The organism is Clostridium sp. SGI.024 (genome assembly GCF_050315195.1).
Taxonomy (GTDB): Bacteria; Bacillota; Clostridia; order Clostridiales; family Clostridiaceae; genus Clostridium.
In genome coordinates this window covers 1-45,021 of record NZ_JBNPON010000023.1, presented here as the reverse complement: position 1 = coordinate 45,021, position 45,021 = coordinate 1, and the positions used below count along the sequence as shown (strand labels likewise).

At 27.1% G+C, this 45,021-nt stretch carries 45 protein-coding genes; 39 read left to right on the top strand and 6 right to left on the bottom strand.

The window, feature by feature from the left end:
* From ACQRD5_RS08530 to ACQRD5_RS08395, 28 genes are all read left to right on the top strand, one after another.
* The coding region (locus tag ACQRD5_RS08530) for an ECF-type sigma factor (RefSeq protein ID WP_427746725.1) at positions 1 to 612 on the top strand (612 nt) is incomplete at its 5' end.
* 12 nt (positions 613 to 624) lie between these two features.
* Entirely contained in the window at positions 625 to 1,545 is a 921-nt protein-coding gene (locus ACQRD5_RS08525) for a hypothetical protein (protein WP_427746724.1), read from the top strand.
* 94 nt (positions 1,546 to 1,639) lie between these two features.
* A complete protein-coding gene (locus ACQRD5_RS08520) occupies positions 1,640 to 4,750 on the top strand; it encodes a SpaA isopeptide-forming pilin-related protein (protein ID WP_427746722.1) in 3,111 nt (1,036 codons plus the stop codon).
* Positions 4,751 to 4,756: 6 nt separating this feature from the next.
* A complete protein-coding gene (locus ACQRD5_RS08515) occupies positions 4,757 to 6,628 on the top strand; it encodes an isopeptide-forming domain-containing fimbrial protein (RefSeq protein WP_427746721.1) in 1,872 nt (623 codons plus the stop codon).
* Between the two features lie 15 nt (positions 6,629 to 6,643).
* Positions 6,644 to 7,468, top strand: coding sequence for a class C sortase (locus ACQRD5_RS08510; RefSeq protein WP_427746720.1), 825 nt, complete (start codon positions 6,644 to 6,646; stop codon positions 7,466 to 7,468).
* Complete coding sequence (locus ACQRD5_RS08505) at positions 7,465 to 8,208, top strand: hypothetical protein (RefSeq protein WP_427746719.1); 744 nt, start codon at positions 7,465 to 7,467, stop codon at positions 8,206 to 8,208. The genes ACQRD5_RS08510 and ACQRD5_RS08505 overlap by 4 nt, the downstream gene beginning before the upstream one ends.
* Before the next feature lie 8 nt (positions 8,209 to 8,216).
* A complete protein-coding gene (locus tag ACQRD5_RS08500) occupies positions 8,217 to 8,942 on the top strand; it encodes a class B sortase (RefSeq protein WP_427746718.1) in 726 nt (241 codons plus the stop codon).
* 171 nt (positions 8,943 to 9,113) lie between these two features.
* Complete coding sequence (locus ACQRD5_RS08495; protein WP_294355831.1) at positions 9,114 to 9,263, top strand: DUF6906 family protein; 150 nt, start codon at positions 9,114 to 9,116, stop codon at positions 9,261 to 9,263.
* A gap of 12 nt (positions 9,264 to 9,275) precedes the next feature.
* Positions 9,276 to 9,614 carry a hypothetical protein gene (locus ACQRD5_RS08490; RefSeq protein ID WP_427746717.1) on the top strand — a complete coding sequence of 113 codons (339 nt, stop codon included), beginning with the start codon at positions 9,276 to 9,278 and terminating at the stop codon, positions 9,612 to 9,614.
* 20 nt (positions 9,615 to 9,634) lie between these two features.
* Positions 9,635 to 10,258 carry a hypothetical protein gene (locus ACQRD5_RS08485; RefSeq protein ID WP_427746716.1) on the top strand — a complete coding sequence of 208 codons (624 nt, stop codon included), beginning with the start codon at positions 9,635 to 9,637 and terminating at the stop codon, positions 10,256 to 10,258.
* Between the two features lie 152 nt (positions 10,259 to 10,410).
* The gene (locus ACQRD5_RS08480) at positions 10,411 to 10,596 is read left to right on the top strand and encodes a hypothetical protein (protein WP_427746715.1); all 186 of its coding nucleotides are present in this window, start codon (positions 10,411 to 10,413) and stop codon (positions 10,594 to 10,596) included.
* 82 nt (positions 10,597 to 10,678) lie between these two features.
* The gene (locus tag ACQRD5_RS08475; RefSeq protein ID WP_294355821.1) at positions 10,679 to 11,020 is read left to right on the top strand and encodes a hypothetical protein; all 342 of its coding nucleotides are present in this window, start codon (positions 10,679 to 10,681) and stop codon (positions 11,018 to 11,020) included.
* A gap of 450 nt (positions 11,021 to 11,470) precedes the next feature.
* Positions 11,471 to 12,271 (top strand): site-specific integrase, encoded by an 801-nt coding sequence (locus tag ACQRD5_RS08470; RefSeq protein ID WP_427746714.1) that lies wholly within the window; start codon positions 11,471 to 11,473, stop codon positions 12,269 to 12,271.
* 160 nt (positions 12,272 to 12,431) lie between these two features.
* On the top strand, positions 12,432 to 12,608 hold the full coding sequence (locus ACQRD5_RS08465) for a hypothetical protein (protein ID WP_427746713.1): 177 nt from the start codon (positions 12,432 to 12,434) through the stop codon (positions 12,606 to 12,608).
* On the top strand, positions 12,609 to 14,312 hold the full coding sequence (locus tag ACQRD5_RS08460; protein ID WP_427746712.1) for a helicase HerA-like domain-containing protein: 1,704 nt from the start codon (positions 12,609 to 12,611) through the stop codon (positions 14,310 to 14,312).
* Between the two features lie 24 nt (positions 14,313 to 14,336).
* Complete coding sequence (locus ACQRD5_RS08455; RefSeq protein ID WP_427746711.1) at positions 14,337 to 15,353, top strand: conjugal transfer protein; 1,017 nt, start codon at positions 14,337 to 14,339, stop codon at positions 15,351 to 15,353.
* 22 nt (positions 15,354 to 15,375) lie between these two features.
* On the top strand, positions 15,376 to 15,714 hold the full coding sequence (locus tag ACQRD5_RS08450) for a TcpD family membrane protein (RefSeq protein WP_427746710.1): 339 nt from the start codon (positions 15,376 to 15,378) through the stop codon (positions 15,712 to 15,714).
* A complete protein-coding gene (locus tag ACQRD5_RS08445; RefSeq protein WP_427746709.1) occupies positions 15,715 to 16,071 on the top strand; it encodes a TcpE family conjugal transfer membrane protein in 357 nt (118 codons plus the stop codon). It abuts the gene before it with no gap.
* A 130-nt stretch (positions 16,072 to 16,201) separates the two neighbouring features.
* Positions 16,202 to 18,748, top strand: coding sequence for an ATP-binding protein (locus ACQRD5_RS08440; protein ID WP_427746708.1), 2,547 nt, complete (start codon positions 16,202 to 16,204; stop codon positions 18,746 to 18,748).
* The gene (locus ACQRD5_RS08435; protein ID WP_427746707.1) at positions 18,735 to 19,346 is read left to right on the top strand and encodes a glycoside hydrolase family 73 protein; all 612 of its coding nucleotides are present in this window, start codon (positions 18,735 to 18,737) and stop codon (positions 19,344 to 19,346) included. The genes ACQRD5_RS08440 and ACQRD5_RS08435 overlap by 14 nt, the downstream gene beginning before the upstream one ends.
* Positions 19,347 to 19,357: 11 nt before the next feature.
* The gene (locus tag ACQRD5_RS08430) at positions 19,358 to 21,658 is read left to right on the top strand and encodes a CD3337/EF1877 family mobilome membrane protein (protein ID WP_427746706.1); all 2,301 of its coding nucleotides are present in this window, start codon (positions 19,358 to 19,360) and stop codon (positions 21,656 to 21,658) included.
* A gap of 444 nt (positions 21,659 to 22,102) precedes the next feature.
* The gene (locus tag ACQRD5_RS08425) at positions 22,103 to 22,963 is read left to right on the top strand and encodes a ComEC/Rec2 family competence protein (protein WP_427746705.1); all 861 of its coding nucleotides are present in this window, start codon (positions 22,103 to 22,105) and stop codon (positions 22,961 to 22,963) included.
* Positions 22,964 to 23,667: 704 nt separating this feature from the next.
* Positions 23,668 to 25,500: a hypothetical protein gene (locus tag ACQRD5_RS08420; protein ID WP_427746704.1), complete on the top strand. Its 1,833-nt coding sequence runs from the start codon at positions 23,668 to 23,670 to the stop codon at positions 25,498 to 25,500.
* A gap of 644 nt (positions 25,501 to 26,144) precedes the next feature.
* Entirely contained in the window at positions 26,145 to 26,306 is a 162-nt protein-coding gene (locus tag ACQRD5_RS08415) for a hypothetical protein (protein WP_427746703.1), read from the top strand.
* A gap of 50 nt (positions 26,307 to 26,356) precedes the next feature.
* Positions 26,357 to 27,391 (top strand): recombinase RecA, encoded by a 1,035-nt coding sequence (gene recA / locus ACQRD5_RS08410; protein WP_427746726.1) that lies wholly within the window; start codon positions 26,357 to 26,359, stop codon positions 27,389 to 27,391.
* 18 nt (positions 27,392 to 27,409) lie between these two features.
* Positions 27,410 to 28,099 carry a hypothetical protein gene (locus ACQRD5_RS08405; protein WP_427746702.1) on the top strand — a complete coding sequence of 230 codons (690 nt, stop codon included), beginning with the start codon at positions 27,410 to 27,412 and terminating at the stop codon, positions 28,097 to 28,099.
* A 110-nt stretch (positions 28,100 to 28,209) separates the two neighbouring features.
* Positions 28,210 to 28,440, top strand: a complete 231-nt coding sequence (locus tag ACQRD5_RS08400; protein WP_427746701.1) for a hypothetical protein — start codon at positions 28,210 to 28,212, stop codon at positions 28,438 to 28,440.
* A complete protein-coding gene (locus ACQRD5_RS08395) occupies positions 28,412 to 29,476 on the top strand; it encodes a DUF4417 domain-containing protein (RefSeq protein WP_427746699.1) in 1,065 nt (354 codons plus the stop codon). The genes ACQRD5_RS08400 and ACQRD5_RS08395 overlap by 29 nt, the downstream gene beginning before the upstream one ends.
* A gap of 244 nt (positions 29,477 to 29,720) precedes the next feature.
* Here ACQRD5_RS08395 and ACQRD5_RS08390 read toward each other — a convergent pair whose 3' ends face one another.
* Positions 29,721 to 29,873 carry a hypothetical protein gene (locus ACQRD5_RS08390; RefSeq protein WP_427746698.1) on the bottom strand — a complete coding sequence of 51 codons (153 nt, stop codon included), beginning with the start codon at positions 29,871 to 29,873 and terminating at the stop codon, positions 29,721 to 29,723.
* 205 nt (positions 29,874 to 30,078) lie between these two features.
* Here ACQRD5_RS08390 and ACQRD5_RS08385 point away from each other — a divergent pair, with 205 nt between their 5' ends.
* The 8 genes from ACQRD5_RS08385 to ACQRD5_RS08350 all read left to right on the top strand — a co-directional run bounded on the left by ACQRD5_RS08385 (position 30,079) and on the right by ACQRD5_RS08350 (position 37,301).
* Positions 30,079 to 31,509, top strand: coding sequence for an amidoligase family protein (locus tag ACQRD5_RS08385; RefSeq protein ID WP_427746697.1), 1,431 nt, complete (start codon positions 30,079 to 30,081; stop codon positions 31,507 to 31,509).
* A gap of 168 nt (positions 31,510 to 31,677) precedes the next feature.
* Positions 31,678 to 32,127, top strand: a complete 450-nt coding sequence (locus ACQRD5_RS08380; RefSeq protein WP_427746696.1) for a hypothetical protein — start codon at positions 31,678 to 31,680, stop codon at positions 32,125 to 32,127.
* Positions 32,128 to 32,204: 77 nt separating this feature from the next.
* The gene (locus tag ACQRD5_RS08375; protein WP_427746695.1) at positions 32,205 to 32,414 is read left to right on the top strand and encodes a hypothetical protein; all 210 of its coding nucleotides are present in this window, start codon (positions 32,205 to 32,207) and stop codon (positions 32,412 to 32,414) included.
* 705 nt (positions 32,415 to 33,119) lie between these two features.
* The gene (ltrA, locus tag ACQRD5_RS08370; protein ID WP_427746694.1) at positions 33,120 to 34,928 is read left to right on the top strand and encodes a group II intron reverse transcriptase/maturase; all 1,809 of its coding nucleotides are present in this window, start codon (positions 33,120 to 33,122) and stop codon (positions 34,926 to 34,928) included.
* Between the two features lie 114 nt (positions 34,929 to 35,042).
* Positions 35,043 to 35,306: a hypothetical protein gene (locus ACQRD5_RS08365; protein WP_427746693.1), complete on the top strand. Its 264-nt coding sequence runs from the start codon at positions 35,043 to 35,045 to the stop codon at positions 35,304 to 35,306.
* 30 nt (positions 35,307 to 35,336) lie between these two features.
* Positions 35,337 to 35,732 (top strand): RrF2 family transcriptional regulator, encoded by a 396-nt coding sequence (locus ACQRD5_RS08360; RefSeq protein ID WP_427746692.1) that lies wholly within the window; start codon positions 35,337 to 35,339, stop codon positions 35,730 to 35,732.
* Positions 35,733 to 35,752: 20 nt separating this feature from the next.
* Entirely contained in the window at positions 35,753 to 36,346 is a 594-nt protein-coding gene (locus ACQRD5_RS08355; RefSeq protein WP_427746691.1) for a DUF6037 family protein, read from the top strand.
* Positions 36,347 to 36,902: 556 nt separating this feature from the next.
* Entirely contained in the window at positions 36,903 to 37,301 is a 399-nt protein-coding gene (locus ACQRD5_RS08350; RefSeq protein ID WP_427746690.1) for a hypothetical protein, read from the top strand.
* A gap of 307 nt (positions 37,302 to 37,608) precedes the next feature.
* Here ACQRD5_RS08350 and ACQRD5_RS08345 read toward each other — a convergent pair whose 3' ends face one another.
* The 4 genes from ACQRD5_RS08345 to ACQRD5_RS08330 all read right to left on the bottom strand — a co-directional run bounded on the left by ACQRD5_RS08345 (position 37,609) and on the right by ACQRD5_RS08330 (position 40,668).
* Positions 37,609 to 37,734: a hypothetical protein gene (locus tag ACQRD5_RS08345; protein WP_427746689.1), complete on the bottom strand. Its 126-nt coding sequence runs from the start codon at positions 37,732 to 37,734 to the stop codon at positions 37,609 to 37,611.
* A gap of 75 nt (positions 37,735 to 37,809) precedes the next feature.
* On the bottom strand, positions 37,810 to 39,384 hold the full coding sequence (locus ACQRD5_RS08340) for an ATP-binding cassette domain-containing protein (RefSeq protein ID WP_427746688.1): 1,575 nt from the start codon (positions 39,382 to 39,384) through the stop codon (positions 37,810 to 37,812).
* Positions 39,381 to 39,650, bottom strand: coding sequence for a hypothetical protein (locus tag ACQRD5_RS08335; RefSeq protein WP_427746687.1), 270 nt, complete (start codon positions 39,648 to 39,650; stop codon positions 39,381 to 39,383). Before ACQRD5_RS08335 ends, ACQRD5_RS08340 begins: the two co-directional genes overlap by 4 nt.
* Positions 39,637 to 40,668 carry a radical SAM/SPASM domain-containing protein gene (locus ACQRD5_RS08330; RefSeq protein ID WP_427746686.1) on the bottom strand — a complete coding sequence of 344 codons (1,032 nt, stop codon included), beginning with the start codon at positions 40,666 to 40,668 and terminating at the stop codon, positions 39,637 to 39,639. Before ACQRD5_RS08330 ends, ACQRD5_RS08335 begins: the two co-directional genes overlap by 14 nt.
* A 611-nt stretch (positions 40,669 to 41,279) precedes the next feature.
* Between ACQRD5_RS08330 and ACQRD5_RS08325 the strand changes: the two genes are divergently transcribed.
* The 3 genes from ACQRD5_RS08325 to ACQRD5_RS08315 are packed head-to-tail and all read left to right on the top strand — an operon-like array spanning position 41,280 to position 43,778.
* Complete coding sequence (locus tag ACQRD5_RS08325; protein WP_427746685.1) at positions 41,280 to 41,819, top strand: class I SAM-dependent methyltransferase; 540 nt, start codon at positions 41,280 to 41,282, stop codon at positions 41,817 to 41,819.
* On the top strand, positions 41,812 to 42,372 hold the full coding sequence (locus ACQRD5_RS08320) for a hypothetical protein (RefSeq protein WP_427746684.1): 561 nt from the start codon (positions 41,812 to 41,814) through the stop codon (positions 42,370 to 42,372). The genes ACQRD5_RS08325 and ACQRD5_RS08320 overlap by 8 nt, the downstream gene beginning before the upstream one ends.
* Entirely contained in the window at positions 42,372 to 43,778 is a 1,407-nt protein-coding gene (locus ACQRD5_RS08315; RefSeq protein ID WP_427746683.1) for a hypothetical protein, read from the top strand. The genes ACQRD5_RS08320 and ACQRD5_RS08315 overlap by 1 nt, the downstream gene beginning before the upstream one ends.
* Before the next feature lie 158 nt (positions 43,779 to 43,936).
* Here the strand turns inward: ACQRD5_RS08315 and ACQRD5_RS08310 are convergent, their stop codons facing one another.
* Positions 43,937 to 44,998, bottom strand: coding sequence for a replication initiation protein (locus ACQRD5_RS08310; RefSeq protein WP_427746682.1), 1,062 nt, complete (start codon positions 44,996 to 44,998; stop codon positions 43,937 to 43,939).
* Between the last annotated feature and the right edge of the window lie 23 nt (positions 44,999 to 45,021).

Genomic DNA, 45,021 nt, shown 5'->3' with positions numbered 1-45,021 from the left:
TTTAGGAGGTTTTCAGTTATGGTGCGAAAAGAACAAGTCTATGATCTGTATATAGCAGGATATGAGATTACGGAAATTTCTCATATTTGCAATTGTAGCGAAAGAACTATAAGAAGAAAACTTAAAGAAATAAGAGATGAAAAACAGGAAGAAGAATTAAATAGATTTAAGTTATTAGGAGTTAGTATAGAAGTTCTAAACGATAATAAAAAGAAAGTTAGATATAAAAGAGTTTATAATAAAAACGAAATAATAAAGTCTTATTTAGATGGATATACAGCAAGAGAAATTGAAGATAAGTATGGATACTTTAGAGATGAAGTTTATAACATAATAAGAAACCTAAAGAGAAAAATTGGATTTAGTAAATTTAAAGAAATTTATGAGAAAATACATAAAAAGAATAGAGAAAAATTATTGTTAGAGAGAGAAAAAGAAAAGTATAATAGAGACATATTAAAATTAACAAGATTAGAAGTTAATGGCTACATAGGTGATGAAGCTCTTTTTTCTTCAGTAAAAAGTGCATATAGAATAAGGGGAAAAGACTTAGTCTTGACAAATGATTGTAAAGAAATTGCAACTTGGGATCTACCAAGAATATATAAATAAGGGGTGTTTCTTATGAATTTTGATAAAATTAAAGAGTTGTTAAAAAGTAGAAAGGTACAAGCTATATCAGCTCTGGCCATATGTGGAATAGTAGTAGTTGGATCTACTATTTTCATGATAAATAATAAGAATACAAAAGAAAGCACTAAGGTAGATAAAATTGTAAAAGTAGAAAATAATAAAAGCAAAGAAGAAGCTAAAAAAGAAATAGAAGATTTAAAAAAAGTAGACTTGTCCAAACTATCGGAAGAAGAAAAGAAAGCTATAGAAGAAAATATAAAGAATATAGAAAATATGATAGAAAATGATAAATATTCAGAAGCTGAGAAAGAAGTAGCAAATATTAAGAAAGAAGTAGCTAGTAAGTTAAACTCTGAAAAAAATGAAGAAGTTAAAAAAGAAGAAACAACAACTTCTACTGATGATAAGAAAGAAGAAGCTTCAACAAATTCAAGTTCTTCATCTAAGACTACTTCTTCAGGAGGATCAAGTAGCTCTAGCAGTTCTTCATCAGGAAGTTCAGAAGCAAGTAAACCTTCTGAAAAACCATCTGAGACAGTTAAGAAGCATACTCATACTTGGGTAGATGTAACTGAGGAGATTGTACATGCTGAAGAAGGTCACTGGCAAGAAGTAGTTATTACCCCTGAACAAGTTAAGGAAGTGCCAGTATATGAAAGAAAAGCACGTGAAATTTGCAATGGTTGTGGGGAAGATATAACAGGAAATATTGATAATCATTTTAAATCTCAAATGTTAGCAGGTAATATGAAATGTAGTGGGTTTACAACAAAGTATATTGAAGTTCAAACAGGTACAAAAAAAGAAGTTATACCAGCCGTAATTGAGAAAAGATGGATAGTTGATAAACCAGCTTGGACTGAAACTAAAGTGGTAGGTAGAAAGTGTAAAGAATGTGGAGCTAATGAATAATTAAATAGTAAAGTAAAAGAGATATCTATTATAAGATGTCTCTTTTATTTTGCTATTTTTAGCAAGATATAATAATTAAAAAGGAGGTATTCTTATGAAAAAAGCTAGAACGTTCTTAGGACTATTTCTAGCAATTATTTTATCATTATCAATTTTTCCAGGTGATTTAGCTAGAGCAGATACTGTTACAAATGATAAAGTAGATAGAATTGTTAATGAATATCTTAATGGTATTTATGATTCTGAAGAAGCTTTAAACTTTAGAAAGGAGCTTACCGATAAGTACAATCTTAAAGATAAGGTAGATGAAGACTATTTTTACTTAGATAATGAACTAGATAGCCTTATAGATGATGCAAGTATTGGAGATAAAATAGCTTTAGTTAAAATTTCTAAAAAAGACTCTGCACTAGAAGGTACTGAGAATTCTGCAAATATATTTATAGCAGATAAAATTAAAGAATCTATAGGTGAAAATACTAATTCATCTAATAATGAAGCACATGTTAGAAGAGCTAGAAGTTTAAATTATTTCTCTGCTAACTCTGTTTCGGCGGGTATGACTGTTACAAATGAACAGGATAATATAGTGTACTACGAAAATGGAGTATTTATGGGGAGAACAGAAAAGTTTAATATTAATGGGAAAATGGCTTTCTGTATGGACCATTCAAAAACTCCACCAGGATCAGGGGTAGTGATAACTGGAGTTAGAGAGGAAACAGATTCTATTATAAGAAAAATACTATACTACGGTTTTCAAGGGCCAGGACAAGTATCAGGTTGGGATGCTAATGGTTTAAGGGCAGCTACATCTATGGCAATGTCTGAATATAGACATGGAGATGGTTATAATCTAGGAAAAAGGTTATTAAATCAGGTTAGAAATTTAGCTGAACCTCCAGCTGAGTTTAAAGCTTATGTAGCAACTCTAAATGGATCTTGGTATCAAGATTTAGCTTTTTCTGAGATACATCAGATTCCTAAGAAGGGTAAATTAAAAATCTTCAAAGGAACAGCTAACTTAGATGTATCTAAAAATAACAATTACTATGAAACAAGAAACGCAGAATATGGGGTATATTCTGATGCAGGGTGTACTAGTTTAGTAGCAACTTTAGTAACTGGAGATGATGGAAATTCTCAAGAAGTTGAATTAGATGCTAGAAGATACTATATCAAAGAAATAAAAGCCCCTAAAGGGTTTCATATAAATACTCAAGTTTACGAGGTTGATGTAGAAGTAAATAAGACAAAGAATGTAGATGTTTATGATAACCCTATAGATGACCCAGTTGCTTTACTTATTCAGAAAGTAGATTCTAGAACTGGTCAGGCGAATCCTAATTTAGCAGGTGCTGAGTTTACTTTTAAGTTTTATGCAGGGCAATATGCAGATGGGATTGATCCAGCTAGTCAGGGTGTTCAAGCGACTAGAACTTGGGTTTTAAGTACAGATACTGATGGTTATCTTAGGTTAGCTGATAACTATAAGGTATCAGGGGATGAGTTTTATAAAAATGTCAATGGGACACCAACATTACCTATGGGTACTCTAACAATGCTAGAAACTAAAGCACCAGATGGGTATAAAATAAATCCAGAAGTTATAGTTAGAAATATTAAACCAGGAACAGGTGCTACAGGAACAACGGTTTACCAAGTACCAACAATTCAAGAAGATAGCCTAGATTTTCAAATAAAGAAAGTACAGAAATACTCAGATATTCCTTTACCAGGAACTAAATTTAGGCATACAAAACCAGATGGTAGTACAGAAGAGTTGGTAACAGGTGCTGATGGCTATATAAATATTTATGGAGTAACTAGAGGACTTCATAAGGTTGAAGAGATAGAAGCACCACAAGGTTATATATTAAATTCTAATGAGTTTATCTTTGAAGTTACTCAAGATAATAGGATAGAAGTTAAGACTGATATCAATGGTAAAGATATGGTTTATTCTGAGAATAATGGTAATGGTCATTTAACAGTATCTAACATGGTTAGGGACTATAAATTCAAGGTAATAAAAGTTGACAATGAAACTAGAGCTAATTTACCAGGAGCTGAGTTTACTTTATATTACGATAGAGCTTTACAAAACCCAGTAGCAACTAAAGTTACTAATGAGCAAGGTGAAGCAATATTTGAAAACTTAGTTCCAGGTACTAGATATTATTTAAAGGAAACTAAAACTCCAGATGGATATAGAGAAATATTATCAGAGCCTAGAGAAATCTATATAGATTCTACTCCAATTCAAGACTTCTTTGAATACTCTGTTGATGGTGGTAAACATACTACTTCCAATGGAAATGTTTTAGTAGAAGGAGATAAACATGATAGGGTAGTAGGTTTAGTAATTGAAAATGATGATGTTGAACTTCGTTTAAAGAAAGATCAGTTAAATACAGGTATTCCTTTACCAGGAGTAAAGTTTAAGCATACAAATCCAGATGGTACAGAAAATGAATTAGTTACTGATGCTAACTGTGAAATAGTCTTAAAGGCATTGAAGAGAGGTATTCATAAATTAGTTGAAATTGATACTATTTCAGGCTATATCCTTAATGATAGTGAATTTGTATTCGAGGTTACCAACGACAATGTTGTTGTATCTAGAACAAATTCTGCAGTAAATATGTACTATGAAGATAGAAATCGTGATGGATATTTAGCAGTAGGAAATTTACCTAAGAATTATAGTTTTAAGATAACTAAGGTAAATAATCATGGTGCTTTATTAGAAGGGGCTGAGTTTACTTTATATTCTGATGCAGGGGCAACTAATGCAATACAAACAGTTACAACAGATGCTCAAGGTAGTGCAACATTTACAGATTTAGTTCCAGGTACTAAATATTATTACAAAGAAACTAAGGCTCCAGAAGGATATCCAACACCTTTAAATCAAGATGGAAGCGAAATAATAACTGAAATATATGCAACATCTACTCCAATACAAGATAAATTTAGTTTATTTATAAATGGTGTAGAGCATACTGCTACTTCTCAAGATGGTAGCGTTATTATCGACGGAGATAAAGACAATAGAGTAGCTGGTATGACAGTAGTAAATGAAGTAGGAATAAAACTACCTGAAACTGGCTCAGGTGCAATGATCCCATTATTATTAATAGGATCTTTTTTAATGCTTTCTTATGTGTATTTAGATAGAAAATTAATTAAAAAAGGAGATTAAATATAGATGAAAAGAAAAATAGTTAAAGTACTTTGTGCTTATGCTTTAGCAGTTGGAGTTATTTCTTCTCAAGTAGCTCCATATATAGTTCATGCAGATACGAATCCAGGAGCAACAATAAGAGCAATTACAGCTAGTATAACTCAAGGTGGTGTTGTTAATTTTGGTGCTGGAACAGCATCCATTACAATCAACGGAAATCAGGGACAGACTCTAGCTGGCAAAAGGTTTAATGTATACAAGCTCTTTGCTGCAGAGAATTCAAAGAATAATGAATCTATAAATTATACAATGAATCCTGAATATGCAGATGCTTTAAAAGCTGTAGTTGGACCTAAAATAGGTAAAGCAGCAGATCAAGTAAAAGAGTATGAAATAATTGATTATATTCAAACTTTAAATAATAACAAAGTTGAAGGAGCTCAAGCAACTCAGAAACTAGAAGGATCATATAGTGATTATAGATATTTTATTGAAGAGTTAAGAAACAAGATAGAAGAATTAAATATAAATCCTGATATTGTTGAAGTAGTTGATACAAAGGCAGACAATAGTATTTCTCTAGAAGGATTAGAATGGGGCTATTACATTATTGACGAAGCTACTGATGTTACTGGAAGTCATTCAGCAGCATCTCTTTGCATTGTAAATACAGCTAACCCTACAGCAGAAGCTAATATAAAATCAGATTATCCTTCAATAATCAAGAAGATTTTAGAAGACGATAATAAAGACCAAATAGGGAATGAAGGCTGGAATGACATAGGAGATTATGAAATCGGACAGACAATACCATATAAGTTTGAATCTAACATTAGTAATATGAATGGTTATGATACTTATTACTATGCTTGGAGAGATGTAATGAATGAAGCTCTAACTTTCAAGAAGGATACTGTAAATATAGATATCATTGGTGAAATTAATGGACAAGAAAAAACATATACACTTCAACCTAATGAATTTGTAACTACTGAAAATCCAGGTAATGGAGATACTTTCAATGTGGAAATACAAGATATTAAAGCAATAGTAGACAGGGAGTTTAATAACAAAAATGCTTTAAATGAAAATGTATATGGACAAAAAGTAGTTTTAAGATATGATGCAACTTTAAATGATAAGGCAGCTTTAAAAACTGGTAGACCAGGTTTTGAAAATCAAGTAAAGCTTGTTTTCTCAAACGATGCTGATGGAAATGGTGCAGGTAAGAAAGGTGAGACTCCTTGGGATACTGTTGTATGTTTTACTTATAAAATAAATGGGTTAAAAATTAATAATTATGATGCTAAATTAGAAGGAGCTAAATTCAGACTTTATTCAGATGCTGATTGCACTAATGAAGTATATGTAAAACAAGGCCCAAATGGATATATTGTAATTAATAGAGATTTAATAGGTGGTACTGATCATACAGGTGGAACAGCTCCTCAAGATGCAGTAGAAATGGTGTCTGATGCTAATGGTATATTCAATATAATTGGTTTAGATGGTGGTACTTATTATTTAAGTGAAACTGATGCCCCTCCAGGATATAGAAGATTATTAGATCCAATAGAAATTACTGTAGTTCCTACTTTTACAGAGGCTAGAAATGACTATATTAAAGGTGATGGAGCCACAGATAAAACTTTAAAAACTTTAGAATCTACAGCAGTAGTTAAAGAGTTTTGGGCAGGCGTACTTGGAACTCAAAATTTAGACTTAGATACAGATATTGAAGAAGGATCTATTAATTTAACTGTTGTAAATAAAGTTGGAAGTAAGCTTCCTGTAACAGGATCTGTAGCTACAATAGCTTTAGTAGCAGTAGGAAGTGGTTTAATGATATTTGCAATATGCCATAGTAGAAAAAAATCTAAAGAATCTAAGGCCTAATATTTAGGTATTTATATGAAGGATAGAAAAGTATTAAAAAAGGTATATGTTATAAATCTGTTATTTATAATAGGATTTTTAATATGCTTATATCCTATAGTAAGCAGTTTTATAGGTGGCTATTATCAAAGAAGTGCAATAGCCACCTATAAAGATTCTATTAATAAAATAGAGTATTCAGCTTTAACGGAAGATCTAGTTAAAGCTGAAGAATATAACAATACCTTATATAATTATAACAATATTTTAGGTAATAAAACAAATTTATCTATATTACAAGAATATAAAAATATTCTTAATATAGGTGATGGAATAATGGGTAGCATAGAAATACCTAAAATAAGCGTTAATTTGCCTATTTATCATGGAACTAGTGAAGAAGTATTAACTCAAGGAGCAGGCCACGTAGAAGGAAGTAGCCTTCCTATAGGAGGTGCTAATACAAGAAGTCTGTTAAGTGCTCACACAGGGCTACCAACATCTAAGCTCTTCACTAGCCTAGATGAATTAGTAGTAGGTGATTTATTCTTTATTAGAATACAAAATGAAACCTTAGCTTATAAAGTAAGAGATATTAAAATTATAGATCCTGAAGATATAGAATCATTAAAAATTGAGGAGGGAAAAGATTTAGTTTCATTAATAACTTGTACCCCTTATGGACTTAATACACATAGGCTAATAGTTACTGGAGAAAGGGTAGCTTATGAGGTAGAAGAATATTCAAATATAGAAAAGAAAGCTATGTCTACAAGAGAAATGACCTTTACTATATTACCTTTTGTATTTTTAGGGATAGTGATTATTTTAAAGATAAAAGAAAGGAGAAAATATAAATGAAGTTAGGACTTAAATGTTTAATTGCAACTGTTTTAATAACATCATCTTTATCAATAGCAGCAAATGCTGAAGTTAATAACAAAAGTAATTTAAAAAACAATTCTATTATAATAGAAAAAGAAACAGAAGATAAAGATACTTTAGTTCCAATTAAAGAAATACTTAAGGATGTAGATAAAGAATATAAGGGAAGTATTTCAATAGAACTTGAAGATGCAGAAAAAGCAAAAGATAAAAGCAATGTGAAGCTCTCTGTAAATAAAGTAGCAGATGTAATAGATGGAGAGTATAAATTAACGGGAGATTACAGCTCATCAGATTTAGATTTAAATGTAATAACAAAGGCTAATGATCTAGAATCAGCTGCAAATAAACTAGCTAAATTATCAAAAGTTAATGAAAATATTTTAACTACAGATGAAAGTGGTAAAGGGAAAATAGAAAATTTAGAAGTTGGTGTATATTTAGTAAATGCTGTAGATATAGCAAATTACGAGAATATAACACCTTTTTTAATTTCAATTCCAACTTGGAGTGAGGTAGATAACAATATGATCTATGATGTTAATGCAATACCAAAACATTCACCAATTCCTGAAGTAAAAATTCCAGGAGTTCCTGATACAAGCTATAATAATAAAACAAATATTTATTTAGGTTTAGCTGCAGGATGTGCTTTACTTGCATCAGTATCATTTCTTATTAAAAATAAGACTAAGAAAAAAATAGAAGAAAAATAGGATGGCTTATGAGAAAGGGAATTAGTGTTATAGTGGGGATAATCTTTTTACTAGCTACTATAGTATTTCTTTATTTAGCCTTTAATGAAGCTAAATATTCCATAGATACTAAAGAGAAGAATAAAGCCATTAGAGAAGTAGTAGTAACTGAAGATGAAAATAATCCATTAAATAGAAAAATAGATTTTCATAAGTTAAAAAATGAAAATAAAGATATAGTGGCGTGGATCTATATTCCAGGGACAACTGTAGATTATCCAATACTTATAGGAGATACAAATGAAGAATATTTATATAAGGATTTAGAAGGAAATTATAATCCTTTAGGATCTTTATTTAGTGATGCAAAGAAAGACTTATCAGAAGATCATATAAAGATTTATGGACATAATATGAGAGAGTTTCAGATGTTTGGAGAACTTAGGAAATTTTTAAACAAAGAATATATGGAGCAGCACGAAAAGTTCTATATATACACAGAAAATAAGACTATGGAATGTGATATATTTTCTATTTTTATTTGTGATATATATGATAGTTTTTTTAGTAATAATCCAGGAAGTGATCTTGTAGAAGTTTTAGAAAATAAAAATGTAAATAGTAATTACTATACTAAAAATAAAGATTTATCTAGTGGAAAAGTATTTAGCTTAGTTACTTGTAATGGAGTTGAAGGGACTATTGAAAGATTAGTTGTTAATGGTATAGTTACAAAACAAAAAATAATGTTTTAGATATATTTTAAGTTATAAAAAGGTGTTCAAAAAGAACACCTTTTTATAATAAATTAATTAGATTTTATAAGGATTTAAAATTAAATAAATCTTATTAAATAGTATTAATAAAGTAAGTATTAGTATTTATTTTATTAATGTTATTTTAAGTTTAAAAGGAGGAGTTAAGGTATGAAAGGGAAAAATCCAACAAGAAAACAGAAAGAGATTATTAGAAAAAATAGACTAAATCCAAACAATTGGTTAATAGTAAAAGTTTTATCAAAAGAAATTCATATGAAGCATAAGATAAGTAATAAGCTAAAGAAAATTAAGCTTTAGGAGAGAGAAAAGATGCATAAGGAAGCAGTAAGAATAAATGAAGATATGAGAATCAAGTTAGAAAGATATATAGTTAGAGAAGGGCTTCATAAATATAGTGTAAAGTTTGCTAAAATAGCAAGTTTTATTATCAAAGATTGGATTGATAATCCAGTTTTAGATAAAAGTAAGATTATTTATGGGACTGCTAATGAACCAAGAACAAGACGAGTTACTATATATTTAACAGATGAGGAATATATAAAGTTTTATGAAATATTTGTCTCTGATTATGTAAGAGATTGTAGGACACCAAGTATATTAATATATAACATTATTAAGCAATTTATAGAAGAAAAAGAATTAGATTAAAGATAAGGATGGGATGTAAAATGAAAAAAGAATTAATAGTTTTAGGAAAGTTCAATGATAAAGAAATAGTGGTTGATTTGAATGAAGTATCACATATTTCTTTATCAGCAGTGTATGGTCATGGAAAAACTAATTTAATGGAAAATTTAGTGGAGCAAATTCTTAAAAATGATGAAAAAGCAGAAGTATATGTATTAAGTAGATGTGAGACCAGCTTTATATATAAAGATATAGAAATTAAAAGAAGAGCATTAAATAAAAATCAATATATTAATATTTTAAGTGAAATTAATGAGAGAATTGAGGAAAGAAGATATAAAGAAGATCTATCGAGAATAGTTATAGTAATAGATGATGGTTGTTTAGAAAATACAATGATAAGAAGCAATGACATTATGGAAATGTTATATAACATTTTAGAATTTGGAAGAGTTACTAAAGTAAATGTATTATCTGTTTTATATCCAGAGTCTTTTTTAGAAAGAGATTTTCAATATAGCATATATAAATATAAAGAGATGTTTGGGGTTAGATTAGAAGGAAAATTAGAACGTTCAAATAAGGAATTGAATCCTGGAGAGTTTTATTTAGATGATACTAAAAAGATAAAAATACAAACTGAAAAATCAAAGTGTAGGTGTTAAATTACTTGTAAATAAAGGAGTAAACAAAAGTGGATGCAATAGTTTCAAAAGATATGCAGTATATGATACAGAAATTAAAGATTATGAATTGTTAGTAGCAATTAATAATTAAATTATAAGTATAAAAATATTTTAAGAAAGGAGCTATTATAATGGCTGGTAAAAAAGAAAATAATAAAGGGATTTCAAAGAAAATTATTGAAATTATTTTAAAGGAAAAAGGAATAGAATATAAGGATTGGTTGGCAGAAAAACATCTTGAAGTATTTAATGAAAACCAAGAAATTTTAGAAGAAAAATTTAAAAAAGCAGATGAATATGATAAGCTACAAAATTAAAATTATAAACATTTTTTAGCTTATTTTTTTATTCAAAAATGCTTTATAATTTATATAAACATAATAGAAAGAAGGCTGAAAAATGGATTTTGAATTATTAAATAATTTAACTAAAGATTATGTATTAATAGTTGAAGTTTTAATGGTAAAACTAAAAGAAAAAATAATAAATCATAATGATAAAATTTATGTAGATAGAGAAATTTTTTTTGAGTTATTATCAAAAAAAGATTTTATGTTACCACAAGAAAAAATGAAAATTTGGCGTAGTTTAGGTTGGATCTCTTGTGATAATGACCGTAGCAGATTTACTAAAAAGATTAGAATTGGTGATAAAACATTTAGAAAGATTGTTATTGAAAAAGAGCCATATAAAACTATAAAAAACATAATAATGAATGTGGGAACACGTGTGGGAACATAGGTGGGAACTTTGAATTTTAATAATTTTTATTGTTCCCACAATATAGATGCTATAAATAATAGCTTTAAATGTATTTAGTACCCATACGTATAATGTGGTATATATGTATATATACATATATACCATATGAGGAAGTAATATGTAATGAATGAATAGGATACTTTAGTAGACTATGAATGAATGGAATATTACAACGAATATGGGATGTATGGATATGTACATATATGCCATCATATGAATTTCTTACGGAGTAAGTTATTCATATGAAATGATAGCAATAGTGAAACTATTGTTATCATTTTTTACTAAGGAAAATAGTAGAGTAGAACAATTTTATTTTTCAGAAGAATAGTGAAGAAAATAATAAATTGATTGAATTAAAGGAGTAGAAAATTTTTTTATTATGAAATATCATTAGTTGTATAAATATATTAAAGGATTTTTGGTGATATGGATAAAGAATATATTAATATTTTAGAAAATGAATTAAATAAAAAGAAACTTAGAGATAATACAAAAAGATGTTACTTAAGTTCTTTTAAAAGATTTTTTTATAACAATAGAGATAGTAAAAATAATGATATTTTAAATAATTTAAAATCTATAAAAAATAAAACTGAATTAAGCCAGGTAATAAACTCTATAAGATTAATTCAAGATAATAATAAAAATATAAATATTGTTCCTGAAGATGATTTAAAATCAATTATAAAAAATAAAAGTGAAAATAGACATAAAAGTTATGAGCCTTATGAGTTAAAAGATAGATTAAGAAGAATAAATAGAATTAGAGATGAAAAGCTTAGATTGGCTTATAGATTAATGATTGTTTCGGGATTAAGAGTTTTTGAAGTAGAAGCCCTTATAAAAGAAGATATAGAAATAAAAGATAATGATATATTTGTAACTGTTAGAGATGGAAAAGGTGGTAAGTATGGAGAAGTTAAATGTTTAGAAGATAAATATTTATCTAATAAATTAAAAAGTTTTTTACAAGATAAAGATAATGATGAAAGACTATTCTATGCTACAAGAACGATGCAATCTAAAGCTCAAGAATTAGGATTCAAATGTCATGATCTTAGAAGAGCTTATGCAAAGCTAGTTAAAAAAGAACTAATGAAAGAATTAGTTGAAGTTAATGAAGATGAAAAAGAAAAAATTATTGAAGAAGAAGTCAAGGATGCATTAAGACATTCAAAGTTTGAAACTTCTAAAAAATATTTATATAGCAAAAGAATTAAAGTTTAAATTTATATTTTAAACTTTAGTTCTTTTTTATTTATTTAATGGGAAAGGATGATAAATGCTTATGAGAGGAAGAATATTTTTAATTGGATATTGAGAAATTATAGAATTTAAGTTTTATTAGATTTTATTTTTTTATAAATTTTTAGAAAGGAGAAATTAAATGACAGATCAAATAGTTGTTATTGTTGTAACTGTAATAGGTTTAAGTATAGCCTATTCAATAATATCAAGGGTATTTTTCAAAGGAAAAAAACTTATTAGAAAGTTAAAAAGATTTATTAGACAATTAAAAAAACTTGCAATTTGGATATTTAGAATTTGGAGTGGGGGGATGTAGATGGATGGATTAGATAAAGACATAGAAGAGTTAATTAAAAGTTTATTTATTATTATTAAAGACTTTATAGTTGGTATTGCTAAAGGAATTTTTTATGGTACTAAAAAGCTTAGAAATAGAAAACTTCTATTAGGATCTTTAATTAATTTTCTGATCCCATTAATTCCTTTGTTTAAGAATTTCAGCATTATAAGTAACTTAAAAATAAATAACACAACCAATATTAATAATGCTGTTTTAGATTATTTAATCTTTTTTGTTATTTCATTTATTTTATATTTAAACATTATTTCAGGAAGTGGTGGCAATAAGAAGCTGTCAGCTTCATTAGAAACAGCAGGAATTGTAGGTCAAGATGGAAGACCACCTATGCTTTTATATAAATATAAAGATAATGTAGGTTATGAAATATATAAATTTAGAGGATTAGTTAAATTTTCTGAGTGGAAAAAGAAAAAAGAAGATATTGAAACAAATTTAAATATATCAATTAAAGAGATAAAGCAAGGTAAGAGAAAGGATGAAGTTATTTTAAAAACTGTTCCAGGAGTTTTAGTTATGCCTGGAGGAACTGGAGAAGAAAAAACTGAAGAAGAAAGAAAAAAAGTAACTTTATATTGGAATGACAATGTTATAAAAGAAAAGGATAACTTAGTTTCCATAGGGAGAAATGAAGTAGAAGAAATAGTAGTTGACTTTGATGTGGATCCTCACTTTTTAGTAGCAGGGGCAACAGGCTCAGGTAAATCTGTAACTATAAGATCTATTGTTTGGCAGTTTTTAGCACGTGGACATAAATGTTTTTTTGTAGATTTCAAAGGGGGGCTGGAATATTCTGATGGATACAAAAGATATGGAGAAACCATTATTGATAGGCCGAAGCTTTTAGAAGTTTTAAAAACTTTAGTTAAAGAAAATGAATTGAGACAAAAGGCTTTATTAGAAGTAGGAGCTAAAAATATAAATCAATATAACCAAAAAAGCTCTAAGAAGATGTATAGAGTACTTTTAGTTATTGATGAACTTGCAGAAGTAATAGATCCTAATTCTGTACCTAAGGAAGAAAAAGAAATAGCAGATGAAATTACTGGTATATTATCATCCTTTGGTAGAGTTGCAAGAGCAACAGGAATACACATGATATTTGGAATACAACGTCCTGATGCTAATGTTGTTAATGGTCAAATTAGAAGTAATGTTACTGGAAGAATTTGTGGAAGAGTTCCTTCAGGAAAAGCTTCAGAGATTGTTTTAGATGATCCTTCAGCAGCTTCATTACCTAAGGTAAAGGGAAGGATGATATATCAAAATGCAGGAGAAATGATAGAGTTTCAAGGATATTTCTTTGATGATGATAAAGATTTAAGAAAAGTGAAAGTACCAAGTGATAGATTACTTGTTGGAGGTGATGTTGGATGCGATGATGGAGAAGAGCTTTATCCTAGAAAAGTTAATAAAAAACAAAAGAATTTTAATTTAAATACTTTGATAGAAAAATTAAAAGATAAAATAAAGATATTTAAATTTAAAAGAAATACAAAAGAGAATGAAATTATTGAAGATGATATTTTAGCCGAAGATAATCTGGATGAATTTGAAAGTGGAATTATTAACTGGACATCTGAAAAAAGAGACATGGAAAATAAAGCAGAAGTTAAGAAATCAACTATTTCAAATGAAATGGATGATTATTATATAGATTAATATTAAGAAAAGGAGTGTGATGAAATGTTTTTTAAGAAAAAAGGCACTAATGAAAAAATTGATAAAGAAACAAAAGAAAAAAATAAGGATAAAAGTAAGAAGAAATTCTTAGATAAGCCTGTTAAACTTAAAAGTGCTACAGGAATTAGGGTCGCAAGATTTACATTATGGGCATTAATAGTATTTCTAATAATTAGAGGTGCTATAAGTGTTTTAAGGCCTGATCCAATTAATTCTATCTTAGATAGTCAAAAGAATTTTGAAGCCAAGCTCTCAAAGGAAAATTTATTAGAGAGTAGGGCTTTTTCTTTTGCAGAAAATTTTACAGAAGAATACTTTAATTTATTTTTTGGAGATTCTGAAGACTACACTAATAGATTAAGCAAATATATGGATAAAGAAATAATTAACTCTTTAGATAGAAGTGGTTATATGACAACAGATTATGTTAAGGCCTACTCAGTTGAAAGATATTCAGAAACTCAAGTAGATGTATTTGTTTATGCGAAAGTTCAGTTTAGAACTGAAAAACCAGAACAAGATAAAATCCAGGATGTAACCAAAAGACAATATGATATTAATCAGAGAGATGTATATGTAAAAGTGCCAATTTACTTTGATGAAAATGGGAATATGATTGTTGAAGATGCACCTTTACTAGTAGCAGCTCCTGAAAAAGTAAATTACAAACTTAAAGATAGTTATTTAGGAAAAGAAGTAGCTAATAATGATACAACTAATGCAATAAAAGATAGTTTAAATCAATTTTTAAAATCTTATTATCAAGAAGATCAAACACAAGTAGATTATTTCTTGAAAACACCAGGAAGCATAAAAGCTGTTAGATCTGATAATAGCTTCAACGGAATAGAATCAATAAAGGTTATTGTCTTAGGCTCAAATAAGTATAAAGCCATTGTTGAAAATAAAATAACTTCTTCAGGAAAAAATTTAAAGCAAAAAGTTAATTTAGATTTAGTTTTTGAAGGTGATAAATATTTAATTGAAAGTATGGACACTAGAACTTTAAACATAAAGTAAAAGATTTGGAGGGATTAATACAATGAGAAATTTATTAAACAATATTAAAAACAAGGTTACAAATAGAAAGCAGCAAATAAAAGCAGCACTTATAACACTTTATTTATCTATTGGAATTGCAACGCCAGTATTTGCAGCACCTAATGTTGCTGAAAATGCTTCAAGGTGGTTTCTAGATCAGATATTTTGGGTTGTAATTGGAGTTGCACTTATAGCTGCAGCTAGAGCATATAACAAAAATAACACAGTTAAAATGATTGCTTCAATTGTAATAGGTGGAGTATTATTAGTTTTTGTAAAAAATCCAACTATGCTAGAAAACTTCGGTAACTGGGTTATTGAAATATTTGGGGTGAGGTAATTGGAAGAGATAATTTTAAGAAGCTATAATAAAGTTCACACTGTAGAGCAAAATTGGTACAGCATAGGAAGTATAAAGCTTCCTGCCCCTATTAATCCATCAGTAGCAATATGTTTTTTTTCTTTATCAGTAAGTATTTTATTAATAGATCAATTTGCCAAAATACCAATACCAGGAATGATTAAGTTTGGAATTATTCCATACCTAATAACAAGAAGAATTAAAGAAAATAAAAAGGATGGCAAGAGTTTAATAAAATATTATAAATCTTATATTCCTTTCAGATTTACAGAAAAAATTCAATATGAAAGGTTTAAACCAATTGAAAAGATAGGTAAAATTAAGTTTTTCCATTAAAAAGGGGAATAGATGTGCTTAAATCAAAGCACATCTCCTTTTCATTTTAAGTGGTAATATGAAAAGTTTTTCCTATTAAATTTTAAAAAAATTTTGAAAATTAGTCAAATTTATTAAAAGGAGTGATGAGATGTTTAAATTTCCAATTAAATATTATGATGATAATATAATATTTACCGAAGATGGTTGCTATGGAGCTTTTGAAATTAAAGGGGTAGATTATGAAAATAAAAGTAGAGACAGTAAAATAAGAGTATTAGATAATTTAACTAACTTTTTAGTAGATATAACTACTGAAGCTAAAATACTTATAATACCCACAAAGCAAGAAGTAGATAAGATTATAAGAAAAAATTATAAGGTTATGAATAAAGAAGATCCCTTAGCTGAACTAGCAGAAGTCTATAGTGAAGGCGTAATCGATTATTTAAAGGAAAAAGAAATTACCAAAAAAGCAAAAGATGAAAATGGAAATGAAATTGAATATAGTGAAAAATCTATAGACTATAGAACTATAATTTTAGTTAAATTTGAAGATTTAGCTGAGAATGATATGTTAAAGAAATTAAGACAATGTTTTGAATACCTATTAGATAGCCCTAAAAAGGCTCTAGATTATTTTTTAGGGGTTAGGGATAACAATATACTGCAAAGTAAAATAGAGGCTTTTAAAAAACGTTCTGGGGCTTTTATAAGGCAAAATGAATTAAGAGTTAATTTAAAGGCTCTAAAAAATAAAGATTTGGAATGGCTTTATAGAAGAATTAATAAGAGAGGCCTTGAAAAAGAAGCTGTTAAAACAGGCTTTATTCCTTTGGCAAATTATAATTTAAGAGAAGAAACAAATGATATTGAAATAGATCCATTAACTTTAGATATTAAGTGTTTATTTGAAGGTAAAATATCAAATATTGATAGAGCTTTAAAAATATCAACGGAGGATGGAGATAGTTATCAGTCATTTTTAACACTAACAGAGATGCCTGATTTAAGATTTCCAGGAAGTGAGTATATATTTACTACTCAAGAGTTTAATTTTCCCATTGAAACTTGTATAACTATAAAAAGCTTAAGTAATTTGGAAAGTAAACACTTTGTTAATAGATCTAAAAAGAAGGTTGAATCGGAAATTAATAATGCAAATGAAGTTAATTTAAATGCCAGCGATGATACCTATATAGCCTTAGATGAAGTTAGAGATATGGAAATAGAAGTTAATTCAAGAAAAAAATTAGCAAAGACAACCATATCTTTTTGTATTTCTGCAGATAACAAAGATACTCTTGAGAATAATGTAAGTGATGTTATGACCTTTTATAAAGATTCAAACTTTGGCATTCAAAGATCTGTTGCAGATCAATTAAAGTTATATATGGAATTTATACCAGGAGCAAGTAGATATACTGAAGATTTCGTTAGAATAATGTCTTATAAAACTATAGCAGGAACTGGAATAGGGGTTAGAAGGGAACTAGGAGATGAAGAAGGCTTTTATTTGGGTGAAACTGCTATAGTATCAAGAAAAGTATTTTTAAATATGGCTAGAGCTTGCTTAGAAAATAAAAGTGCATCAGCTACTCTTTATGGGAATCTGGGAACAGGAAAAAGTTTTGCTGCTAATCTTATAGTTCTTCTTCATGTTATATTTGGTGGATATGCACTGATTTTTGATCCCAAAAGCGAAAGAAACAATTGGATTAGGCATTTGCCTTGGTTAGACGGCCTTATAAGCATAGTCAGATTAACAGCAGAAGAAAAGTATATTGGAATGTTAGATCCCTTTAATATCTATAGAGATAGTATTGAGGAAGCTATAGAATTAGCTGTAAACATAGTAATAGAGCTTAATAAATTAGTTCCTAAAGATGATGAATATATAGTTTTAAAAGAAGCTTCAGTTAAAATTAAAGAATCTGAACTTAAATCTATGACAAGACTTATAGAAATACTAGAAGAATACAAAGAAGAAGATGAACTATCTCCTGCAGCAAGAAGATTAGCAAGAAAATTAAGAGCTAATAAGGAAGTTGGTATGTCAAAATTAATATTTGGTACAGGAAAAGAAGAAACTATTAAATTTGATAATAGAATAAATATACTTCAAATTGATAATTTAAAAATACCAGGATTAAATACTAAGAAAGAAGATTATACTGATGAAGAAAATTTATCAAATGTACTACTTATGATTATGGCTCAGTTTGGTAAGAAATTTGCATTAACACCAAGAAATAATTTTAAAATAGTTTTATTTGATGAATCCTGGGTATTAAAAAATTCAGTTGAAGGAATTAAGCTTTATGACTTTTTAACAAGAATGGGAAGATCACTTTTTACAGGTTGTATATTCAACGGGCATTCAGTATTAGATATTCCATCAGAGCAAATAAAAAACACAATATCCTATAAGTTTTGTTTTAGAACAGATGAAATAGAAGAAGCTAAAAGAATGTGTGAGTATCTAAAGATAGATGTTTCAGAAGAAAATATAAACATGATATTAAAATTAGATAACGGAGAGTGTTTATTTAAAGATTTAGATGGAAGAGTTGGTAAATTCAAGTTTGATCCAGTTTTCGGAGATATAACAGAAGCATTTAATACAACTCCAAAAGAAGATAAAAAAGATGAGAATGAGGAAATAGAAAATAAAGATGAAGTTTATGAAGAAAGTTAGTATAGCAATGTTCATAGCTTCTTTTTTTATACCAATAATTATTGTGTTATCAGCAATACTTATTATTGGAACTAATGTAACATCTAATAAAAAGGCAGGTCCAGTAGTACCTTCTGAAAGTGAAAAAGCCTTTATAGAAGCTATGGCTCCAGTAGCACAAGAAAGCTATAAAGAGCATGGAGTACTTCCTTCTATAACTTTAGCACAAGGAATAATAGAGTCGGCCTGGGGAAAATCAGGACTAACAGTACAAGGAAACAACTTATTTGGAATAAAGGCAGATATAAGCTGGACAGGGCCTGTTATAGAAATGAATACTCAAGAATTTGTAAATGGTCAGTATATAACTGTAGTTGCAAGATGGAGAGTGTACGATAGATGGGAAGATTCTATATTAGATCATGGAAAATTTTTAAAAGAAAATATTAGATATGAACAAGCAGGAGTATTTAATGCTAAAAATTATAAAGAACAAGCAGAAGCTTTATTAAGAGCAGGATATGCAACAGATCCTAATTATTCTAATAAGCTCTGTTCTATGATAGAAAGTTATAGCTTAGATCAATATGATAATGTGCAGAATAATACGCAAACGTAAGGGGTGATAGTTTGATTGATTTTTTATATAAAAAGTATACAAACCTAAATAAGAAAAAAGTATTTAAGTTAGTAGCAATATGTGTATTTGTTTATGTTGTATTTAGGGTTTTTGAAAGGGAAGTAAGTGCAGATATCTTTGAAGCTATAGGGGAGCCAAATAACTTTACAGATTTAGTAGGAAATGGAAAATTCTTAGAAAGTCCCTTTAGATCTAATTATTATTTAGATATTAAAAGTGTAAGCTCAGGATTAAAAGGAACTTTTAATGAGTATGGCAATTGGCTTGCTAATATGCTATGGTATGGATTAACTATAATAACATATATGCTTATTATGCTTTTTAATTTAGCCTTTTCAATGGATATATCAGATATGTTTAAAGAAGTGCTAAATACAATAATGACATCATTAAAAAACTCAGTTTTTGATGAGTATTTTATTTTAATAGTTTCTATAGCATTAATTTATATTGCTATATCTTTTTTTAGAAATAACATTGGACAATTATTTAGTAGATTAGGATATATAATACTAACTATTGCAATAATGGGAATGGCAACTAAGTATTCAGCAGATATAGTTTCAGGAATGACTACCTTATCAAAGAGTATAGGAGCAAATTCTATAGTTGCAATAAGTGATAGAGAAACAACGGAAAATAATATAGGCCAAATATCAGGAGAGTTATGGGCCAGTTTAGTTCATACACCCTGGTTAGAGCTTGAGTTTGATGGAAAATATAATTCACTTGAAAACAAAGATGATATAGTGAATAAAATTTTTAGTTTAAAAAAAGAATCTAATGAAAGACAAGAATATATAGATAAGTTAAACGAAGGAAATCCAGAACTATTTAAAGAAAATGCAGGATCAGGGAGAATACTTCCAGCACTTCTTATATCAATAGTAAATATATTCAAAATGTTTGTTATGATAGTTATTGCTCTTGTTCAAATTGTCTTTCAAATTTTAACTATATTATTTGTAATAGCCTTTCCATTTTTACTTTTATTATCAATGTCACCTAGCTTTGGAGGAGTAAACTTAATATCTAATTGGTGGAATCAAATATTAGGCTCTCAATTAGGAATAGTATTAACTTCCTTCCTTTTAGGATTACTTATAAAGATAGATGGGCTTATAGCAACATATTTAGGGAACTTAGGCACTTATGGTTGGTTTGGTATAACTTTAGTTCAAACAGCAATATATATTGGCATTATACTTCAAAGAAAGCAAATATTTAGAGTATTAATGTCCTTGCAAAGTAAAGTTAGTAGATCAGGTGCAGGAGTATGGCGTAATACTATGAGAACAACGGAAAAAGGTATTGATGGATTAAAAAATGCTGGTGGAGCTGCAGCTGATAAAGTTAAAGGAAAAGCTGAAGATTTAAAAGATGCAGTAAGGAAAAAAGCCACTACTTTTGGAGATAAAGTTAGAGCTTTTAACGATGAACACTTTGATAGAGAAACTGTAGGAGATAGGATTAGAAATTATAATAAAGCTAAAGCGGAAGAACAAAGAAAATCTAGAGAATCAGCAGCAAAACAAAAAGCTACAAGAGATAATACAAGCAAAACACAATCAAGGCAAACCCAAGATATAAATAGACAAGAAGGAAAGTCTTATACTACAGATCAAAAAACAAGGCCAAATATAAGACAAAATAAAGAAGAACATATGGATCAAAATATAAATCAAGCTCCTGCAGAACATAATGAAAAAAGAAAGACTGAAGAGAAAGTAGAAAATATTAAAAGACCAAGTATAAATGATTTAGCTAAAAATATAAAAAATAATAATTCAAATAAAAATAATATTGAAGAAATAAGAAAAAATAACCTTAGAAAAACTGATAAAAAAGAAATTCCAATAAATAAAGATATATCATTAAATAGAAAAATAGAAACTGTAGAGCCTAAAGAAATCAATAGTGATAGCATAAATAGAGGAAAAAACAATATTATTGAGACATCAGTAAAAGATAACTCTAGAAATAATGATGTAGAAATAATAAAAGATGTACCTATAAGAAAAAATAATGAGGAAGTGATAATAGAAAGTAGAAATGAAGATGTAGAAGCTGATGAAAGTAACACTATTATCTTAAATAAAAGCACAAATAGAAATGAGAAAATATCTAAGGATATAAATATAAAGAAGGAAAGAAAATCAACTGAAGAAAAGATAAGAAAAGTAGAAAACAATGAAAGAAAAATTATTAAAAATCAGGAAAAAGTAAAAATTAATATAAGTAATATTGATAGAGCAAAGATGTTCAGAAAAAATATTAATAATAAAAAATAAGCTTAATAAAAAGAAAATTAGTTAGATTGCCCCCACAAAAATCAAACTACTTTTCTCAGGTAAAGTATATATACATAAAAGAAAATAAATAAATAAAAAAGGTACTTACCAAACTAATCTACTTCTAGAATAATCAAGCTATTTGTTTGGTACAACAGGAGAATTTAAATGTTCATTTTAATTGTACTATAATTCAAATTAAAAATCAATATTATTGAAAAAATTGAATAAAATGGATAGGAGAAACTATGGTAAATCCTATCCATTTAAATGGAAAGGTAAAAATACTTTATAATTATAGCCTAAAAATAACATTCTAATTCATTATGTAATAAAAATGGATAGGAAAGGTATAGTAAAACCTATCCATTTTTATTACAAAGAAAAGCCCATATATAAATATATATTATTAAAAAAGTAAATATGAAAATTATAGGAGGAATTATGAGAAAAGGGTTAATTTTGAAAGTATTAATGAGTCTATTTATAGTATCGTTAATAGGGTGTACAGATGGCAAAGAGAATAATAATGTAGTATCAACAGAAATAAATGGAGTAATAGAGATTGATTATTTTGATGTGGGACAAGGTGATTCAGCATTGATTCAAGTCAACGGGAAAAATATGTTAATAGATGCTGGAACTAATGATACTGAAGATACATTAGTTCAAATGATAAAAGATGAAGGAATAAAAAAGCTTGATTATGTTATTGGAACTCACCCTCACGAAGATCATATTGGAGGACTTGATAAAGTAATTGATAATTTTGAAGTTGGAGAAATCATAATGCCAGAAGTTAAAAACACAACAAAAACCTTTGAGTCAGTATTAAAATCTGCAGCTAAAAAAGAAAAGAAAATTAAAAAAGCAAAATCAGGAATGGAAATAGACTTAGGTGAAGGAACAAATGTAGAAGTTTTTTCACCAGGAAAAGATAAGTATAAAGAGTTAAATAATTACTCTCCAATTATGAAAATAACATATGGAGAAAACTCATTTTTATTTACAGGTGATGCAGAAAAGGAAGTAGAAAAAGAAGTGATAAATAATGGGTATAACTTAAAATCAGATGTGATAAAAGTTGGGCATCATGGATCTACAACATCAACAACGGAAGAATTTTTAGAGCTAGTGAATCCTGAAATAGCTGTAATATCAGTTGGAAAAGAAAATACTTATGGACATCCTGAAAAGAAGATATTAGATAGGTTAAAAAATAAGAATATAAAAATATTGAGAACTGATGAAATAGGATCAATAGAAGTAATAAGTGATGGAAAAAGTATAAGTATAAATAAATAATTAATTATAGAAAGAAAGTAGGCAGCAACCAGAAAACTAACTACTTTCATATGAGAAATATATATAGAAATATGGTAATATATATATATATATATTATAATTTTTTTATAAAAAAATGATTATCATATAAAAAATACATATAAAATATATTTTTATTATTGCACAAAAGAAGGAAATATTGTAAAATAAAATCGAACATAAGTTCAGATTAGTTTCAAAAGAGTTTTTGTTTAATATAAAATATAAATAAATATTGTATAGTTAATAAAAATAATGTAAAATAAATACAAGAAAATTAAATAATATATTTTTGTTAGAAAACAAAAGTAGCAACGTTTAAAACGCTGCTACTGGCAATCAAATTATTATAAAATATATAATTTGATTAAAATATAAAGTTTTCTAATAAAAAAAAGTTCAAACGATAAAATTAAATGTCTGGAAAACATTTAATTTTATATACTGAAACTGTGGTAGAGACATTACCAAGAACAGCTGTTAGAACTTGTTTTTTTGCAATTAATCATTGTTAATATCATAATAGCATAAGATTAATTGTAAAGCAATATATAAAATTTGGTGATTTCATTATTTTATATATTACTAAGAAAAATAAAGTTTTGATATATGTACTCTTAGGTATTTTGTACCTAGGAGTTTTTTTATTGAAATTTTTTATTAGATTAAAAGGAGGTGTAATGGCCATGAAGATTACAGGGAATTTTATTAAGCAAATGTTTATATACGAGTATACCAATAAAAATGGAGTGTTTAAAAGCGTTTTTGGAATACATGAAGTAGTTCAAGGACCCTTTGCACAAAAAAGAGCAGAAAAGAAACATGAAACACATATAGAAAAATTATTAGCTTATCCTATTAAAAATAGATGGAATAAAGAGTTAAGCCATTTTAGTCTTCAAGGCCATTGTACTTATTTAAGCAAGGAAAAAAGAAATATAAGATCTGAAGAATTAGATGATAGATATTATCCCTTTACTTTAGAATTTGAATCTAGAAAGAAAAAAGAACAATATGAAGTTGCTTTAGAAGCAGCTCAATATATTCAATATTTAATTTATGAACTAGATGTGAATGAAGAAGATATAGTTATTATTATAAATAATTCAAAATCCATTTATGTAATGGTTAATCCTAAGACTTTCAATTTAAAATCTGGAAAGCATATACATAGAATTTATACAGATATGTATAGGACCATAAAAGAAAATGTAAGTTTAAAATATGTGGATGAAAGTGTAGTTAATTCTAGCTATAGATTAATAAAAACACCAGGAAGTTATTACAATGGTGGATATGTAAATTATATTACAGTAAATGAGCTTATGGAGCTAATGACAGGACAGAAAACTAGAGCTCAACTAACTAGAAAGCAAAGAGACATAAGGAAATTAGTGTTACCTAGTATTACTTCCTTTAAGATGACTAAATTATATGAAAATTCTAAAAGGAAAATTGAAAAAGCATTAAAAAATAATAAGAAAGTATTATCTTTACCTGGAGCTTCAGTATACAATAAAGAATGTGTTAAGGCTTTAATAGACATGCCTTTAATGGAAAAGGGTAATAGAAATAATTTCTTAGTTACTATAGCTTTAGGCTTAAAAGAAGCAAATTATAGTAAAAAGGAAATATTAGAAATATTAGAAAGAAAGGCTATAGAGTGGAGACATGATGAAAGCTTAAGAGCAGTTTGTAGCAAATATAAATCAATATTGAATAACAATACTAACTTTTCTTGTGACAAGGTAAAAATGTTATTTGAAGAAGAAGGTTTAAAGCTTAATTGTAAGTCTTGTGGAAAGGCAATAAATAGCATATATATATCAAGAAAGATTATAGAATCTATTTATAACAATAAGGGAGCAATGCGTCATTTTAGACTATATTTAGAATTAGAAAAAGGTAATCTTTTAGACAAGTATTTCAGCTTAGAAGAAGCTAAAATAAATGAAAGAGCATTAAAAGAATTAGTTAAAAAGACTGGTGGAAGATTAGAAAAGAAAGATGGATTACATAGAGTAATTATAAAGAGAGAAAATGCTATTTATAGATTACCAATAGATTATATAGATAAAGCCTTTGATATTTTAAAACAAAAAATAGGAAAGGTATTAATGTTAATAGTAAAATCCTATTCAGGAAACGAGTATGGAGCTTTCATTAGCTTAGATACAGTTAAAATCGCAGAATATCTAGCTTTTAAAAGTGAGAGAAGTGCTTATAATTTCTTAAATAATTTAGAGAAGTTAGGCTTTTTAACAAAAAATAAAAATGGATTTACAGTATATTATAAATCAAGAAAAGTAATAAACTTAGAAGAAGTAAAAGAAACAAAAAGAGTTACAAAAGAAGAGTTAGAAAAGCTTATAGAAGAAAAGAAGGTAGCAAACGGAACACAATTAAAATTCAATTTTGAAAAATTAGAAGCTAGTACAAATATTAAAGAAGAAAAAGGTGAAATTTATATTTTAAGTAAAACTCAAGATATAAAACATAGGCGAGGATCACCACCTTAAAACAAATAATGTTCGTATTTTAATGAAATATTCCAGGTGAAATTCAATAAAAATACGAATAAAGGTAGAAGGTATTAAAGCAATGTAAAAGCTATCTAATAAGCTTTATAAAGGGATTAAAAGCATTATAAAGACGACAAAAGACTCCAGAAATAACGAGAGAATAAACTGAAAGAAAGATAATAAAAAATGACAAAATAAATTACCAATATAAGTAAAATTTACACTGATTGGTGAAAAAATCAAGTTTTAAAACAGCTATAAAGTTAGTAAAAGCAAGGCTTAAGCCTATATATTTTTTCTGAGCATCTAAATATAATATTTATAGGGATTCCCGAAGGGAATTCCTCAGAGATTTATTTATAAATTAAGGGATATATTAACAATATTTAAAAAGCTAAGGATATTTTTTATTAATAAACGAGTATCATATACGAGGATATTGTATAAAGAGTAATAAACAGAACAGAGATATTCCTTCATCAGTAGACCAACTGGAGTCGATTGGGTTCCTATCGATGGAAGGCGGTAGCCACTGGGGCGGCGCGAAAAATTTTTAATAAAGTCGTAAGGTTATTGATTTAGCCAATTGGATTAATAATAAAAAAGGGTTTAAGTAATATTTTTAGGGAGGTTGAGGATTTATGAATAAAAAGTTTAAAGAAATATTAGAAAGGGAAGAAAAAAAGAAACGTAAACCAATAGATAAAACCTTTTATTATTCTGGGGAAAAACTAAAGAAAAAAATTAATGAAGAAGAGCAAATAAGCATGATATTAAATTCAAAAATAAGGGGGAAAAATTAATGGCTAAAAAAGAAGATGTAGTAAAGAATAATGGGTTATCTGAGGTAAATATTCCATACCTTAGTAGCGAAAAAAACACAGCAATATCAAAAGCTATGGCTGATATAGAGAAAGCTTTCGGTAAAGGAGCTGTAATGCTCCTAGGAGCTAAATCAAATGAAGAAGTTGAGGTTATATCAACTGGGTCTATTGGGTTAGATTTAGCTTTAGGAATAGGTGGTGTTCCAAGAGGAAGAGTAATTGAAATTTATGGGCCTGAAAGTTCAGGTAAAACTACTCTAGCTTTACATATTGCTGCTGAAGCACAAAAAAATGGTGGAGAAATAGCAATGGTAGATGCAGAGCATGCATTGGATCCTGTATATGCCAGATCTCTAGGAATAGATACTGATAGATTTATAATTTCTCAGCCTGATAATGGAGAAATGGCTTTAGAAATAGCTGAAGCTTTGATAAAATCCTCAGCTATAGATGTACTTATAATTGATTCAGTAGCTGCATTAGTTCCTAGAGCAGAAATAGACGGAGAAATGGGAGACTCTCATATTGGGCTTCAAGCAAGACTTATGTCTCAAGGATTAAGAAAACTGGTAGGTCTTATTAAAAAGAACAATTGTATTGTCATTTTTATAAATCAACTTAGAGAGAAAGTTGGCACAATGTTTGGAAATCCAGAAACAACACCAGGCGGAAGAGCATTAAAGTTCTATTCTTCTGTTAGACTAGATGTAAGGAAGATAGATTCTATTAAGCAAGGAGAAGGTGTAGTAGGAAATAGAACAAGAGTTAAGGTAATTAAAAATAAAGTTGCTCCACCATTTAAACAAGCAGAATTTGATATTATGTATGGAAAAGGAATAGATAGAATAGGTGAAATTATAGATATTGGTGTAAAAGAAAATATTATAACTAAAAGTGGAGCTTGGTTTAGTTATGGTGAAGAAAGATTGGGACAAGGGAGAGAAAAAGGGAAAGAATATCTAAAGGAAAATCCTGAAATATTAAAGAAAATTGAAAGTCAGTTATATGAAAAAATAAATTCAAAATCAAATGAGAGAGCAGAAAAAATAAATAGCGAAGAATAAGAAAGGAAGAGATCTGTTATGGAAATAAAAGAAATCAAGTTAAAAGATTGTAAGATAGATTCTGATTTTACAAAAGTAAATGAAAATACATATAGTTGTGTAAGTAAAGCTATTATAGGTGAAGAAAATCTTGAAAGTATTATCTATTTAGAATTAAGCAATGAACATTATGAATATATAAATAAGTTTAATTACAAAGAGCTCTTATTTAATTTAAAGGGAATAATTCAAATAAGAAAAAATAAAAAAGATATTCCATTCTTATTTTTTAAGGTGTCGTCAATAATTAATACTGAAGAAAGATTACAGAGTATAATAGAAAGAAAAAAAAGGTTAAAAGAAAAAGCATTAATGGATAATAATGCTACAAAGAAATCTTGTGAGATAATATATAAACCTAATTGGAGTGAATATATTCCTGGATTAAATGATAGCCTAATAGAAATGAAGATGGATAAAATTAAAATTATTAATAATATTCATGCTAAAAAATCTATTGTAGATTTAAATAAATCGATAGGAATAGTAGTAGTAAAAAAGATTGAAGATACTGATGAATATGAATTAATTATTGGATATTCAACTTTTGTTAAATGTAAGCTTTTAAATTTGCCAGCTAAAGTATATATCACTGAAAAAACAAGAGATGAGTTTATAAAATATATAAATAATATTCAATATGCAAAAGTAAATGAGATTAATGAATAAGTGATTGTATTTTAATTATTATAAAAAATAAAGATAAAGGTGGCTATATTAAAATAATATGGTCACTGTAGTATATATATTTATAAATCTTAAGAAAGGAAAATTAAAAAATGAAAATATTCAAGAATGACGATTTAGCTGTAGTTGAATTTTTAAAAGAAGCAAGAATTATAACAAGGCAGCTACAACTTATGAAAAATAATTTAGATAAAATTTCATCTGATAATTTGATAAAGATATTAAATATAAGTGAAATTATAGAGGAGCAATTTAAAGAATTAAAAAATGAAAGTGAAGGAGTTTTAACAAAAGATGGATGGAAATTGCATAAGTCTTTGTAAAATAAGAAATTGTAATACTTGCTCAAAAAAAATAGATGGATCTTGTAAAGGATGCTCTCTTTGTGATGTATCACTTTGTAAATGTAGCAAGGAAAAATTAAAAAGATGTTTAGTTAGGTGTCCACGAAAGTTAGGCACCTTTAATATTATTAAAGAAATTAAAGATGATAGAGTTTTATTACCTAATTCTTTTTATGATTTACCTGGATATATTCCAATTATGCCAGACAAGCTTAAAAGTAATTTTGACTTTTCAAAAGTAAATAATACTGTTGGAATACATGGAGAATTTTTATTATCGGCCAACGGAGAAAATATATCACCAATATACAATATGAAAGGATATATAAGAACTTTGAATTTACCCGAAGAAATAAATGGAATAGCTGAATTTTATATTAAAGATAGAGCTTTAGAAGGTTTTTGGGAAAATAGAAAGTTATTATATAAGCAACTTAAAAAACAAAATTTTAAAGCAATAATAACTCCAAATTTTTCACTTTATGAAGATGCTCCAAGATCTGAACACCTTTATAATATTCAACGGACTAAAAGAGTCTATAATGAAATGATCCAGGAAGGATTGCCAGCAGTATTAGATGTTATATGGGCTACAAATGAAGATTTAGAGTGTTGGATTAAAGAAATTAATAGAAGTAATATAAAAACTATAGCTTTCAGCTTTATGAACGTTGATACTAGATTAAAGGCAAGCAATGCCTGGAGACATTATTTGCTTGGATATAAAATTTTGATTTCAAGAATACCTAAAGACATAGAAATTATCATCGCAGGTATTTCTTCAATTCAAAGAGTTGTAGAAATCAAGAAAATAAGTGAAGATAGAAAAATTTCTATAATGCATCAAGCTGCTTGGGTTAATAGTAGAAAGGGGTTTTCAATAAAACACAAAAAACAATTAGATAGATCTATAACTAAAGATGAAATATTTAAAATGAATCTTGATTTTTATAATGAAGTTTATAAAGTGAAAAAAGAAAATATAAAAAATAATTTTTTATCAGAAGTAAACTAGTCTAAATTATTAACAAATAAATTCATAAATTAATATTTGAAGAATACGTTTCATGTATTAATTTGTGAAGCTATATAGTATATAAAATGTTATTTATAAATTATGTGTTAAAAAAATAAAAAAAGTGATATAATATAAATAAGAAAAGCATCGTACTGCTAATACGATGCTAGTCCTAGAACATTTTTAGCTTTTGGGCTATTGATGAAATTAAATTGATTTAATTAAGAAAATAAGCACACTATTATTCGGATGGGTGCTTTTTTTCTTTGCTATTAATTTTGATATTTAACCCTAATATTTTAACTTGAACTTCTAAAGAGAAATCCTTATTATGTTTCAATATCATTTTAATAAGAAATAATAATATAGATCCCACTATAATAATCTCTTGCATCGTCAATACCACCATCTTTTGCTTTTGATTGAATAAATATCAATAGCCAAGGTGGAAAAATGTACAAACCACCGTATCCCATCACATACGGTATAAAAACAATATAATTATAACATAAAATGAATATATTAGCAGATTAGTTTAACTAGTCTGTTTTTTTATTTTCATTTTTAGAAAAATACAAGTGATAAAGGAGAGAGAAATTATGCCAAAGAGAAGAAGTAATACAATATCAACGGAATCAAACTCAGGAACTGGAGCAATTGGAGCTTCAGGATCAGGAATGAGTCCTGGAGTAATTAATGATTTAGCCTCAAGAGTAAATAATAGATTAAGTGAAAGTATCGTTGTTGAAGGTGATTCAAGATCACGTGGAAGAAATGAAGAAATAAGAGTAACCTATGATGAAGAAGATGAAAGATATATAGTTGATTCTGCTAGTAATATAAGATACTTTGTAAGTAATGATGTAGACTCTTGTACATGTCCTGATTTTCAAAATAGAAATCGTACCTGCAGACATATGAATGCTGTAAATAATGCTATTGGACAAGCAGAACAAGAAATAAGAGATATGGAAGCTAATGAAGTAATGAGAGCTAGGATGCAACAAGATATAAGAGATGAAATACAAAGAAACCAGGAAGGCCCATCAACAGATGATGGCTTTTTTTATAGCGACAATTTAGATACATTTGACACAACATATGAGAATATTAATGATGATCTTATTAATTATGAATATGAAAATGTACTAAACGGTAATACAAGTACCTTTGGAGTTGAGCTAGAGTTTGTTGGTGGAAATGCAGATACAATAGCAAGTGAACTATATGATTTAGGAATTACTGCAGCTCCGTATAGATTGGGATATCACGCAAGAGTAAGCGATAATAGTAAATGGAAGTTAGAAAGAGATGGAAGTGTTTCTTCTGGAGGTCAAGGTGGAGAATTAGTATCTCCAATACTAAAAGATACTCCAGAAACATGGAGACAAATTGAAACAATATGCGAAGTTGCAAAAAGGCATGGAGCTAGAATAAATCAATCTTGTGGTGGACATGTTCACATAGGAATGAATAAACTCGATACTGCTCGCCAGCGTTGGAGACGATTCTTTAAGATAGTAGAAAACTATGAAGAATGCTTATATAAAGCTGCAGGAGGAGATTTAGGCCGAATAAGAAGCAACGCTTCTAATTATGCAACTAGCTTTAGTGAAAGAGCTGCAGAAGCTAATAGAATGGCTTTTAGACTGGAAAATGATAGTGATGTCATAGAAATGGCACAAAGAGTTAGTAGAATGAATAGGTACTATGGAATCAACTTAAAAAATATAGCAACAGATAGAGCTCCTACCGTTGAGTTTAGATATTTTAATGGATCTCTTAATCCGAAGCAGATCCAGGCAAACATAAAATTAGCTGCAGGAATAATAAATGCATCTGAAAAAGCAAGATGGAGAGATACTGAAGATGAAAATTATAAAAAGAGAGGGAAAATATTAAAAGACGCCAGGACTTCTTCAGGAACAAGAACAAAAGAAAAGATGATAGAGCTCCTAGATATAGCCTTCTCAAGAAAGAGAGATAAAGACATGATATTAAATGTTTTTAAGAAAAATGAATGGAGATAGTCAATAGAAATGTGTCCTGGAAAACAATAGATTTTCATTAATTTTCGAGTGAATTAATAGATAAATTGCTTAAAAATAGAAGTATCCCAGGACACTTTTATAAAAAGATGTTTTTAATAATTAATATTTGAAAGTTCATAATTTAATTATTGAACAAAAAAGTAAAATATGTTAAAATGTATTCATAAATTAAATTGTGAATGGAGTGATGGTATGGGTGAAGTGCAAAGATTAAAAGAACAAAATAAACGTCTTTTAAAAGATATAGAAGACTTGGAGGAACAATTACGTAGATCAGCTTACTATCAAGAAGGACATTATGCTATAGAAGCAGTTGAGAGAGGGCGTATTATAGAAAAACAAAAAAATGAAATTCAACAATTAAAAGATGAAATTCAACAATTAAAAGATGAAAACAAATTATTGAAAAGTACGAGAGGCCCTATAGATTTAAAGATTCACAATGAACGTGGAGCTGGAAGAAAATCAAGATTTACAATTCAAGAAAAAGAAACTATGAAGCTCTATCGTATTCAAGGTAAAACTATTAAAGAAATAGCTGAAATGTATTCTTGTTCAGTTGGATTAGTTCATAAAATAATTAATGAAAATGAATAGAATTCATAAATTAATAATTGAATAATAAAATACATTACATAAAATAATTTATGCAATCATTATTCATTAATTAATAAATGAAAGTATTTAAAGGAAGTGATGAATTTATGGTAACTAAAAATACGGATTGGGTAAGGGAAATAGAAAGCCTAGATAAAGCTAAAAGAAAATATGTTATTGAGTTTGAAGGAAAAATATACGAAGCAGATAATGAGCAAGATGTGCTTCATGTCATAGATGAGCCATATATAGATAGTGATGATAGATATGGTGCGACTTGTTGCTAATTGAAAAGATTAGCCTAAATTAGCAGATTAAATTCTGAAGTTTAGAACTGTTATTAAGAGTGAGTAGAATGATAGGGTAACGCCTTGAAATGCTCCCACTAATACTCCGAATAGCGCTTTAATGAGTAAACATTAAAGGGTTATAAGCTCGGTGAAGACGACTGAGAGTACACCGTAAGTTATAGAAATATAGCACGAAAAGCGAACTAGAGGTAGTCGAGTGTATGATAGGTCGGGTGTCTATAAAATACCTATGGTTAGGATTGTTCTTAATAAAGAACTGACGAAATTGGGAATATACGGGTCTAAATATCAAAATTCTAGAAATGGAATTAACACTAAAGTGTTGTAAGTGTAGATGAGTAAAAATCGTATCTATGAAAATCTATATAATGTTATAGGCATTATCAAGCTTACAGGCTCAAACCAATGGCCTAAAGGTATATGAAAAGATATTGATAACGGAACAAGGAAAGCTTAGAATACGAAGGTTTTACTACCAATGAAGTATTGATAAGGAAAGGCTTTAGCTATAACTTATCTTAATCTAAGTGAGAGTGGTGGCATAAAGCTATGAATTCAATGTAATGTTGATGGAGCAATAGCCACTAGACAATTTGACATCATCAAAATTAAATAGAAAATAAATTCAAGGTTCTTGTAAGACTAAAAGATGCGAAACTTTACAAAGGAGAAGTAGCAGACTTGAACGAAAATGTAGTATTAAAGAAAAGACAACTGCTAAGAAATAATGAATATTACTCAATGCAAAGCATACTTGATGATTTATATTATAAATCTAAGAAAGGATATATATTCGCACACCTAATGGAACTAATAAGTTCAAGAGAAAATATATTACTAGCTTATAGAAATATCAAAAAAAATAAAGGCTCTACAACAGTAGGTACTGATGGTAAAAATATAAGTGAGTATAGAAAAATGAATGAAACAGATTTTGTAAAGTATTTTCAAAATAAATTACAAAATTATTTCCCAAAAAGTGTACGAAGAGTTGAAATTCCTAAACCCAATGGGAAAACAAGACCATTAGGAATACCTTGTATGGACGATAGAATTATACAACAAAGTATAAAACAAATATTAGAACCAATTTGTGAAGCTAAATTTCATAATCACAGTTATGGCTTTAGACCTAATAGGTCTACTAAACATGCCATATCAAGATGTATGTCTTTAATAAATAGAGCGAAACTACATTATGTAGTTGCCATTGATATAAAAGGTTTCTTTGACAATGTAGACCACAGTAAGTTAAAGAAACAAATGTGGAATCTAGGCATACGAGACAAAAATCTAATAAGTGTAATTGGAAAAATATTAAAATCAGAAATACAAGGAAAAGGAGTTCCACATAAAGGAACCCCTCAAGGTGGAATAATAAGTCCCTTACTTTCAAACATTGTATTAAATGAATTAGATTGGTGGATTAGTAATCAATGGGAAACCTTTGAAACTAGACACGAATATAATAATAACAGATATAGAACTTTAAAAAGAACTCAAATGAAAGAAATGTTTTTTGTAAGATATGCAGATGACTTTAAAGTCTTCTGTAGAGACTATAAATCAGCACAAAAAATATTTACTGCAATTAGAATGTGGTTAAAGGAAAGATTAGGATTAGAAATTAGTCCTGAAAAGTCTAAAATAACTAATCTAAGAAAAAATTATACTGAGTTTCTTGGGTTCAAACTGAAAGTAATGTTAAAAAGTAAAAAATATGTATGTAAAAGCAATATGAGTGATAAAAGTAAAAAGAAAGTCATTAAAAATCTAAAAAATCAAATTAAAATTATAGGAAAAAATAGGAACAGTAAAGAAGTTAAAAAATTTAATTCTATAGTTTTAGGAATGCATAACTATTATAATTGTGCTTCACATATAAGCATAGATATGAAAGAAATTGATTTTTTAGTCAGAAAGAACTTATATAACAAATTAAGAAGAATTAGTACGAATAAGGCATTTAAATCTAAATCATACGAAAAGTTATATGGGAACTATAGAAGTAAAACAAGGACAATTCAAGGAGTTACCCTGTTTCCCATATATGGGTGCGTTAATAAACCACCAATGAATTTTAATCAGAGTATCTGTAATTATACTGAAGGAGGTAGAAAACTAATTCATAACAAATTAGGAGGCGTTGAATTCTTAATCGAATACCTGCTTAAAAATAGTTATGAAAAAGGTGATACCGAACTAGAGGATAATAAAATATCTCTGATAGCAGGGCAAAGAGGGAAATGCTATGTAACAGGTGACATCTTAGACCCAATAAATATGGAATGTCATCATAAAATCCCAAAAGAGCTAGGTGGAACAGATGAATATGCTAACCTAGTATGGCTATGCTACGAAGTTCATAAATTAGTACACAGTACTAATTTAGAAGTAATTAATAAATATTTACAAATTTTAAATTTAGATAAAAAATGTTTAAAACGTGTCAATTCTTTAAGAAAGTTAGTCGGAAATTTTACTATTTAATATATAAGATGGAGAAATTGTTGGAACGCCGTATGAGTACGAAAGTCTCATGTACGGTGTGAAGCGGGGGAAAATGCGGAGATAAAATCAAAACATTACCTATCGCTATTACAAATGATTATGAGAATAGATTTGGCAAGAGCGTTATCAATGTTTGCATTAATGTTTGATTTAAATGTAGAAGTTTATAATGGACCTGAAAAAGTAAGATCAAATTATGCTGTAGATAAAGATGAGCCTGATTATGAAGAAGACTATGAAGAGCCTGATATAATAATTGATGTAAAAGATGAATTAACTATGTTTTCAGGAATTAATAAAGTAGGGTATGCTAAAATATACAAAAGACTTGAAGATGGTAACTATGAATTATTTTAAAAGGTATGATATGGAGGTGATTGGATCTATATGTATTTGACTAAATTTACTGACTATTCATTTAGAGTTCTAATTTATTTAGCTAAGGATAAAAATAAAGTTTTTATAGTAGAGGATTTATCTAAAGAATTGAAAATATCAGAACATCATCTTAAAAAAATAATACATAAATTAGCTAAAACAGATTTAGTTGTATCGATGAAAGGTAGAGTAGGAGGTATAAAACTAGGATTAGAGCCTAGAGATATAAATTTAGGAGAAGTACTTAAGATAACAGAAAGTAATTTAAATATAGCTGAATGCTTTAATAAAGATAATTGCTGTCCATACATAAATCCTAACTGTAAACTTAAAGGAATAATGCAAGTAGCATTAGATGAATTTATAAATGAGTTTTCTAAATTTACATTAGCAGATTTGTTATAGTTATATGAAAAGGGGTTTTTATGAGATTAGATGGTCTTAAAGATTTTCATAATTCAATGAAAATAAATGATGTTAAAAGAAGTAAATTTATATTTACTTATAGCAATGTAGTTTTCGATGTTTTTTTCTTTACTGATGAAGTTCCTTATAAATTATGTATTGGAGTTATAGCTAGAAATTTTTATTTTGAATTGAACGTAATTAAGGGATATATAATTGATATAAATATTGGAGATAAATATTTAAAACTAATAGAAATATTAGGGTTAAAATATAATAAAGAGAATCCATTTAAAACAATATATTTTTTTAATGAATTAAATAAGAAGATACCTAAAAAAATAGATGTCAAAAATAAATGGAAACCGAGTGACTATGCAGTATACAAGAGAAATGTAGAAGAAGCAAACAAAATATATTTTTGTGGGTGGTTTGATGATGATAAGGTTAGCAAAAATGTAAGGAAAGAGAATTTAGAAAAAACTAAAGAAATATTAGGAACAGAAGCTTATTTAATGTGTAAGAAAAATAATATTAGTAGTAAATGGACTGATATTCCAAGTAAAGCTATAGAATATTATTTACCAAAGAGTAAAAATGATATTAGGAGATAAAAAAAGTCATATATATGTTATCCTCAAATAAATTACTTGCATCAATAAAAGGAATAAGCGTAGCTTTACTAAAGGTAATTGATGTTCATATGTAGTATCTAACAATGACTTAGAAAAGTATGTGAGATTATTAAAGAAAAACAATATTTCCTTTACTGATGAACAATATGAAGTAGCAGTAAATGAAATTAATGATGAAGATTTTTATAGGGAATAAAAAGGTACTATTTCGTAATCTTAGTTGCGAAATAGTACCTTTTAAAAATTTTGTTTAGAAATAGTAAACAATTAACTACTATTTTTCTATTATAACATAGTTTATAAATGGCTTGAATTCGTTAATTTTTATTTCTTCGTGAAATTTGAATTTAGCGCAATTGAAAAGCCGATGATCATAGATCATTGACTTTTGTTATTCATTAAAATAACCTTTAGCGAAATGTTCAATAATTAAATTATGAAGAGTGAGTTTTGAAATTCATAAATTAATTATTAAAAATAAAACGATAGTATGTTAAACTTTATTCATAAATTAATTTGTGAAGGGGTTATATGCATGAATCAAATTCAAAAATTAAAAGATGAAAATAAAAAGCTTTTAGAAAAAATAACGGAACTAGAAAATGCATTGCATAATTCAGCCTACTATAAGGAAGGGGATTATGCAGTAGAAGCAGTTAAAAGAGGAAAGGTTATAGAAAAGCAAGAAAAAGAAATTCAGAAATTAAAAAGTGAAATTCAAAAATTAAAAAATGAAAACAAATCATTAAAAGGTAGTAATGCAGCATCAGATAAAAAAACACATAATGAACGTGGAGCTGGAAGAAAAGAAAGATTTTTAAATCAGGAAAAAGAAATGATGAAAATGTATCGTATTCAAGGAAAAACAATCAAAGAAATAGCTGAAATGTATAAATGCTCTGTAGGGCTGATTCATAAAATAATTAATGAATAATATATTTACTTTCAATTTAACGAAATTATTAAAATTAAATGCTATAATATTATGTGAATTAGGGGAAGATATAATAAATTTTAATATTACAGATTTTTTAGTATTACCATTAGTAATAGGTTAACATATGCCATGTTAAAACAAGAGTTTAAAATCATTATAGAAGGAAATATAATAACAATATAAGTTAACTACTAACTAGTAAAAAAAATATATATTGTTAAATTTTCAAGAATATTTAACATCATCACATTAGAAAAACACAGTCAATTTTGACTGTGTTTTATACTAATATTTCTTTTGAAGATTATGAACCTCCCAAAAGACTCCAGCAGAAACAGAAACAGAAACAAGAAGAATAACAAGAAGTAAAACAACCTCCACCAGTACCTGGTTCATTTTTCATTGGAACTATTATTGGTGCCTCATACATAAGTAATCACTCCCCTCTATAGATTTATTTATAATTAAAATACTTAGAGTATTTTAACAATCATTATAAAATTATCTATAATCTTATGATATTTTTTGAAAGATTTATTAAATCTTTGTTATGACTGATTATAATAATTATTTTGTTAGAGCATTCAAACTTTAAATACTTTTTAAATTCTAACAATGAATCTTGATCCAGGAAAGTATCTGGTTCATCAAAAATAAGTAAATCGCTATTTTTTGAAATGGCTCTATTTAGTATTATTTTTCTTTTTTCTCCTCCAGACAATGAAGCTGAATTGAATTGTTTATTGTTTAAATTTTCTAATTTAAACAAATTATTAATAGGTCTTTCAAACTTTAAATTTATATTATCTTCAAGTGAGGATTCTAGTATGATAGTTTCCTGACTAGCATATGAAATTTTATTAGTTCTTAAAAATTTCATATCTAAATCCTTTTTATTAATAGAATTTATATATATATCTCCTGAATAATTATCAAGTAATCCTAAAATAACATCTATTAAGGTGCTTTTTCCGACCCCATTTGGGCCAGTTATTAAATAAATATTTCCTTTATTAAATTCATAAGAAAAATTGTTCAGTAATTTAGTTTCTGGAAATTGTATATTTATGTTTCTTAAAGATATGTGATCTATAGTATCTAAAATTTTATTTCCATTTGGTTCACTTGAAAGATTAATCAACTCGTTTATTCTATCCAAAGCAACATTGTAACTTTGAATATTTTTACCATAGCTTAATATGCTGGTTATATTTTTAGATAGCTCACCATAATATGAAAAGGCTATAATAAAATTTCCTACTGTTAACTTATTATCTATAATTTGATATAAAAAGAATGTCATTAATAAAACTGTTGATAATATATTAACTAATCCTCCTAAAAAGGAATAGTTACTATTAGTTTTAGCTGACTTAGAAATTTTTTTAAGAAGAAAATTAAAATTTTCTTCTATATCATTTAACATCAAAGAAAATATATTTTCTCGTTTAACTAGATTAAGTTTATCAAACCAATTAATTTCTATATTAAATTGGCTATTAACGGATTCCATTGACTCTATCTCTCTTTTATAAATTTTTTTATATGAAATAGAATATACTATTACGTTTAATATAATTAATATAATAATAATTAATAAAGATAATGGGTTAATTGATATAATTATAGCCGACATTATAATTACATTTAATATATTTATATAGAATGATGGTTTTAAATTTAGAAAAAATTCTGAGCATATTGATGAATCTTTATTTATCCTATCTACAATATAGCTTGGACTATATTTTTTTAAATATATTAACTTTTTATCTAGTAAAATATTATAGATTTTATTTTTTATTTCATAACTTATTTTAGAGCTATAGATTTTAAATAAAATATTATATATATAATATAAAAAGTTAATAAGTAATATAGATAAACTACTTGCAAGTATTAGCTTTATAGCCAATGAATAATTTGAAGCAGCTATTTGATCAACCATTTTTCCCATGAAAAATGTAGATATAACATTCTGCAATTGAATAGATAAATATAGCACAAAAATAATAATAAATATTTTAAATTTCTTTTTGAAGATTTCAATTAAAAAATCATCTTTTTTGTATATACTCATATAGATTCACCTAATATCATTTTCATAGAAATTAGATGATTTAAGAATCTTTCAACATCTTCTTTTGCAGAATTATAGTCTTCTGATGTATTAAAGTTAAATTCATTTAAAAATATTTTAATGCAATCAGATTTTGATAAATTTTTATTTGCATGAATAATATTAAGTATTTTTAGGCCTATCATATTAGAAAAACAAATATTATTTCCGTTAAAAAGTAAGATTTTATCTTCTTCAGTTCTAAATTTACAGTTAACAACTAACATATAAATTTTCCTCCTTCTTTATATAAGGGTCATTTATTGATATAAATCCATTTTCATAAGTTGAAAATGATTTACATCCTCCACTACATATATGAAACTCTTCACAGGACTTACAAGATTCTTTTATATATATATCATTTTTTATATTAGAAATAACCTTATTCTTGTCCCAAATATTTTTAAGTCCTTCATTTAAAATTGACCCACAATTAATTCTTAATGATGGGCAAGGGAAAATATTTCCTTCACAATCAATAGTCAACCAAGTTTTTGCACAATCGCAAGGAGTTAATATATCTAGAATATTTATTATGTCAATATCTTTTTCAATAGAGCATAGAGGAACCGTATTTGCTATTTTTATATTTAATTTATTTTTATACTTTATTAATGTACGTAGTGTATCATTAAATTCTTTTAATGATACACTACATTTATCTAATATATTGGATGAATTGTGAATATATCTAGTTACACTAAATCCTACAACATTTAAATCTAGTGCTAACTTTAGAATACTTTCCAAGTCATGAACATTTTGCTTAACAATAGGAGTATTAGTGAAAATCTTTATATTATTTTCATTACATTTCTTTATTGAATTTATAATTTTTTCAAATGCTCCAGTATGATTTACTATATTATCATGAATCTTAGAATTTGATCCAAGTAATGAAATTTGAATATGAGATAATCCTAAGTTAGATAACTCAGTAATTTTATTTTCTAGTAGTATTCCATTAGTGATAATACCAACTGTCATGTCTTGTTTTTTTATGTATTCAATTATTTTAGGAAGATCCTTATTTAATAAGCATTCTCCTCCAGTTATTGTAACTCCAAAAACTTCATTTCTTTTAAGCTCATCTATTATCTTTATAGCATTTTCTAAACTCATATATTTACTTTTTTGAGTTATAGTATCGTTATAACAAAATATACAACGATTATTACAATTATTTGTAACTTCCATTTCTACAACGAGTGGGGATTTAATTTTTAACAATTCATTCATCATATATACCTCCAAATAATATTAAAAAAAATATGAATATATAATATGCATTAATAAAAATATACATTTTTGTTAATATAATATATATATTAACAAAAATGTATATTTTTTTCAATAAAAGTTTAAGCAAAATACATTTTTTAATTTTTACAATTAGTTATTCATATTTAATAAAATTCATTATAAAAATTAAATGCTTTTACAATGAGTTTTATTATTATAAAATATATGTAAATAAATAATATAATTACTAAATTAAATAAATCGTTAATATTTACATATGCTATTAATAAAAAATCCATATAAATAAATATATAGATTAAAGTTAGTATAACTTTAATCTATATAAACTTGTTTTCGGTCTATTACATTCTAAAGAATGCAATTGCCATGAAAATTTTTGCTTTACGCAAAAACAAGCCAATCAAAGATTGGTTTTAATGGCTACGACTCGAAAACAAGTTAATCCCAATTTGAATAGTTATACAATGAAATAGCCTAATTTCTGAAATGCAAAAGGGTAATTTTAAAATATCAATAGGTTTATCCACAGAATTGCTGTTTTTATATGTAGAAATTGTATAATCTTATAATAAATATACAGGAGGTATATAATGTCATTTCTTATAAATAATCACCTGAAGGAAGGCTATAGTGATTATAATTTATTATTCTTAAAAAAATATCACCAAGAACTTAATTTAAATAATAAAATACTGGATGTTGGATGTGGTCATTATAGGAATTTATACTTCTTTTATAAATTAGGTTTTAAAAATTTATATGGTATTGATAAACTGGATCCTAAGCCTAGTATTAAACCTAATAAATTTAATGTTAATTTCATAAAGCATGATATAAATTATGGATTGCCTAATGAAGATAAAGAATTTGATATAGTACTTTGCAACTTTGTATTAATGTTCATATCTCCAGATAGGCTCAAATTCGTTTTATATGAGCTTTTACGTGTTACAAAGGCTTTTTGTATTATAGAAACTCAAAAACTGTTCTATGAAGCTAAAAACGGGCAAATTAAGCCATATGAATTTAAATGTATAGTTGAAACTATAGAAAACAGTAAAGAATTCGAAATACTTGATAAGAAAATTTATAAAGAAAAGCTTATTATAAGGAGGCTTGCTAATGACTAGAGGAAGAAAGGCATCAACTGTAAAAGTTGTTACTGGAAGAGATAGAGATCTTATTAAGCAGCTTAGTAAGACTGGATTATGTAATTCAAGTCAAGCTAAGGAGTATTGTGGCATTAGTATGGATAGACTTAAAAAACTAGAGAAAAGTGGATATATAAAAACTTCCGAACATATTGTTCGGGGCGAAAACAACCTTATAATTCAGCTTGATAAGATGGGGAAGGACTACTGTAGGCAAGAATTTGGAATTACAAGTTTTTGTGCTGCACAAACCAATCATCTTGAACATGATATTAAACTTACAGAAGTTTATCATAAACTAGATACTAATATTCAAGATACCTGGAAGCATGAAAGAGAATTAATAGATAGGTATTATGAAATGTATCCCGATAAAGCTGGAGAACTTAAGACTTGCATTGATGCTGCAATTGAAGTTAATGGAGAATTAATTGCAATTGAAAGTGTTGGTTCTAGTTATACTGGAGTTGAAATTGAACTTAAGCAAGAAATAGCAACTAGTCTTGGTTGCTCAAGAATGGAGTGCTTTTAATGAAGGCTATAGTAAGAGATGATATTATTTCCTTAGATAGTTTTGTAGCTGCCGAATTTAAGTATAAACCTTATTTAGAGATGATAATGAAAGCAGGAAATTACTGTTTTCTAGATCAATTTAAAAAGCTTATACCTAGTGGACAAACCATAGTTAATGGAATGATAGAAAACAATCTAATAGGCATGGAAAATATAAATAAAAACTATAAATACATCTATCTTTCTGATACTGCAATGAAATACTTATATTTAAGAGATAGTGAAGAAGATTTCTCAAAGGTTAAAAAGAATAGAATAAGTGTAAAAAAGGTTGAGAAAAATCCAACAGAGAAGCAATTACTATCTTCTGCATATAAGTTCCATTTACTAACGCAAGGTGAAGAGTTAATTGATAAAGAATCTATTATGAAATCCCTGGAGGATATTGTTTTTATTAAAAATCATAATGGAAGTACTGAAATATATAATAACTGGTATAAAAAAACTGAGGAAAAAATAAAAAATTTAAAATTTGAAATTGAAACATTAAAAAATGAAAAAGAGAAATTCGCAGATAATATAAATAAAATTAATAATGGGATAGATCTTTTAAGTTCATCTAAAGAATATAATGAATATCTTACCTTAGATACAAAATACAATAGTTTTAAAGATGAATTAAATGAAAAATCTCAAAAAATTTTAAAACCTGGAATCAAAGAATTGAATTTAGAAATTGAGTACTTAAAAAAACTTAGAAGTTCAGCTTATAAAAACTTTTTAATCAAAAATTCAGCAATGGTTAACATAAATAATATATTAAAAGATTTTAAAGAAAAAATATCTAATATTGAAAATGAACTTCTTAAAACTGAAAAAACATTTAATAAAATAAATACCTCAGTAAATGAAATAACACTTCCTAAGATTAAAGAAGTTCAAAAAGTATTTGAGAATTTATATAACATATCAAAAGTTATAGCTAGAATCAAAGATAAGACCTTAGAATTTATTATTTTTGATACAGGAAACTTTAAAGCAGCATACGGATATTTAAAACAAATAAATTCAATAAATGCATTAGATCTTGAATTTGAAAGAATAAAGATAATTATATATAGCTATGCAGAGCATAGGGCCTATAACTTATACAATGAATTTATAAAAGCTAAAGAAGCCAAAGTAAAGGCTCAAAGAACAATGCAAAATTTTAATTTACACACTGATAATGCTTCTAACAAATCTGATTTTTATATAGCTGCTCAAAGAATATATGACACTACTCCTGAATTTGAAGTTGAAACTAGAAATTATTTCTTTTATATGAAAAAGTATATGGAGTTTATATCTAGTAGTAGTAAATCTATTAAAAGAAAAGATAAAGAAGCCATTGATAACTTAATTAAGAGATTAAAATCTAATTAATTATATAAAAATATAGGCTATTTTCTATGTCTAATGAAAATTTCTAAAATATAGTAATTTCAATATCTCAGGTACGTAAATGTATTAGTTTATTTATATCTTCTGACAAATAAAAAAATCCTTATACTCATTTTTAATATTTGAGTATAAGGATTTTTTTATTGATCCCATCCTAAAAGCTTCTTTTCAAGATCATCATAATCATAATCTCGACCCTTAAAATTATTAAATTTAAGTTGCTTTGCTGTTTTTATTGGCTTTTCATAATTTTCAGCAGTAGTTTTAAACCAACCTACTAATCCATTCCTTACATTTTGTGTTAGAGAATAATATGCTACTTCCTCTATTAACTCTAATGTCTTATTAGCATAACCTTTATGTTTACTTGCAGCTTTATAAATTTCATTTGCTGATTTATCACTTATATTTTTATTACATACACGCTTTATTATATTTTTTACTTTTGAAATTATATCATCTTGAATATCTTCTTCAATTGTTGCTGATACCTCATCTATAGCCTGAATACTATTAATTTTAGTTGTATTCTTAGCTTTATTTGAGTGAATATAAAATTTTATTGAAGTTACTTTTCTACCTGTTTTTATTTCTTCAAAATCAAATTTTATATCTGTTTTTTCTTTAAGTTCCTTTTGAGCTTGTATTATAATTCTATTTTTAATATTTTGATATACCGAATAAGACTTTTCAGTTACTCCAAGTATTTTTTTAAATTCGTCCAATTCAACTATCCAATACTTTTTAAATTGATTAGACTTTAAAACTTCAAATAATCTTAATGAATATTTACTTCTTAAAGATAGAATATTTTCTAACTTATAACTAGTATAAAGCTCTTTAAGTTGCAACATATATGGTTTTAGAGAAGAGTCAAATTTTAATACAACTACTCCATTACCAGTTTTATATCTAGCTGAACTTAGCCATGATAATTGTACAATATCTTTTCCTTCTCTTATTTCAAATACTTTTTTCATAAGTTCCTTTGTTATTTTAGGAATTTCAGTATATTTTGTTTTTGTATCTACACCTAACAACTCCATAAACTCTTTTATCTTAAATTCATATTCTTTAAATTCCTCATCATTTGGTTGAACCATACTTGCAAGAGTAAGTATTAACTTTTGCTCTTGTAAACTCAAATCATAATTTGCAGTTACTAATGTATTGGATTTAGTTACTATATAATCCTTATTCATAAAATCCCCCCTGATGAATATAT

Excerpts from the sequence above, each read along its gene's own strand:
- ACQRD5_RS08330 (WP_427746686.1), bottom strand. The coding sequence starts at position 40,668 with ATGATGAATGAATTGTTAAAAATTAAATCCCCACTCGTTGTAGAAATG.
- ACQRD5_RS08320 (WP_427746684.1), top strand. The coding sequence starts at position 41,812 with ATGACTAGAGGAAGAAAGGCATCAACTGTAAAAGTTGTTACTGGAAGA.
- ACQRD5_RS08440 (WP_427746708.1), top strand. The coding sequence starts at position 16,202 with ATGTTTAAATTTCCAATTAAATATTATGATGATAATATAATATTTACC.
- ACQRD5_RS08510 (WP_427746720.1), top strand. The coding sequence starts at position 6,644 with ATGAAGGATAGAAAAGTATTAAAAAAGGTATATGTTATAAATCTGTTA.
- ACQRD5_RS08380 (WP_427746696.1), top strand. The coding sequence starts at position 31,678 with ATGTTAAAATGTATTCATAAATTAAATTGTGAATGGAGTGATGGTATG.
- ACQRD5_RS08385 (WP_427746697.1), top strand. The coding sequence starts at position 30,079 with ATGCCAAAGAGAAGAAGTAATACAATATCAACGGAATCAAACTCAGGA.
- ACQRD5_RS08420 (WP_427746704.1), top strand. The coding sequence starts at position 23,668 with ATGAAGATTACAGGGAATTTTATTAAGCAAATGTTTATATACGAGTAT.
- ACQRD5_RS08345 (WP_427746689.1), bottom strand. The coding sequence starts at position 37,734 with ATGTATGAGGCACCAATAATAGTTCCAATGAAAAATGAACCAGGTACT.
- ACQRD5_RS08455 (WP_427746711.1), top strand. The coding sequence starts at position 14,337 with ATGTTTTTTAAGAAAAAAGGCACTAATGAAAAAATTGATAAAGAAACA.
- ACQRD5_RS08475 (WP_294355821.1), top strand. The coding sequence starts at position 10,679 with ATGGATTTTGAATTATTAAATAATTTAACTAAAGATTATGTATTAATA.
- ACQRD5_RS08315 (WP_427746683.1), top strand. The coding sequence starts at position 42,372 with ATGAAGGCTATAGTAAGAGATGATATTATTTCCTTAGATAGTTTTGTA.
- ACQRD5_RS08480 (WP_427746715.1), top strand. The coding sequence starts at position 10,411 with ATGGCTGGTAAAAAAGAAAATAATAAAGGGATTTCAAAGAAAATTATT.
- ACQRD5_RS08355 (WP_427746691.1), top strand. The coding sequence starts at position 35,753 with ATGAGATTAGATGGTCTTAAAGATTTTCATAATTCAATGAAAATAAAT.
- ACQRD5_RS08495 (WP_294355831.1), top strand. The coding sequence starts at position 9,114 with ATGAAAGGGAAAAATCCAACAAGAAAACAGAAAGAGATTATTAGAAAA.
- ACQRD5_RS08465 (WP_427746713.1), top strand. The coding sequence starts at position 12,432 with ATGACAGATCAAATAGTTGTTATTGTTGTAACTGTAATAGGTTTAAGT.
- ACQRD5_RS08515 (WP_427746721.1), top strand. The coding sequence starts at position 4,757 with ATGAAAAGAAAAATAGTTAAAGTACTTTGTGCTTATGCTTTAGCAGTT.
- ACQRD5_RS08500 (WP_427746718.1), top strand. The coding sequence starts at position 8,217 with ATGAGAAAGGGAATTAGTGTTATAGTGGGGATAATCTTTTTACTAGCT.
- ACQRD5_RS08470 (WP_427746714.1), top strand. The coding sequence starts at position 11,471 with ATGGATAAAGAATATATTAATATTTTAGAAAATGAATTAAATAAAAAG.
- ACQRD5_RS08415 (WP_427746703.1), top strand. The coding sequence starts at position 26,145 with ATGAATAAAAAGTTTAAAGAAATATTAGAAAGGGAAGAAAAAAAGAAA.
- ACQRD5_RS08520 (WP_427746722.1), top strand. The coding sequence starts at position 1,640 with ATGAAAAAAGCTAGAACGTTCTTAGGACTATTTCTAGCAATTATTTTA.
- ACQRD5_RS08435 (WP_427746707.1), top strand. The coding sequence starts at position 18,735 with ATGAAGAAAGTTAGTATAGCAATGTTCATAGCTTCTTTTTTTATACCA.
- ACQRD5_RS08325 (WP_427746685.1), top strand. The coding sequence starts at position 41,280 with ATGTCATTTCTTATAAATAATCACCTGAAGGAAGGCTATAGTGATTAT.
- ACQRD5_RS08340 (WP_427746688.1), bottom strand. The coding sequence starts at position 39,384 with ATGAGTATATACAAAAAAGATGATTTTTTAATTGAAATCTTCAAAAAG.
- ACQRD5_RS08360 (WP_427746692.1), top strand. The coding sequence starts at position 35,337 with ATGTATTTGACTAAATTTACTGACTATTCATTTAGAGTTCTAATTTAT.
- ACQRD5_RS08350 (WP_427746690.1), top strand. The coding sequence starts at position 36,903 with ATGAATCAAATTCAAAAATTAAAAGATGAAAATAAAAAGCTTTTAGAA.
- ACQRD5_RS08405 (WP_427746702.1), top strand. The coding sequence starts at position 27,410 with ATGGAAATAAAAGAAATCAAGTTAAAAGATTGTAAGATAGATTCTGAT.
- ACQRD5_RS08505 (WP_427746719.1), top strand. The coding sequence starts at position 7,465 with ATGAAGTTAGGACTTAAATGTTTAATTGCAACTGTTTTAATAACATCA.
- ACQRD5_RS08375 (WP_427746695.1), top strand. The coding sequence starts at position 32,205 with ATGAAAGTATTTAAAGGAAGTGATGAATTTATGGTAACTAAAAATACG.
- ACQRD5_RS08400 (WP_427746701.1), top strand. The coding sequence starts at position 28,210 with ATGAAAATATTCAAGAATGACGATTTAGCTGTAGTTGAATTTTTAAAA.
- ACQRD5_RS08395 (WP_427746699.1), top strand. The coding sequence starts at position 28,412 with ATGGATGGAAATTGCATAAGTCTTTGTAAAATAAGAAATTGTAATACT.
- ACQRD5_RS08460 (WP_427746712.1), top strand. The coding sequence starts at position 12,609 with ATGGATGGATTAGATAAAGACATAGAAGAGTTAATTAAAAGTTTATTT.
- ACQRD5_RS08390 (WP_427746698.1), bottom strand. The coding sequence starts at position 29,873 with ATGCAAGAGATTATTATAGTGGGATCTATATTATTATTTCTTATTAAA.
- ACQRD5_RS08310 (WP_427746682.1), bottom strand. The coding sequence starts at position 44,998 with ATGAATAAGGATTATATAGTAACTAAATCCAATACATTAGTAACTGCA.
- ACQRD5_RS08525 (WP_427746724.1), top strand. The coding sequence starts at position 625 with ATGAATTTTGATAAAATTAAAGAGTTGTTAAAAAGTAGAAAGGTACAA.
- ACQRD5_RS08335 (WP_427746687.1), bottom strand. The coding sequence starts at position 39,650 with ATGTTAGTTGTTAACTGTAAATTTAGAACTGAAGAAGATAAAATCTTA.
- ACQRD5_RS08425 (WP_427746705.1), top strand. The coding sequence starts at position 22,103 with ATGAGAAAAGGGTTAATTTTGAAAGTATTAATGAGTCTATTTATAGTA.
- ACQRD5_RS08450 (WP_427746710.1), top strand. The coding sequence starts at position 15,376 with ATGAGAAATTTATTAAACAATATTAAAAACAAGGTTACAAATAGAAAG.
- ACQRD5_RS08490 (WP_427746717.1), top strand. The coding sequence starts at position 9,276 with ATGCATAAGGAAGCAGTAAGAATAAATGAAGATATGAGAATCAAGTTA.
- ACQRD5_RS08365 (WP_427746693.1), top strand. The coding sequence starts at position 35,043 with ATGATTATGAGAATAGATTTGGCAAGAGCGTTATCAATGTTTGCATTA.
- ACQRD5_RS08485 (WP_427746716.1), top strand. The coding sequence starts at position 9,635 with ATGAAAAAAGAATTAATAGTTTTAGGAAAGTTCAATGATAAAGAAATA.